At 35.0% G+C, this 57,671-nt stretch carries 47 protein-coding genes and 1 tRNA gene (1 of these 48 cut by a window edge); 22 read left to right on the forward strand and 26 right to left on the reverse strand.

Annotated features, from left to right (window positions below):
- Positions 1–44 precede the first annotated feature (44 nt).
- Entirely contained in the window at positions 45–1,064 is a 1,020-nt protein-coding gene (locus FEZ18_RS10745; RefSeq protein WP_153268317.1) for an SRPBCC family protein, read from the forward strand.
- Positions 1,065–1,078: 14 nt separating this feature from the next.
- Positions 1,079–1,444 (forward strand): fluoride efflux transporter CrcB, encoded by a 366-nt coding sequence (gene crcB, locus FEZ18_RS10750; RefSeq protein ID WP_153268318.1) that lies wholly within the window; start codon positions 1,079–1,081, stop codon positions 1,442–1,444.
- Positions 1,445–1,652: 208 nt separating this feature from the next.
- On the opposite strand, the gene FEZ18_RS10755 is transcribed toward crcB, so the two are convergent.
- The 4 genes from FEZ18_RS10755 to recF form a co-directional block, all read right to left on the reverse strand.
- The gene (locus FEZ18_RS10755; RefSeq protein ID WP_153268319.1) at positions 1,653–2,255 is read right to left on the reverse strand and encodes a DUF1684 domain-containing protein; all 603 of its coding nucleotides are present in this window, start codon (positions 2,253–2,255) and stop codon (positions 1,653–1,655) included.
- A 751-nt stretch (positions 2,256–3,006) separates the two neighbouring features.
- Positions 3,007–3,198, reverse strand: a complete 192-nt coding sequence (locus tag FEZ18_RS10760) for a cold-shock protein (RefSeq protein WP_153268320.1) — start codon at positions 3,196–3,198, stop codon at positions 3,007–3,009.
- A 98-nt stretch (positions 3,199–3,296) separates the two neighbouring features.
- Positions 3,297–3,590, reverse strand: a complete 294-nt coding sequence (locus FEZ18_RS10765) for a DUF721 domain-containing protein (RefSeq protein WP_153268321.1) — start codon at positions 3,588–3,590, stop codon at positions 3,297–3,299.
- A 60-nt stretch (positions 3,591–3,650) separates the two neighbouring features.
- Positions 3,651–4,730, reverse strand: a complete 1,080-nt coding sequence (gene recF / locus FEZ18_RS10770; protein WP_153268322.1) for a DNA replication/repair protein RecF — start codon at positions 4,728–4,730, stop codon at positions 3,651–3,653.
- A 139-nt stretch (positions 4,731–4,869) separates the two neighbouring features.
- Between recF and FEZ18_RS10775 the strand changes: the two genes are divergently transcribed.
- The 7 genes from FEZ18_RS10775 to FEZ18_RS10805 all read left to right on the forward strand — a co-directional run bounded on the left by FEZ18_RS10775 (position 4,870) and on the right by FEZ18_RS10805 (position 11,511).
- Complete coding sequence (locus FEZ18_RS10775) at positions 4,870–5,637, forward strand: tetratricopeptide repeat protein (RefSeq protein WP_153268323.1); 768 nt, start codon at positions 4,870–4,872, stop codon at positions 5,635–5,637.
- Between the two features lies 1 nt (position 5,638).
- Positions 5,639–6,124, forward strand: a complete 486-nt coding sequence (gene ribH, locus FEZ18_RS10780) for a 6,7-dimethyl-8-ribityllumazine synthase (protein ID WP_153268324.1) — start codon at positions 5,639–5,641, stop codon at positions 6,122–6,124.
- A 386-nt stretch (positions 6,125–6,510) separates the two neighbouring features.
- Positions 6,511–6,795 carry a riboflavin synthase subunit beta gene (locus FEZ18_RS10785; RefSeq protein WP_153268325.1) on the forward strand — a complete coding sequence of 95 codons (285 nt, stop codon included), beginning with the start codon at positions 6,511–6,513 and terminating at the stop codon, positions 6,793–6,795.
- A gap of 6 nt (positions 6,796–6,801) precedes the next feature.
- A complete protein-coding gene (mutL, locus tag FEZ18_RS10790; protein WP_153268326.1) occupies positions 6,802–8,649 on the forward strand; it encodes a DNA mismatch repair endonuclease MutL in 1,848 nt (615 codons plus the stop codon).
- Between the two features lie 107 nt (positions 8,650–8,756).
- Positions 8,757–9,599 carry a rhomboid family intramembrane serine protease gene (locus tag FEZ18_RS10795; RefSeq protein WP_153268327.1) on the forward strand — a complete coding sequence of 281 codons (843 nt, stop codon included), beginning with the start codon at positions 8,757–8,759 and terminating at the stop codon, positions 9,597–9,599.
- Between the two features lies 1 nt (position 9,600).
- Entirely contained in the window at positions 9,601–10,449 is an 849-nt protein-coding gene (locus FEZ18_RS10800; RefSeq protein WP_153268328.1) for a rhomboid family protein, read from the forward strand.
- 27 nt (positions 10,450–10,476) lie between these two features.
- Positions 10,477–11,511, forward strand: coding sequence for an endonuclease/exonuclease/phosphatase family protein (locus FEZ18_RS10805; protein WP_153268329.1), 1,035 nt, complete (start codon positions 10,477–10,479; stop codon positions 11,509–11,511).
- Positions 11,512–11,593: 82 nt separating this feature from the next.
- On the opposite strand, the gene FEZ18_RS10810 is transcribed toward FEZ18_RS10805, so the two are convergent.
- The 12 genes from FEZ18_RS10810 to FEZ18_RS10865 form a co-directional block, all read right to left on the reverse strand.
- Positions 11,594–11,902, reverse strand: a complete 309-nt coding sequence (locus tag FEZ18_RS10810) for a DUF6122 family protein (protein WP_153268330.1) — start codon at positions 11,900–11,902, stop codon at positions 11,594–11,596.
- On the reverse strand, positions 11,902–12,525 hold the full coding sequence (locus tag FEZ18_RS10815; protein WP_153268331.1) for a WbqC family protein: 624 nt from the start codon (positions 12,523–12,525) through the stop codon (positions 11,902–11,904). Before FEZ18_RS10815 ends, FEZ18_RS10810 begins: the two co-directional genes overlap by 1 nt.
- Before the next feature lie 363 nt (positions 12,526–12,888).
- Positions 12,889–14,466, reverse strand: a complete 1,578-nt coding sequence (gene lepB, locus FEZ18_RS10820; RefSeq protein ID WP_153268332.1) for a signal peptidase I — start codon at positions 14,464–14,466, stop codon at positions 12,889–12,891.
- A 64-nt stretch (positions 14,467–14,530) separates the two neighbouring features.
- Positions 14,531–15,235 carry a 4-hydroxy-tetrahydrodipicolinate reductase gene (gene dapB, locus FEZ18_RS10825; protein ID WP_153268333.1) on the reverse strand — a complete coding sequence of 235 codons (705 nt, stop codon included), beginning with the start codon at positions 15,233–15,235 and terminating at the stop codon, positions 14,531–14,533.
- 41 nt (positions 15,236–15,276) lie between these two features.
- On the reverse strand, positions 15,277–15,885 hold the full coding sequence (locus FEZ18_RS10830) for a DUF5683 domain-containing protein (RefSeq protein ID WP_153268334.1): 609 nt from the start codon (positions 15,883–15,885) through the stop codon (positions 15,277–15,279).
- Positions 15,875–16,780, reverse strand: coding sequence for a ParB/RepB/Spo0J family partition protein (locus tag FEZ18_RS10835; protein WP_153268335.1), 906 nt, complete (start codon positions 16,778–16,780; stop codon positions 15,875–15,877). Before FEZ18_RS10835 ends, FEZ18_RS10830 begins: the two co-directional genes overlap by 11 nt.
- Positions 16,781–16,783: 3 nt before the next feature.
- Positions 16,784–17,548, reverse strand: a complete 765-nt coding sequence (locus FEZ18_RS10840; RefSeq protein ID WP_153268336.1) for a ParA family protein — start codon at positions 17,546–17,548, stop codon at positions 16,784–16,786.
- Positions 17,549–17,747: 199 nt separating this feature from the next.
- Positions 17,748–19,961 carry a methylmalonyl-CoA mutase gene (gene scpA / locus FEZ18_RS10845; RefSeq protein WP_153268337.1) on the reverse strand — a complete coding sequence of 738 codons (2,214 nt, stop codon included), beginning with the start codon at positions 19,959–19,961 and terminating at the stop codon, positions 17,748–17,750.
- 69 nt (positions 19,962–20,030) lie between these two features.
- Positions 20,031–21,425, reverse strand: coding sequence for a methylmalonyl-CoA mutase subunit beta (locus FEZ18_RS10850; protein WP_153268338.1), 1,395 nt, complete (start codon positions 21,423–21,425; stop codon positions 20,031–20,033).
- Positions 21,418–21,744 (reverse strand): FtsB family cell division protein, encoded by a 327-nt coding sequence (locus tag FEZ18_RS10855; RefSeq protein ID WP_153268339.1) that lies wholly within the window; start codon positions 21,742–21,744, stop codon positions 21,418–21,420. The genes FEZ18_RS10850 and FEZ18_RS10855 overlap by 8 nt, the downstream gene beginning before the upstream one ends.
- Positions 21,745–22,350, reverse strand: a complete 606-nt coding sequence (gene udk, locus FEZ18_RS10860) for a uridine kinase (RefSeq protein ID WP_153268340.1) — start codon at positions 22,348–22,350, stop codon at positions 21,745–21,747.
- 57 nt (positions 22,351–22,407) lie between these two features.
- On the reverse strand, positions 22,408–23,514 hold the full coding sequence (locus FEZ18_RS10865; protein WP_153268341.1) for a PQQ-dependent sugar dehydrogenase: 1,107 nt from the start codon (positions 23,512–23,514) through the stop codon (positions 22,408–22,410).
- Positions 23,515–23,614: 100 nt separating this feature from the next.
- Between FEZ18_RS10865 and FEZ18_RS10870 the strand changes: the two genes are divergently transcribed.
- Together FEZ18_RS10870 and FEZ18_RS14870 are read left to right on the forward strand one after the other, a co-directional pair.
- Positions 23,615–23,689: transfer RNA gene (locus FEZ18_RS10870), tRNA-Pro, on the forward strand.
- 513 nt (positions 23,690–24,202) lie between these two features.
- Positions 24,203–25,198, forward strand: a complete 996-nt coding sequence (locus tag FEZ18_RS14870; RefSeq protein ID WP_317164438.1) for a site-specific integrase — start codon at positions 24,203–24,205, stop codon at positions 25,196–25,198.
- 310 nt (positions 25,199–25,508) lie between these two features.
- Here the strand turns inward: FEZ18_RS14870 and FEZ18_RS14725 are convergent, their stop codons facing one another.
- On the reverse strand, positions 25,509–25,754 hold the full coding sequence (locus FEZ18_RS14725) for a hypothetical protein (protein WP_228122717.1): 246 nt from the start codon (positions 25,752–25,754) through the stop codon (positions 25,509–25,511).
- Positions 25,755–26,084: 330 nt separating this feature from the next.
- Here FEZ18_RS14725 and FEZ18_RS10885 point away from each other — a divergent pair, with 330 nt between their 5' ends.
- From FEZ18_RS10885 to FEZ18_RS10895, 4 genes are read left to right on the forward strand one after another with little or no spacing between them, the layout of a single operon-like run.
- Entirely contained in the window at positions 26,085–26,849 is a 765-nt protein-coding gene (locus tag FEZ18_RS10885) for a type IV toxin-antitoxin system AbiEi family antitoxin (protein ID WP_228122719.1), read from the forward strand.
- A complete protein-coding gene (locus FEZ18_RS10890; RefSeq protein ID WP_153268343.1) occupies positions 26,842–27,735 on the forward strand; it encodes a nucleotidyl transferase AbiEii/AbiGii toxin family protein in 894 nt (297 codons plus the stop codon). The genes FEZ18_RS10885 and FEZ18_RS10890 overlap by 8 nt, the downstream gene beginning before the upstream one ends.
- Positions 27,736–27,765: 30 nt before the next feature.
- On the forward strand, positions 27,766–28,431 hold the full coding sequence (locus tag FEZ18_RS14730) for a TOTE conflict system archaeo-eukaryotic primase domain-containing protein (RefSeq protein ID WP_228122721.1): 666 nt from the start codon (positions 27,766–27,768) through the stop codon (positions 28,429–28,431).
- The gene (locus tag FEZ18_RS10895) at positions 28,416–30,755 is read left to right on the forward strand and encodes a DEAD/DEAH box helicase (protein ID WP_228122723.1); all 2,340 of its coding nucleotides are present in this window, start codon (positions 28,416–28,418) and stop codon (positions 30,753–30,755) included. Before FEZ18_RS14730 ends, FEZ18_RS10895 begins: the two co-directional genes overlap by 16 nt.
- A gap of 348 nt (positions 30,756–31,103) precedes the next feature.
- Here FEZ18_RS10895 and FEZ18_RS10900 read toward each other — a convergent pair whose 3' ends face one another.
- The 8 genes from FEZ18_RS10900 to FEZ18_RS10935 all read right to left on the reverse strand — a co-directional run bounded on the left by FEZ18_RS10900 (position 31,104) and on the right by FEZ18_RS10935 (position 44,035).
- Entirely contained in the window at positions 31,104–31,439 is a 336-nt protein-coding gene (locus FEZ18_RS10900; protein ID WP_153268344.1) for a transposase, read from the reverse strand.
- A 204-nt stretch (positions 31,440–31,643) separates the two neighbouring features.
- Positions 31,644–32,459 (reverse strand): ABC transporter ATP-binding protein, encoded by an 816-nt coding sequence (locus FEZ18_RS10905; RefSeq protein WP_194269472.1) that lies wholly within the window; start codon positions 32,457–32,459, stop codon positions 31,644–31,646.
- A gap of 7 nt (positions 32,460–32,466) precedes the next feature.
- The gene (locus tag FEZ18_RS10910; protein ID WP_153268346.1) at positions 32,467–33,525 is read right to left on the reverse strand and encodes a FecCD family ABC transporter permease; all 1,059 of its coding nucleotides are present in this window, start codon (positions 33,523–33,525) and stop codon (positions 32,467–32,469) included.
- Between the two features lie 200 nt (positions 33,526–33,725).
- Positions 33,726–34,817, reverse strand: a complete 1,092-nt coding sequence (locus FEZ18_RS10915; protein ID WP_153268347.1) for an iron ABC transporter substrate-binding protein — start codon at positions 34,815–34,817, stop codon at positions 33,726–33,728.
- 893 nt (positions 34,818–35,710) lie between these two features.
- The gene (locus FEZ18_RS10920; RefSeq protein ID WP_153268348.1) at positions 35,711–37,459 is read right to left on the reverse strand and encodes a gamma-glutamyltransferase family protein; all 1,749 of its coding nucleotides are present in this window, start codon (positions 37,457–37,459) and stop codon (positions 35,711–35,713) included.
- Positions 37,460–37,754: 295 nt separating this feature from the next.
- Positions 37,755–39,173 carry a SusD/RagB family nutrient-binding outer membrane lipoprotein gene (locus FEZ18_RS10925; protein WP_153268349.1) on the reverse strand — a complete coding sequence of 473 codons (1,419 nt, stop codon included), beginning with the start codon at positions 39,171–39,173 and terminating at the stop codon, positions 37,755–37,757.
- A 12-nt stretch (positions 39,174–39,185) separates the two neighbouring features.
- Positions 39,186–42,425, reverse strand: coding sequence for a SusC/RagA family TonB-linked outer membrane protein (locus tag FEZ18_RS10930; RefSeq protein ID WP_153268350.1), 3,240 nt, complete (start codon positions 42,423–42,425; stop codon positions 39,186–39,188).
- A gap of 86 nt (positions 42,426–42,511) precedes the next feature.
- Positions 42,512–44,035: a M20/M25/M40 family metallo-hydrolase gene (locus FEZ18_RS10935; RefSeq protein ID WP_153268351.1), complete on the reverse strand. Its 1,524-nt coding sequence runs from the start codon at positions 44,033–44,035 to the stop codon at positions 42,512–42,514.
- 536 nt (positions 44,036–44,571) lie between these two features.
- On the opposite strand from FEZ18_RS10935, the gene FEZ18_RS10940 reads away from it, so the two are divergent.
- From FEZ18_RS10940 to yidC, 5 genes are all read left to right on the forward strand, one after another.
- A complete protein-coding gene (locus FEZ18_RS10940; RefSeq protein WP_153268352.1) occupies positions 44,572–47,574 on the forward strand; it encodes a SusC/RagA family TonB-linked outer membrane protein in 3,003 nt (1,000 codons plus the stop codon).
- A 27-nt stretch (positions 47,575–47,601) separates the two neighbouring features.
- A complete protein-coding gene (locus FEZ18_RS10945; protein WP_153268353.1) occupies positions 47,602–48,945 on the forward strand; it encodes a RagB/SusD family nutrient uptake outer membrane protein in 1,344 nt (447 codons plus the stop codon).
- 127 nt (positions 48,946–49,072) lie between these two features.
- Positions 49,073–50,257, forward strand: a complete 1,185-nt coding sequence (locus FEZ18_RS10950) for an exo-beta-N-acetylmuramidase NamZ domain-containing protein (RefSeq protein WP_153268354.1) — start codon at positions 49,073–49,075, stop codon at positions 50,255–50,257.
- Between the two features lie 228 nt (positions 50,258–50,485).
- The gene (locus FEZ18_RS10955; RefSeq protein WP_153268355.1) at positions 50,486–52,126 is read left to right on the forward strand and encodes a CTP synthase; all 1,641 of its coding nucleotides are present in this window, start codon (positions 50,486–50,488) and stop codon (positions 52,124–52,126) included.
- Between the two features lie 66 nt (positions 52,127–52,192).
- On the forward strand, positions 52,193–54,088 hold the full coding sequence (gene yidC, locus FEZ18_RS10960) for a membrane protein insertase YidC (protein WP_153268356.1): 1,896 nt from the start codon (positions 52,193–52,195) through the stop codon (positions 54,086–54,088).
- 617 nt (positions 54,089–54,705) lie between these two features.
- Here yidC and FEZ18_RS10965 read toward each other — a convergent pair.
- A complete protein-coding gene (locus tag FEZ18_RS10965) occupies positions 54,706–55,695 on the reverse strand; it encodes a fasciclin domain-containing protein (protein ID WP_153268357.1) in 990 nt (329 codons plus the stop codon).
- Positions 55,696–55,875: 180 nt separating this feature from the next.
- Between FEZ18_RS10965 and mnmA the strand changes: the two genes are divergently transcribed.
- Positions 55,876–57,063 (forward strand): tRNA 2-thiouridine(34) synthase MnmA, encoded by a 1,188-nt coding sequence (gene mnmA / locus FEZ18_RS10970; RefSeq protein ID WP_153268358.1) that lies wholly within the window; start codon positions 55,876–55,878, stop codon positions 57,061–57,063.
- Positions 57,064–57,207: 144 nt separating this feature from the next.
- Positions 57,208–57,671, forward strand: partial view of an NAD(P)H-dependent flavin oxidoreductase gene (locus FEZ18_RS10975; protein ID WP_153268359.1) — the 5' end (the start) only. It continues 493 nt past the right edge of the window; only the first 464 of its 957 coding nucleotides appear in the window; its start codon is at positions 57,208–57,210; the stop codon falls past the right edge of the window.

Genomic DNA, 57,671 nt, shown 5'->3' on the forward strand with positions numbered 1-57,671 from the left:
TTAAATGAGTATATTTGAGTGTAATTAATAATTTTACCCTTTTGATGAAAAAATTAAAATACCTACTGTTTTTACTACTTATTGGCATTATTGGTACTGCCATTTATGTTGCCGTGCAACCTAATGATTTTAAGGTGACTAGATCACATACCATACCGGCACCTACTGCAGTGGTTTTTAATAATGTGGTCGACTTTAAAAACTGGGAGTTTTGGTCGTCTTGGGTAGAAACAAATCCCGAATTACAAATTACATTATCAGAAGAAACCGAAGGTCTCAATGCACTATTGTCTTGGCAGGTTAAGGATGATAAAGGCTCGATAAAAACTACCGAAATCACCAAAAATACCCTTGTAAAACAGCAGCTTCAATTTGGCGATTATCCGCCGTCTGAAGTACTTTGGGAATTTGATTCTAGTGCCGATGGTTCTACTCAGGTTAGCTGGACGGTTTCTGCTAAAGATTTACCATTCGATTATAAATTTTACACGGTGTTTTCTGGAGATTTGGAAGAAGAAATTGGGGGGCATCTAGAACGCAGTTTAAAGAATCTGGATAGTGTTGTTGTTCATAGTATGAAGGTTTATAGTGTTAAAATTGATGGTGTTACAGAGTATGGTGGCGGATTTTATATGTATAAAACAACCTCGGCGACCGGTGTAAATATGAGTGATATAATGGATGAGCAATATCATGCGGTTTTGAGTTATATGACAAACCAGTCTATTGCGCAAACGGGTAAGCCGTTTACTATTTATCACAGTAGAGATAGCAGTCGCAATGAATTTATTATGAGTCAAGCTATTCCTGTACAAAATAAAGTTGTTGTTACTGGTAATAGTGCGGTGCTTTGTGGTTATATGCCCAAAATTCGAGTTTTAAAGGCTACTTTAAAAGGGGATTACAGATATTTACCTGAAGCTTGGGAAACTGTTCAGAATTATTTAAACGAAAATTATATGGAACGATCTGATGTTTTACCTTTTGAAATATATCAAAACGATCCTAAAAATGTTCCAAATCCAGCAGATTGGATTACCGAAATTTATTTTCCTATTAAGTAAAAATATTATAGTATATGAAGCAACTTCTTTTGGTTTTTGTTGGAGGTGGTTTTGGTAGCGTGTTACGCTTTTTAATCTCGAAACATTTAACTACCAGTGAAACTGCTCTACCTTACGGTACTTTTGCTGTAAATATTATAGGCAGTTTAGTAATTGGTATCATTTTAGGACTGGCTGCGAAAAACAATACACTCACCGAAAACCAAACATTGTTATTGGCCACTGGTTTTTGTGGCGGTTTTACAACGTTCTCCACTTTTGCTTATGAAAATCACTTATTTTTAAAAACAGGTGATTTTATAAGTTTCGCCACCTATACCATTCTGAGTTTGGTGGTTGGTTTTTTAGCTGTTTTTTTTGGCTTATTTTTGGTAAAGTGAACGGTTTACGTCGCAGGTTTTTGTAACTGTTTTGGTTTAAAAGTACAGTAAAAACAACACATAACTGCATGTTCTAAGCACTTGAGATAAATGGATTTTAATAATGACTTCTCTTTAGGTTAGTAATCTCGTATGATAGATGTTAAGGCAATTATTTATATTCAAAACTCGCGTTTTTATAAATCTAAATTCGAAATACAACAGAAGCCTACTCCTTTTTAAACATCTTAACGCCAGCCTCAATTCTAGTATTTAAATAGTTTTGTCGTGGCACAATAGGGCAAGAGTATTTCTCGTTATACGCGCAGTACGGATTGTAGGCTTTATTAAAATCTATTGTTAAACTGTCTCCTTCTGGTATCGCAGCATCAATATAGCGCCCACCGCCGTAGGTCTCTACACCGTTGGTCTCATCGGAAAACGGCAGAAATAAATAATCTTCGTAGCCCTCGGTTTTTATTAATTCTATGTTTTGATAAATATTTAATAAAAAGCGCCTTCCCTGTAAATCGAAATGCAATTCCCCGTATTTAACGTATTCAGGAGTTCTAGTCGTGTTTGTTTTCATTTCGAAAACAGACTCCTTTTCTGTTCTTTTAAAAGCTGCTTTAACGATATAAGCAGAATCGAATTTAAAAAAATCTAAGCCTTTAAAAGCTTTCCTATCTTTTTTATGTAGCGGCGATGTCGTGGCATCTTTAAACTCTGCATTTAACTTTTTTTGAAATGGTGTTTCACCTAAAATAGGTGTTTTGTCTTGCGCACAACTCGCTATAAGCAAAAGTGTACAGACTAAAACGATGTTTTTCATACTCGTAATTTTAATTAAAATAATTTAAAAGTATTCTATACTTTTAGGAGCCTACCTGTGCCGAAATTTAGTGATTTATTAATTCAATTTAATACATTTTATGCCATTTTAATAAAATAATAGACTATTACATATCGATTCACACAATAAAGCTGGAGAAAAAGCGTTATGAAATCATAATTGTACAAAAATTGTTGTTAAGAATTGGTCATCTTTAATATTAAATTTCATTTTTGTACACTTACACACTAAAAGGTCGCCAAAATTTTTTTAGACGACCTTTTTAATTATCTAGTGTGTTTTGTTTTTTTTACAAAATAAGCTCTAGGGTCTTTTTTAGTGTCTTGGTCTTTTTTTTTAGTGTCCATAACTGTTTACTTAAGTAAAGTTCAGCAAAATAATCTTAAAGCCAGAAATAGTTTAAGGTATTCGTTTACTCACATTTTTCTATTTTATAAAATAGGTGTTCGTGATGTGCTTCGCAGTTCTTTTTCGCTCATATTTCGTTGTAGCATAAAACCATAACTTTGGCGATGCTTTGATTTTAGCTCACGCCCATATTATAATAAAATAACGAATTCGTGAATCTGCGATTTCTAACTCATCTGAGTAAAAAATAATTCAAATTTACAATACGACATTTCAAAATTAATGTGGCATAAGTTTGTTACCTGTATTAAATTTTAGAAACAAAAAAAGCCTATCATTAAAAATGATAGGCTTTAAGTTGTAATTGTTAAAAGTATATGTATTAGATTACTTTTACGTTTACGGCGTTTAATCCTTTTCTACCTTCTTGTAGATCGAATTCTACTGCGTCACCTTCACGAATTTCATCGATAAGTCCTGAAATGTGTACAAAATGCTCTTTGTTGTTGTCATCTTCAGTGATGAATCCAAATCCTTTTGAATCGTTGAAGAATTTTACGGTACCTCTACTCATTGTAATATGTATTAATATAATTAAACAACAAATATAATGTAAAATATAATATGTCGCTTAATAAACTCAAAAATTTTTAATTTAAATTAAAAATTTAATCACCTTAAAATCAATTTCTTAACAATATCCTTGCCTAAGGCTTCATTAATCATATCTATTATTTTTTGTTTTCCGTAGCTAAGTTCTTCTCTTAAAACGCTAGAACTTAATTGCACATAGAGTGTTTCCCGCTCTAAATTCACACTTATGGTGTATTTGTTAACGCCATTACCTAAAAGTTTCCAAGCCTCTACAACATTAACTTTATCTAGCCCTTTTTCTAGTTTGTTAGTTTCTACAAATTCTTGGAGTGCTTCGCTAATACTTATATGTTCATTGTTTCGTTTTGCCATAATTATAAATTAAAAGAAGGTTGTAAGCTGTAAAGTTAAATTTGTTTCGTAATATGATGTCTATAATTTAAAAATCTCGTAAGATTGATGCACTTGTTTTACAGCGGCCTCGGTTCGTTCTGCGTGCGTATCGCTAATAAATAGTTGTCCGAAGTTTTCATCATTAACCAGTTTAATGATTTGAGACACGCGCTGTTCGTCCAGTTTGTCAAAAATATCATCTAATAAGAGAATAGGGTTTACTTTACTGCGTGCTTTTATAAAATCGAATTGCGCTAATTTTAAAGCAATTAGAAAAGATTTTTGCTGTCCTTGGCTTCCAAATTTCTTAATGGGATGATTTTCAATATTAAAAATTAAATCATCTTTATGTATTCCAACGCTTGTGTATTGCAAGGCTTTATCTTTGTTAATGGCATTTTTTAAAAGTGTATTCAAATCGTTTTCAAATAAATCGCTGTCGTACACTAAATCTACAGTTTCATTACCACTGCTAATTACCTCATAACGGGCTTTAAAAATTGGAATGAATGCTTTTAAAAAAGTATGACGTGTTTCGAAAATTTTTGTGCCATATTCTGTTAACTGACTGTTGTAAACCTCTAAAGTATCGGCATTAAAAGTATGGTTTAGTGCAAAATATTTTAATAGTGCATTGCGTTGTTCTAGGGTTTTATTATATTTTATTAAATACGATAAATACGCTTTATCACTTTGCGAAATAACGTTGTCTATAAATTTTCTACGGGTCGTACTGCCTTCGGTTATTAAGTCTCTATCGGCTGGCGATATTATAACCAAAGGTAAAAAACCAATATGATCGCTAAATTTTTCATATGCTTTACCGTTGCGTTTTATAATTTTTTTCTGACCTTTTTTTAGGCTAATAATAACTTTTTCTGTTTTTCCTCCCTTTTCATAATCTCCATTAATTACAAAAAAGGCCTCATCGTGTTTAATATTTTGAGAAGCTACGGGATTAAAATAACTTTTACCGAATGAGAGGTGGTAAATGGCATCTAAAATATTGGTCTTCCCCATACCGTTATTACCAACGATGCAATTTATTTTAGCATTGAAAACAAACGATTTACTGTCGAAGTTTTTGTAATTAAGTAATGAAAGTGATTTTAAAATCATACAGAAAGTAAACTATAAAATGTTAATAAACCGATTGGCTTTTAAAGGAAGTGCAAATTATCGAAAAATATCAAATAAATAAGCTTTTAAATATGAAGAATTATTATATTTTTGCGACGCATTAATATAGAATGAAGAAATGGCGACTTACAAGAAAAAATATAAAGCAAAGAACAAGGCAGAAAAAGAGCAAAACATAGAAAATGGCTCAACAACAGCAGAAGTTTTTAATACTCTGGATGAAACAGCATCTAAAACAGAAGCTTTCGTTGGTAAAAATCAGAAGTATATTTTTATTATTATTGGCGCAGTAGCCTTGGTGGTTTTGGGTTCTTTAGGATATAAGGAATATGTTACAAAACCAAAACAAGAAAATGCGATGAACGATATGTTTCAGGCTCAAAAATATTTTGAACAGGCTGTAAATGGCGTGGAAAAAGATTCGTTATTTAATTTGGCTTTAAACGGTGGTGAAGGTAAATTTGGAATGTTAGATATTATATCTGAATACGGCGGAACACCAGCAGCAAACTTGGCCAGTTACTACGCTGGGACAGCTTATTTGAAGTTGAAAGATTACAAAAACGCAGTAGAGCATTTAAGTAATTTTAAAAGTGATGATGAAATTTTAGCCGCTTTGGCAAAAGGAAATATTGGTGATGCCTTTGTGCAATTAAACCAAAAAGACGATGCCTTGAGTTATTATGAGCAAGCTGCAAGCTTACGTGATAACGAGTACACAACCCCAATGTATTTATACAAGGCGGGCATTATAGCTTTAGAAATTGATAAGGCAGACAGAGCTTTAAAACATTTTAAAAATATTAAAGAGAATTATCCTAATTCAACAGAGGCTTCTAATGTAGATGTCTTTATTGGGAAAGCCCAAATGTTGGCAAGTAAATAATATGGCAACGGTAAATAAAAATCTATCTGTTTATGATAAGTCGGCTATGCCAGACGCGAGTAAATTTCGGTTTGGCATTGTTGTTTCCGAATGGAACGACACCATAACAGAGGGGTTGTATAAAGGTGCTTACAATACACTTATTGAAAATGGGGTCTTACCAAGCAATATTGTGCGTTGGGATGTGCCTGGTAGTTTCGAATTAATTTACGCTTCAAAAAAAATGCAAGAACAAATGGTAAATGGGGTTATTGCCATTGGTAGTGTAATACAAGGCGAGACCAAGCATTTCGATTTTGTATGCGAAGCCGTTTCTCAAGGGATTAAAGATTTAAACGTTATGCGCGACGTACCTGTTATTTTTTGTGTACTTACCGACAATACCATGCAACAAGCTATAGAGCGTTCTGGTGGAAAACACGGCAACAAAGGAACAGAAGCTGCAGTAGCGGCTATCAAAATGGCTGAATTACGAAAAAAAGCTTAGTTTAAAACCTCTAAGCCATTTAAGGGTGTTTTTTATTGGTTATTGTTTTTTAGTGTAAATGTTAACAATTTTTGGCATTTCACCCGCTCTTATCTCCATATTTTTAAGTATTTTTGAAAGAAAGCATAAATTATTTTGTTTAAACAGCGAAAACATAAAACCTTTAATTATAAACCGCGGCTTTCTCAAGAAAACACAACCGATTCTAATCAAGAGGACAACTCTAAAACCAAAGATTTTGTCTCTAAATGGAGGCGTCAAAATCCGAATAAGGTTAAAATGGCTAGTGTTATGCCTGTGCGCACTTTAATTTTGGTTCTAATATTGCTGTTACTTTGCATGTATTTGCTAGAGAAGAATTATTTATAATCTAAAATGAATTAACTATGGGACGTGCAAAATTGCCTAAAAATAAAAAATTTAGCTATACGCCACGTTATTATGATGATAAGGGGCAGGGAAACCCCTTTGAAATTAAACATAAATTCGATGCGTATAGAACCACTGTTGGCAGTAATTTAAGTTTAAAAAGCAAATTTACCAACGCTTTAAACGACTTAAAAAACAACCCCGACAGCGCGGCTAACAAGCGTATTCTTATTATTGTTAGCATACTTGTTTTGATATTTCTTTTTATTATCGATTTTGATTTATCTATTTTCTTTTCTTAATTATTCATGACAGATATTATTCAGCTTTTGCCAGACCATGTTGCAAACCAAATAGCTGCTGGTGAAGTTGTACAACGCCCAGCTTCGGTGGTTAAAGAACTTTTAGAAAACGCTATAGACGCTGGAGCAACAAGCATAAAACTTATTGTAAAAGACGCTGGAAAAACCCTTGTTCAAGTGGTTGATAACGGCAAAGGGATGAGCGCTACAGATGCCCGATTAAGTTTCGAGCGCCATGCTACCTCCAAAATTAGAACAGCAAACGATTTATTTCAGTTAAATACTAAAGGATTTCGAGGTGAGGCGCTTGCAAGTATTGCTGCCATTGCACACGTTGAGTTGAAAACAAAACAAGAATCAGATGATGTTGGAAGTGCGATAGTTATTGAAGGTAGCACTATAGTATCTCAAGATGTTGTGGTGACACCAAAAGGAACTTCGGTTGCGGTTAAAAATTTGTTTTTTAATATTCCGGCACGTCGTAATTTTTTAAAATCTAATACCGTAGAATTGCGTCATGTTATAGACGAGTTACATCGTGTGGCCTTAGCACACCCTAATATTGGTTTTGTAATGTATAATAACGGTAGCGAATCGTTTAATCTACCCGTTAGTAATTACAGACAACGCATTGTAAATATTTTTGGCAATAAAACGAACGAAAAATTAGTTCCTGTTGAAGAAGATACCGAAATTTTAAAAATTTCTGGGTTTGTAGTAAAACCTGAATACGCCCGAAAAACTCGAGGAGAACAGTTCTTTTTTGTAAACGATAGGTTTGTTAAAAGTGCGTATTTAAACCACGCCATAGTTTCTGCGTTCGACGGTTTATTAAAAAGTGGTACACATCCTAGCTATTTTTTAAACTTAACCGTAGATCCGCAGTCCATAGACATTAATATTCATCCTACAAAAACAGAAATTAAATTTGATGATGAACACACGCTATACGCCTTGTTACGCTCTGCTGTAAAACATAGTTTAGGGCAGTTTAACATTGCTCCAATTTTAGATTTCGAACGGGATTCCAGTTTGGACACACCTTATAATTATGGTAAAAATGCTAAGGTTCCAACTATAGAGGTCGATAGAAGTTTTAACCCTTTTAAAGAAGAAGCCCAATCTCAAGCCAGAGCGGCGGCCTTTAAAAGAGAATCTACCGCAGGTTGGGAGAATTTATATGTAGGTTTAGAATCTAAAGGCACAAAAACACACCAAAATCTTAGTCAGGTAGAGTTTGAAAGCGAAGAATCTACCGGAACTTTGTTTGGCGATAATAAGACCGTAGATAAAATTAATACCACTTACCAACTGCATAATAAATACATTGTTAGTGCTATAAAATCGGGTATGCTGGTAATCGATCAATATCGAGCTCATCAGCGTATTTTGTATGAGGATTTTCTAAAAAACATGACCTTAAAAGAAGCCGCAAGTCAACATTTATTATTTCCGCTTCAACTTCATTTTTCTACACAAGATGTCGACATCATAAAACAATTAAAAACAGACTTAGAACATACTGGATTTATATTTTCTAACGTTAGTGAAGAGTTAGTTGAGATTATAGGTGTTCCGGTGAGTGTTCCAGAAAGCGAAGTATCTATCATTTTAGAACAGCTTGTTTGCGATGTGGAAAATCAAATACCCGAAGCCCACTTTAGTGCTACCGATTTATTGGCAAAATCCATGGCCAAAAGTTTAGCCATTAAAACTGGCCAGTCTTTGCAAAAAGACGAACAAGAACACCTCTTAAATCGCTTATTTGCGTGTAAGGAGCCTAATGTGTCACCCTCTAATCGAAAAACATTTATAACCATGAGTGTCGACGAATTGGATAAAAAGTTTTTTTAGGCTAAAGTTGAATTTCAAAATAGGGTGAACGAATAAAAAAACTTGAATACAAAAGATCTAAACCTTAGTGTCTAAGTTTTTGTGAATTGTTAATAGAAAACAGAAATATGATTAGAATTTCAGATACCGTTAAGCATTTATTAATCATTAATGTATTAATGTTTATAGGGACTTTATTTGTGGGAAAAGGCATTTTGTTTTACGATTTATTTGCCATGCATTTTCCTGCGAATGAAGCTTTTAAGCCTTGGCAAATTATAACCCATATGTTTATGCACGGTGGTGCCGATTTAAATAATTTTAGTATCATGCACCTTTTGTTTAACATGTTTGCCCTATGGATGTTTGGTACACCCGTTGAGCAAGTTTTAGGAAAAAAGAAGTTTTTATTTATTTATTTTTCTGCGGGACTGGGTGCTTTGGCCTTGCAATTAGGCTCATATTATTTTGATTATTATGCGGCATTAAGTGGTATTGCTGATTTAAATATGAGCAGCGAAATGCTAACTGAAATTGTATCGATAGATGCCAGTGATGGTCAATATATTAAAGGTGAAATATTAAGCAGAGAAATGATGCCTATTTTAGCCGAATACAATTTTAATCCCAATCTAATTAACAACGAAGCATTCAAATCCTTATTCGAAATGAATGTTATCTCAAGAAACACCATGGTAGGGGCTTCTGGTTGTATTATGGGGGTGCTTGCCGCTTTTGGCATGATGAACCCTAATGCCGAACTCATGCTCATATTTTTACCAATCCCTATAAAAGCCAAATATTTTATTCCTGGCATTATTTTGTTAGATTTAATATCTGGAATTACAGGACAGTCCTTTTTTAGCCCAAGTAATACAGCTTATTTCGCTCACGTTGGTGGTGCTTTGGTAGGCTTTTTAATTATGTGGTATTGGAAAAAAACACAGTTTAACAAAAACCGTTGGTATTAAAATGACATCGCTCTCACAAGACATAAAAAATAAATTATCTAATCTTAATGTATTAGAAAAAATTATAGTCCTAAACCTCGTAACCTTTGTTTTGGGTTTACTATTATCCACTGGGTTTTCATGGTTTACCTTACCAGCTAGTTTTTCCGACTTTATGGTTAAACCTTGGACTATAATTACCTATGCTTTCTTGCATGACGATTTTTTTCATATTCTCTTTAACATGCTTTGGTTGTATGTTATTGGTCGCATGTTCCTTAATTTATTTAGTGCGAAAATGGCGCTAAATATTTATTTCTTAGGAGCTATTTCTGGTGGGATTTTATTTATGCTTGGATATACCTTATTTCCTGAATTTTTTGGAAATACCTTAGGTTTAGTTGGTGCATCTGCGGCTGTAAGGGCACTATTAATATTCGTTTGTGCGTATATGCCAAATCAAGATATTCGCTTTTTTACCTTTAATTTAAAACTTTGGTACATTGGTGCTGCTATAGTGGCTTTAGATGTTTTGGGTCTATTTGGTGTTAATGCAGGAGGTAATTTAGCGCATTTAGGGGGCGCTTTTTTAGGGTATTACTATGCAAAACAATTGCTGAAAGGGAAAGATATTGGTCGTGGTTTCGAGAAAATTATGGATGCCTTTATCAACCTGTTTAAATCTTCGAAGAAAACCCCTTTAAAAACGGTTCATAAAAACAAATCTAAGGTTGGTGGCTATACTAAAGGCGAGTTTGATGAATTTAACAATCAAAAGAAAATTGATGTTATATTGGATAAAATTAGTAAAAGTGGTTATGATAGTTTAACAGCCGAAGAAAAGGAATTTCTCTTTAAGGCTGGAAAATAGCACGCGATACTTTTTAACTGATTTTTTATGAAGACACTAAGTTTTATAAATAAAATTATTTACTTGATAAATGCAGTTTTCGCAATTCTTTTGTTGTTATCGTATATCTTACCATTAACACCTCCTAAAAGCTTTTCTGTATTGTCGGTTCTCAGTCTTGGCGTGGCGTTTTTAGTTTGTTGTAACGCCTTATTTTGTTTATACTGGTTAGTGAAACTTAAAAAACAATTTCTACTCTCTTTTGTGGTGTTGTTAGTGGGGTATTTTTCTTTTGGCTCCATCTATCAGTTTTCTGGCTCAAAAAATGAGGAAGCGCTTAACCATTTTAAGGTTATGAATTATAATGTTAGATTGTTTAACCTTTATAATTGGATTCCTGAGCCTAATATAGAAACAAAAATGGCTGATTTTATTAAAACCGAATCACCAGAAATTTTGAGTATTCAAGAATATCATCCACACGAAAATATAGATTTATCTTTTTTTAAATATAAATACGAAAAACTCTCTGGCAAGAAAAATAAATACGGTCAAGCTATTTTTTCACAATATCCTATTGTAAATTCGGGTTCTATCGAGTTTCCCAATACGGGCAATAATGCCATATTTGTAGATGTTGTAAGACAAAGAGATACCATTAGAGTGTATAATATTCATTTAGAATCTTTGCGCATAAACACCGATGCTGCAAGCCTTAAAAACGAAGACTCCGAACGTCTCTTTAAGAGAGTAGGCACCACCTTTAAGATGCAACAAGCACAAGCCGAACTGTTTTTAGAGCACAAAAATAAATGTCCGTATAAAATGATTATTTGTGGTGATTTTAACAACACGGTGTTTTCTTATGTGTATAGAGCAATTAAAGAGGATTTGAATGACGCTTTTATTGAATCGGGTAATGGTTTTGGGCGTACTTACGACTTTAAATTCTTTCCTATTAGAATAGACTTTATTTTAACCGATCCTGTATTTTCAGTAAATAATTTTAAGACTTATAATGCCCTATATTCCGATCATTATCCCATTATGGCAACCCTAAGCTTCGAACAGACCAAAGAATAAAAACGATATATAATACCAAATTAGCTATTACGACATTTCAAAATTAAATTGGTATCATTAGGCTTTAATAGTGTTAAGGGTATCACATAAAACTACAGTCGACCACATCTGAAAAAATATGAATGACTAAACCCAAACCAATTAAACGGGTTTTTTTCGGAATTAAAAGTAAAACATAAACTATCATAGCATAATAGGAGTGAAGCAGATGAAAGTTTATACTACATCTATTAGGGTCGAAAATGGGTGTGGCTAGCAAATGATCTAAGTCAATAAGCATGCCAGAAATCATGATTAAAAAGGCAATCTTCCACTGGCTTTTGTACCAAATTAACGCTACAAAAAGAGGAATTAAAAAATGGCATCCGTAGTGTACTGCAGTTTGTAACATTATAGCGGTTTTAAAGTTTGAGATTCTAGATAATTTAAGGCATTTGGACCCTCATTAAATAGTAAATCTAACACGCTTAAATTGGGTATAAAATTATGTTTACTGGAGAAAACCTGTGTGTAAGTTTCAAAAGGTTGTTGCTGTTCTTTTTTGGAATTTACTAAATATCTAAAATCCAATTTATCTTGAGGTTGTTTTTCAAAATCCTCGTTTTTAGAAGTGTTTACTTGTAGTTGTAAACAGTTGCAAATCGTCTCAAAACAGTGTAGATTAAAATCCAGAATGTATTCTGCTTGTTGTTTAAATAGTGGCTGAAGCTCATCTTCATAGTATTCAAAAAAGGGAGAAGTTCTGTATGCCGAAAGTATGGATTTCCAATGGTGACTTTGCCAGTTTTCAGCATTAAAAATTTTTACATCTCTATATTTTTGACGGTTTTTTTGCGAGTGCACTACAGGAACATTTAATAGTAATTTTCCGTTAGCGCCATAAATGTAGGTGCGATTTCTATAGGTTTGTTTTACAAAATTATCATCAACTTCAAATGCAACGTGTTGCGCCCTTACTATGGCGACAAAATGAGCAATATTTGGGAAATATGTTGGGTGAATTAAAATGTTCATTTGTTGATGCGTGTTATTTGATGGTTTCTTAACGCCTTTATTTTACGAGTTGTATTTTTCAATGTACAAACTTACATTTTTATGGCCTTATACCAAATTAACCATACATTGTCGCCTATAAGTCGTTTACTCACATCTTTCTATTTTATAAATAGGGGTTCATAATGTGCTTCGCAGTTCTATTTCGCGCATCGTTCGGTATTACATAATTTTTCATATGTTAACACATCAAAATATTAGGTGCGAAACACACTTTTTTCACAAAGAAGGTTTATTTTATTGAAGCCATACTTAGCTCTAGATTTTTCAAAGCTATTTGCGACCATTTTCGTATCTATCAGCTAAACAAATCAACAAAAGGAATTAATTCTTTTTCTTGCGTTTTCTCCATGAACTGAAGCCAAAATACCCTAAAACCAAAATTACAAATGGAATAAGGTAAGACGTTGCTTTTCCTGATCCGCCAACGGTTGTGAAAAAACGGTCCCAACGTGGGCTAGAACCATCCCAACTCATCCAAACAAGAACGGGTTTTCCTAAAACATGATCGAAAGGCACAAAACCCCAATTTCTGGCATCGATAGAATTGTGACGGTTATCTCCCATCATCCAATAGTAATTTTGTTTGAAGGTGTAGGTGTCTGCAAGCTCTCCATTTATAAAAATTTGATTGCCTTTTACCTGTAATGTATTGCCTTCGTACTCTGAAATAACGCGCTTGTAAAGTGGCAAAACTTCTAAATTAATAGGTATGGTTTTGCCTGCTTCTGGAATATATAGCGGCCCAAAAAAATCGACATTCCAGTTGTAATCGGGATGGTGTGGGAAGACATTAGAATCTCTCTCTCCTTTTACTTTTTTGTTTGGTGTAATGCTCGCGACATTAGGATGATTTTTAAATTTGGACAAAGCCTCATCGCTAATGGCAGGAAAGTAGTAAGTGTTCTCTCTGTTTATAATACCGAAGCGATCCGTGATATCATAACGTTCCTTAATAAATTTAGGATTAAATTGATTTGTTTTTGGCTGCACAAAATAACTGAATTGCAATTTTGCTCGATCTGGAAGTACATTTTTTTCTCCATTTATGTAAATATAGCCATTGCGAATTTCTAGAGTATCACCAGGAATGCCAACACAGCGTTTTACCAAGTTTGTTTTTTTGTCGATGGGCTTGTAGTAGTTGCGGTCTGGATTAAAATTATTCATGTCCAACAGAGTGTCTGCTGGTTGATTAAAAACAACAATATCGTTTCTATCAATGTTCTCAAATCCAGGTAAGCGCAGGTATGGTAGTTGTAACTTGTTTATCCAAGAGGTTTTTCGTTCTTCAAAATTATCATTAAATAAATAAGATTTTTTGTTTAATACAGGAATGGTGTCGTGAACCATAGGCGCAGCAACAGTGGTCATAGGTATTCTGGCACCATAGTGAAACTTACTAACAAACAAGAAATCGCCAACTAATAAAGATTTTTCGAGAGACGACGATGGTATAGTAAACGGTTGAATAACGTAGGTGTGTACAATAGTAGCAGCAACAATGGCAAATAAAATAGAACTTGTCCATTCTCCCGAACTGGACTTAGGTTGTAAATTTCTATCTTTTATATACTCGACATCTGCAATATAGTTTAAATAAAAGTTATAAAAACCGAGTGTGATGATGGCTAAAAAGGTATCTAAATAGGTGTTTTTACCAAAACTTCTTGCGGTTTCTACCCAAACAACCATTAACATAATTAGGTTTACTATGGGTAAAAACAACAATATAATCCACCACCACGGTCTATTTATTATTTTCATTAAAACAACACCGTTATATACTGGAATAAAGGCTTGCCAGGCCTGTTTTCCTGCTTTAAGGTATAATTTCCAAGTGCCTAAACCGTGAATTACTTGAATAATTAAGATGAATATAAACCATTGTATTAGTGTCATAATCGCAAATTTTATTGTTTTATTAGTAGTTAAGCATTATATCTTGTTACGTGTGTATAATAAATTAACTAATATTTAAGACATCGTTCATAGTGAAAACGCCTGTTTTACCAACAATCCATTCGGCCGCAACAACGGCTCCTAGAGCAAATCCTTGGCGATTGTTAGCTATATGTTCTATAGCAATAGAGTCTACCTCACTTTTATAATTTACGGTATGTGTCCCAGGAATATTTTCAATGCGTTTTGCCGTAATAGGAATGGTGTTTTTTTCACCATGGTCTAATTCCCAATTTTGAAAACCTTCGTGTTGGGAAATAATGCCTTCAGCTAAAGAAATTGCTGTACCGCTTGGTGCGTCTAATTTTTGAGTATGATGAATTTCTTCTATAGACACATTATACTGTTTTAGGCGACTCATCATTTTAGCGAGATTCTTATTGAGTTCGAAAAATATATTAACCCCTAAACTAAAATTAGAAGCATAGATAAAAGCACCTTGTTTTTCTTGACAAAGATTAACGGCATCCTCGTATTTTTCTAGCCAGCCTGTGGTACCAGAAATTACGGGTATCTTGTTATTCAAACAATGCGATATATTATTGTAGGCAACGTCGGGAATACTAAAATCTATAGCAACATCGGCTTGTGTGATATCGTAGTCTGTATCTTCTCGATCAATTTTTAATACCACTTGGTGCCCTCTACTAACTGCAATTTTTTCAATGGTTTTTCCCATTCTCCCATAACCTAACAATGCTATTTTCATGTAATAATATTTTTATAAAAGTGTTAATGGCCTCTTATCGGTTAAAATTTAAAATTGAGGCTTAATCCAACATTGCTCTGTGCATCTAATTGATGTATGTTGTAGTGTGGTGCTAATGTTAAATTTTCGTCTATGTTATATTGTAGTAAATGTGCATCTACGTTGGCATCAATAATATTTAAAGCGTATAAACCTACCGTAATTAAAAGTGAAAGGTCTTTATTGCGTCTAAATTGTTTTTGGGCTCGTCTAAGACCATCATCAGTAATTCTGGGCGTATCTAATTGATTGCCTTGGGCGTCTAAATAAAATTCATCGTTTTTAAAACCGGCTAATCGACTTTTGTAAGCATCGCGGTATCGGTTGTATTCATTATTATTGTCTATATAAAAGTATATACCGGTGCCTAAGGCAGCGTAAACGATAGGGATTTTCCAATATTTTTTGTTGTAAGCTTGTCCCAACCCGGGTAAAATAGCAGAATAAAACGCTGCTTTTGCAGGAGATAATGGATTAATGGGGTCTTTAATTTTAATAATGGAATCTACAACAACTTCATTTGGAAATGGGACTTCGTTTTCGTTTTGTGCTGCTAATGAAAGACAACACATTAGCGTGAATACAACAGATATTATGAGCTTATTTAGCACCTTCAATTAGTTTTTTAATACGATTAAAGTCTTCTTCCGAATGAAAAGGGATTGTTATTTTTCCTTTACCGTTTTTAGAAACTTTAACGTCAATTTTATGCCCAAAGTATTCAGAGAAAACGTTTACTCCTTTTTTTATGAATTTAGGAAGGTCTTCAGACGCTTCTTTTTTTGAAGGCGCTTCTGTTTTATTATTGAAATGACGCACCAAGGTTTCGGTTTCTCGAACAGATAATTTGTTCGACAGCACTTTTTCGTAGATATCAAGTTGAACAGTTTGATCCTCAATGGCAATAAGTGCGCGGCCATGTCCCATAGATATAAAACCATCTCTCATACCTGTTTGAATGATGGGGTCTAGCTTTAATAAACGTAAATAATTAGTAATCGTGGAACGTTTTTTACCAACGCGCTCACTCATTTGTTCTTGTGTTAATTTAATTTCGTCTATTAAGCGTTGGTACGATAGTGCGATTTCAATGGGATCTAAATCTTGACGTTGAATATTTTCAACCAAGGCCATTTCTAGCGATTCTTGGTCGTTTGCTATTCTAACATAAGCAGGAATAGATTCTAATCCGATTAATTTTGAGGCTCTAAAACGTCGTTCACCAGAAACTAATTGATATTCGTTTAAGCCAATTTTTCTTACCGTTATGGGTTGAATAATACCCAATTCTTTTATTGAAGACGCTAGCTCTAGCAATGATTCTTCACTAAAATTTGTTCGGGGCTGAAACGGATTGACTTCAATAAAATCTAAATCTAGCTCCACGATATTACCAATTACTTGATCGGCATTTTTATCGTTGGCAGATTGTATATTGTTACTCGGGTCGTTCAAGAGTGCCGATAACCCTCTACCTAAAGCTTGTTTTTTAGTTGCCTTAGCCATAATTTAGGAGTTTTTGTTGATAATTTCTTTTGCTAAACTTAAGTAATTCGTAGCACCCTTGCTACTGGCATCGTAGTTAATGATGCTTTCGCCGTAGCTTGGGGCTTCACTTAAACGTACGTTGCGCTGTATAATGGTTTTAAATACCATATCGTTAAAATGTTTTTGTACCTCTTCTACCACTTGGTTGGATAGGCGTAATCTGGCATCGTACATTGTTAGCAATAAGCCTTCAATATCTAATTCTGGATTGTGAATTTTTTGAACACTTTTAATCGTGTTTAATAGCTTTCCTAAACCTTCTAGAGCAAAATACTCACACTGAATAGGAATGATTACACTATCTGCCGCAGTTAGGGCATTTAGCGTTAATAGCCCTAAAGATGGCGCACAATCTATAAGAATATAATCGTAATCGTTTTTAATTTCTTGTAATGCCTTTTTTAGCATATACTCACGCGCTTCTTTATCAACAAGTTCTATTTCGATAGCAACTAAGTCAATATGCGCTGGGATAATATCTAGGTTTGGTGTTTCTGTACTTACTATAGCCTCTTTGGCCGAAGCAGAATGTTCTAAAAGTTGGTAGGTTCCTTTTTCTACAGTCTCGACATCAATACCAATTCCAGAAGTTGCATTTGCCTGAGGGTCAGCATCTATAAGTAACACTTTTTTTTCTAGAACGCCTAATGAAGCCGCTAGGTTTATTGAGGTTGTTGTTTTACCAACACCTCCTTTTTGGTTAGCAATTGCAATGATTTTACCCATTTAATGATTTGGTTTTATGAGCTGTAAAAATACAATTATTTATGAGTATAGGAAATTGAAGTTGTTAACATTCTATTTCTTTCAAGCAGCTCCAGTAATAATTTTTTTTAGATGAGGTTCAAAATTTGTTTGTAATTAAAAATGAAATTTAAAGTGTATGCTCATTTGATTTTATGTTATGCGCTTTTTTAATACGAAACTAATCGATTAAAATCTCTAAAATTTTAATGGCAGAGTCGCTAATTTTTGTGCCTGGACCAAAAACAGCTATAGCACCCGCATCAAACAAATATTGGTAGTCTTGTTTGGGTATAACACCACCAACAATAACCATAATATCGTCACGCCCATAATGTTTTAAGGCTTCGATAACTTGCGGAACAAGGGTTTTATGTCCTGCAGCTAGGGAGGAAACACCTAAAACGTGTACATCATTTTCTACTGCTTGTTTCGCGACTTCTTGAGGCGTTTGAAACAGTGGTGCAATATCGACATCAAAACCTACATCGGCATAACCCGTGGCAACGACTTTGGCACCGCGGTCGTGCCCATCTTGCCCCATTTTAACAATCATGATTCGCGGTCTTCTGCCATCTTGTTTGGCAAATACATCTGCCAATTCTTGTGCTTTTTTGAAGCTCTTGTCGTCTTTTATCTCTTTACTATACACGCCTGAAAATGATTTAATTTGTGCTTTGTAGCGCCCAAAAACAACTTCTAAAGCCTCGCTAATTTCGCCTAAAGTAGCACGTTCGCGAGCCGCTTTTACCGCTAAAGCTAGTAAGTTATTATCCTCACGGAAGTGGGAATCATTAGAAGTTGTGCTTCGGTTTTTTTGTTTATCTGTATTATCCGAATTTAAGGAAAGTTTAGCGGCTTCCGTTAAGTCTAACAAGGTCTTTTTTACCTTATCGTTGTTTCTTTTAGCTTTTATTTGGTTTAAACCTTCGATTTGTTGATGGCGAACGGTTTGATTATCAACCTCTAGAGTTTGTATTGGAGCCTCCTCTTCCAGTTGAAACTTATTAACCCCAACAATAATATCTTGATTAGAATCGATACGGGCTTGTTTACGTGCTGCAGCTTCTTCGATTCTAATTTTTGGTATTCCTGCTTCAATAGCTTTGGTCATACCTCCCAGTGCTTCAATTTCTTCAATTAAAGACCAGGCTTTTTGAGTTATATCGTGGGTTAATTTTTCAACGTAGTAACTTCCTGCCCAAGGATCAACGGTTTTGGTGATTTTTGTTTCCTCTTGTAAATATATTTGAGTATTTCTTGCAATACGTGCCGAAAAATCGGTTGGTAACGCAATGGCTTCATCTAAGGCATTGGTGTGTAAACTTTGTGTGCCACCAAAGGCTGCAGCGGCCGCTTCGATAGTGGTTCTTGCTACGTTATTAAAAGGGTCTTGCTCGGTTAAACTCCAGCCACTGGTTTGGCAATGTGTGCGCAAGGCGAGCGATTTTTCGTTTTTCGGATTAAATTGTTTTACCAATTTAGCCCATAGCATGCGGGCTGCTCTCATCTTTGCGATCTCCATAAAATGATTCATACCAATGGCCCAGAAAAACGATAGTCGTGGCGCAAAAGTATCAATATCCATACCAGTTTCTAATCCTTTTCTAATGTATTCTAATCCGTTTGCTAAGGTATAAGCGAGTTCGATATCGCAGGTTGCACCGGCTTCTTGCATGTGATACCCAGAAATACTAATGCTGTTAAATTTGGGCATGGTTTTGCTGGTGTATTCAAAAATATCTGAAATAATTTTCATTGAAGGTGTTGGCGGGTAAATATAGGTGTTACGCACCATGAACTCCTTTAAAATATCATTTTGTATGGTACCTGTTAATTGTTCTGGTTTTACACCTTGTTCTTCTGCGGCAACAATATAAAATGCCATAATAGGTAAAACCGCGCCATTCATGGTCATGGAAACCGACATTTTATCTAAAGGTATTTGATCGAAAAGCATTTTCATATCTTCAACCGAATCTATAGCGACTCCTGCTTTTCCTACATCGCCAACCACGCGTTCATGATCTGAGTCGTAACCGCGATGTGTCGCTAAATCGAAAGCAACCGATAGCCCTTTTTGTCCAGCAGCGAGATTGCGTTTATAAAAGGCATTACTTTCTTCGGCTGTACTAAAACCCGCGTATTGCCTTATGGTCCAAGGTCTACGAACATACATAGTGCTGTATGGACCACGGAGATTTGGCGCAATACCAGCCACAAAATTTAAATGTTCTACATCTTGCAAATCGGCTTTGGTATACAGTGATTTAACAGGAATATCTTCGGCAGTAAGAAAGGTTTTATGAGATAGAGACTGCCGATTTTTGGGAGTTGGTTTTTTGTTTTTGGCAGGTGATTTGATTGTGATATGTTCGAGTTTTTTTCTAGACATTTTATGTTTCCTCGTTGTTTTTTGTGAGGGATTTAAAATTAGTATTTCAAATTGGTCTATAATTTTAGATTATTCTGTTTTTAAGCGTTTTTTTTCTAGTTGTTCGGCGAGGCGTTTCTCGATAATGGGGGCGATTAAGGTTTTTCTAGAATTGGTTTTAAGAAACGGATATAATTCCAGCTCGTCTTTTATCTTGTCGTTTAGGTTGGGGTGCAGATTGCTTCCTAATAAGACTTCCTCATTATTATCAAATTGCTGCTGTTCTTGGCTTGCACTTTCTTTTATTTTACGTTGGATAGTTCCTTTTTTTAACTGTTCTAAAAAACCGCCCTGTGATTCAATGGCTTTAAATAGTTCTAAAGATTTTTCGGCGAGCTGTTGTGTTAAGCTTTCAATATAATAAGCGCCGTCGGCTGGATTATGCACTTTGTTAAAATAGCTTTCATGCTTTAAAATAAGCAATTGATTTCTGGCTATACGTTCACTAAATTCATTGTTTTTATGATAAATACTGTCGTACGGTAAATTGCAAATCGTATTTGCACCTCCTAGAATCGCGCTCATACACTCGGTTGTGCTGCGCAGCATATTAGTATTATAATCGTAAATGGTTTTGTTGCGTTTGCTAGGCAATGCAATAATATGGCAATCGGGATTAACTTGATATTCCTGGGCTAAAGTGTGCCACAACATTCGCAATGCTCTAATTTTTGCGATTTCGAAAAAATAATTTGTTCCTACCGAGATTTCAAAAACAACTTTTAGTGTCGATTTGTTTTCTTCTGTTATATGTTTTTCAATAGTATTTAAATACTCATTTGCATGCGCCAAACTATAAGCTAATTGTTGAACTATATTGGCGCCAGCATTTTGGTATAGGGCTCCATTAATGCCAAAGGTGTTGGTGTTTTTAACAATGCTTTTAAAGGCTTCGTGGTCGCTTTTTAAATTGTTAAACCAATTACCAGTTTTAGCTAAATGTCCTATAATATCTGTTTGTACATATAGTTTTACTGTTTTACCAGATGTTGAGGCAGGTTTGGTGTAATCTATAATACGATTAACGTAATCGTTGTTTAAGAACTGTAAATCAAAATATAAAAGGGTAGAGGTTGGCGTTATGTTTTTTAATAATTCTTCAATCGAAGTGTGCTCATTTGGAATGGTGAATTTAATACTTTCTGCACCTCTCTTAATCGCATCGAGAGCCTTTAAATTGGAATTCTTGACATTGGCAACAAATATAGATTGACAAACGTTCCACGAGGCTTCTTTTGTGTTTAAAAAAGATTCTGAACCTTCATTAAAATCGTCGGCATGATAAAAGGGTTTTACTGAGATCCCCTCGTTTGATGTCCAAATAAGGCTTTCGTTATAATCGGCTCCTTTTAGATCGAAATGAATTTTTTGTTTCCATTGTTTTGCAGAAACAGGATCGAAATCTTTAAACAAATGCTTAGTCATTGTCCTTGGTTTTTAAACTGTCTTCATATTCGATAATAAAAATTACTTCATTTTCTTTTTTCATATAATAGACTTCTCGGGCAAATCGCTCTAAACCTTCTTCGGTACTTAATTCTTTTATGGCTTTATTGTCTTTTTTTATTTCGCGGTTATAATAGTCTTTCTCGTTTTCTAAAGCATCGATTTCAGAATTTAATTCATGATGGATTAGCCATGAGTTGGCATCAAAGAAAAGCATCCATACGGCAAAACACACCAAAATAAGGACAAACCAATTTTTAAATGGTTTTAAATATCGATTGTTTTTAAACTTTAGCATTTACAATTTTTCGTTTATTATGGTTTTAACAATATTTACGGCAACGGTGTTGTATTTGTTGTTGGGTATTATAATATCGGCATATTCTTTCATGGGTTCAATAAATTGATCGTGCATGGGCTTTAAGGTGTTGAGGTAGCGCGAAAGCACTTCGTCGAGGTCTCTACCGCGTTCTTGAATATCGCGTTTTAGTCTGCGTATTAAACGCTCATCGGTATCGGTGTGTACAAATATTTTAATGTCGAATAGTTTTCTAAGCTCCGGATTTGTAAGTATTAAAATGCCTTCAACAATCATGACTTTTCTGGGGTGCGTTAAAATCGTGTCGCCTGTTCTGTTGTGTTTTACAAACGAATAGATTGGCTGATGAATGGGTACACCGGTTTTTAGTTGCTGTAAGTGATCAATTAATAAATCAAAATCTATAGAACGCGGATGATCAAAATTTATTTTAATACGTTCTTCGTAGGTTAAATGTGTGGTATCGCTGTAATAAGAGTCTTGCGATATAACACCCACCTCTCCTTCGGGAAGTTCGTTTAAAATTTGATTTACAACTGTTGTTTTTCCGCAGCCAGTACCGCCAGCAATTCCTATAATTAGCATTTATAAGGTGTTAATTTGATTTCAAAAAATAAACTCAAGTGCATCACAAATTTAAGATTATTTATTCGGAATTATTTTAACAATACCAACATTTTCTACACCAACATAAATATAACCATCTGGGCCTTGGCGCACACTGCGAACACGGCCAATACCATCAAGTAATCGTTCTTCTTCAATAACTTTATTATTTTTAATTACACATTTGTTAAGATATTGAAATTTTAAGGAGCCTACTAAAAGATGGCCTTTCCAATTGGGATATTTATTGCTCGTTATAAATGCCATACCACTTGGTGCGATAGACGGTGTCCAATGGTGAAGCGGTTGTTCCATCCCAGGCGCTTCGGTTAAATCGGTAAATGTTGTGCCACTATAATTGATGCCGTAGCTAATTACGGGCCAACCATAGTTTTTACCCGCTGCTATGATATTTATCTCGTCGCCACCTTTTGGACCATGTTCGTGTGTCCAAAGTTTACCAGTTTCGGGATGCTTTGTCATGCCTTGGATGTTGCGATGCCCGTATGAGTAAATGGCTTTTTTTGCATTTGGTCTATTTATAAACGGATTGTTGTTTGGTATGCTACCGTCATCATTTAATCGGTATACTTTTCCACCATCTCGTGTTATGTCTTGAGGGTTTAAATCTCGTTCTCCTCGGTCTCCAATGGTGAAGTATAAAAAACCGTCATTATCAAATGTTATTCGAGACCCAAAATGTTGCCCGCGTTCACTATTTGGTATAGCCTTGTATAGTATTTGAACATTGGATAGGGCATGGTCTTTAAGTTTGGCACGCGCAATGCTTGTATTTGCACCAGCGTTATTATCGTTTGATGAGGCGTAAGAGAAATACAGCCAGCCATTGTTTTTGTAGTCGGGATGTAATGTAATATCCATTAATCCGCCTTGACCAAGTACTTTTATTTTAGGCAAGCCAGAGATTTTCGTTTTTTTTCCATCTTTAAAATGGATGAGCTCTCCTAATTTTTCGGTAATGAGCATTGACCCATCGGGCAGAAAAACAAAGCCCCAAGGGATATTTAATTTAGGAACCACAGTTTCGTGGGTGTACTGGGTAACGACAGGGTTTTTGTCTTGTGCACATGCTGTTAAACTAACAGCAATTACAACGGAGATGAGAAATGATTTAATAGCCATGAGTATATCGATAAAAATATATTTACAATTTAGTCATAATAATTGTTTCTTTAAAAAGAAAAAGTATATATTTGCACTCGTTAAAAATAGATAACCTATTCGGGGTGTAGCGTAGCCCGGTTATCGCGCCGCGTTTGGGACGCGGAGGTCGCAGGTTCGAATCCTGCCACCCCGACAAATTATAGTATCAATCTATAACAAAAACCTGTTAATCGTATGATTATCAGGTTTTTTTTGGTTTTTAAGGAAATCAATTGAATTGATTTAATCCGTCAACAAAAGTCAACAAATCGGATAACAAAACCATTTTAACGTTTGTGTTGACCTAATTGTTAAAATCGCCTTTTTGGTTCGGTAATAAAATGTGTCTTTATAAGTGATTTGGCTTTCGTCTGACAACAATCTGATGTTAACTAAAAGACGAAACAAATGAAAACATCTAAAACCTTCAGTATTTTGTTCTGGGCGGATTTCGCTAGGGCAAAAGACAATCAAGCATCACTCTATGCCAGAATTACCGTAAACGGGCTACCATCAGCCTAAAGCGAAAGGTTTTTATTTCGGATTGGGATGCCCACCGAAATAGAGCTCGTGGAAACAGTCAAAAATCTAGGGTGCTCAACAGCTATTTGGATGAAACCTATACTTTTTTTTTGAGTGTTATCGGGAATTAAAAGCGGAACGTAAATTGATTACGGCACAAGCCGTTAAAGCAAGGAACCTTGGTGAAGATGATGATAACCGTTCCATTATGAATATCATCAACTACCACAATGAGGATATGGAGGGTAAGCTGAAATGGGGTGCTCAAAAGAATTACTTTACCACACAGCGTTATATTTCCAAATTCCTTCAAAAATCATATAGGACTACCGATAAGTACTTACAGGAACTCGATTATGATTTCATTATAAAGTTCGAGAAGTATTTACGCAACTATATTCCGGAGGACCATCAAAAACCGATGGGCAACAATACCGTGATGAAGCATATTGAACGTTTTAGGAAACTGATAAACTTATCCCATAAGTTGGGATGGATAGAGCGTGACTCATTTATCAATTTCAAATCAAATTTCATTAAAAAGGAACGTGGCTTTTTAAGTTTGGAAGAACTTCAAGCAATAGAAAACAAAGAATTTGGCATTCCAAGATTGGAATTGGTTAAGGATTTGTTCGTTTTCAGTTGCTATACGAGTTTAAGTTATATCGATGTTATCCATTTGACTGCGGATAATATATGTGTTGGAATCGATGGCGAACTTTGGAATTATTACAAACGGGAAAAAACGACAAAGCCCATAAGAATACCTTTGTTGCCAAAAGCACTACAAATTATTGAGAAATATAAGAGCAATCGCAAATCTATATCCCAAGGAAGTATATTTCCTAAAATATCCAATCAAAAACTAAATTCTTATTTAAAGGAAATTGCCGATGTCTGCGGTAATAAAAAAAATATCACATTTCACATCGCCAGGCATACGTTTGCAACAACAATTACCTTAAGTAATGGGATGCCAATTGAGACAGTTTCAAAACTGTTGGGCCACTCCCGAATATCTACCACTCAAATTTATGCCAAGGTCATTGAACGCAAAGTAAGTGATGATATGCAAAAGTTAAGAGCTCAATTCAACGAAATGGAAAACGAACCTGTCTCAAAAGCAGCCTTTAAAAAATAGTAACTATCTTAAAAGTAATAGAGAATGTTAGTTATAAATTTAAACAAGCGTGGGAGTTTGAATAATTTCGGGTATCACAAATAATTATTTAAAAAAACGTGCGTTTACTCTTGCGAGCAGGCTTTTACATTTGAAGACATTTGCTTCATTAAAGTTCAAATTTTACAATCTGTTCTTCGATTTCTGATTTACGTTGTTCCAATGTGGACTGTAAATGCGTAGTTACCAACTTGATTAAATTCGTGTTGGTCGTCTTGAATTCCAGATTACGTGAGTCCCTAATATGGAAGGAACTTGAACCGTCCTGATTTTAATTGAACTTTGTAAGCTCGTTCAATGTTTCCGTCAGCCGTTCACGTTGATTGGCCAAACCTCTCAATTTCTCAAACTTTTGAATTCTGTCATCCAAATTGATTACAGTTTTTTCAACTATTACTTTCTTTTCAGGAACAACGGTTTTACCAATTGCTTGTTCAGTTAACTTTCTTTGAACTTCCTTTTTGACGGTTGCAGTTTGTTTTTTTGCAGTTCCGTTTGACTTTGTTTTTGTTTCCATAATTAAATGATTTTAGATTAAACAATATTTGAGCATCACGCAAACGGAAAACAAAATTTTAGAGCGGGAAGGAAACGGAATAAATAAGCGATGGAAGAAGCGATGGCTTTATGCCGTCCCTTTTCCGAAAAATATTTTGTGACGTTTATATTTCGGAAATATTGTATGAATACTATTTATTACTATACTTTGTATAAAATGGTTTCCTTTTTAATAAAATTTGTTTAAAAATATCACAATACACAAACTATTAGTTTGTATATTTGAAGTAAAATAAACCCAATTGGTTTTTTTAAAGTTTAAAAAAAGTTTAAAACAAAAACTATTAGTTTGGAAAAAGAGCAAAAAATAAACTACCTTCTAAATTCCCAGCCTTCGGGAGCTGTGTATTTGAGTTCTTGGTTAATGGAAAACGGATTTTCCACACAATTGCTAAATCGCTATAAGAAGAGCAATTGGATATATTCCATAGGAACGGGTGCCTGGATGCGTATGGGCGATACACCTACTTATCAAGGAGCATTGTTTGCATTGCAGCAACAAGCTAACTTGAATATCCATCCTGGAGGAAAAACTGCTTTATCTTTATTGGGGAAAGCCCATTACCTGGAGCTATCCACAAAACAAATAACATTATTTGGCAGTAGTAAAGAAAAACTACCTGCTTGGTTCTCCAAATACGACTGGGGCTTAAAAATCAAATACTTTGGTTCTTCGTTTCTTCCGCCCAAAATAGGATTGCAAACCTTGGAACAGGGAGCTTTTAGCTTGTTGGTGTCCAACCCGGCAAGAGCCTTAATGGAATGCCTTTACCTAACGCCACAAAAACAAGAACTGGTCGAGTGCTACGAAATAATGGAAGGATTAAATAACCTCCGTCCAAAGCAGGTTCAGGAACTTCTGGAAAAATGCACTTCAATAAAAGTAAAACGTCTTTTTTTATATATGGCGGAAAAAGCGAAACACGATTGGTTTAAGTACATAGAATTGGAAAAAATAGACCTTGGAAAAGGGAAACGCTCCTTGCTGAAAGATGGTGTTTATATATCCAAATACCGTATCACTGTCCCTAAAATACTGGAAAATTATGAGTAATTATAAACATCAGGTTTCCTTATTGTTACAAGTATTGCCCGAAGTGGCGAAAGAACCTGTTTTTGCATTGCACGGAGGTACGGCCATCAATCTATTTGTAAGGGATATGCCCAGATTGTCCGTAGATATTGATTTGACCTACATCCCCATAGAAGATAGAAAAATGTCCTTTAAGAATATTATTGATGCCCTCGGCAGTATAAAAATAAAACTTGAAAAAATCCTGCCAAGAGCTGTAGTCTCATTGAAAAAGGAAACATTAAAACTTCAGATTTCTACTGTAAAAGCACAGATAAAAATAGAAGTGAATCAAATCAATAGAGGAATTATGGATGAAAAGGTAACGTTGATCTTATGCAAAAAAGCCCAAGAAGAATTTGATGTTTTCTGTACTGTTCCAGTAGTTTCCATAGGGCAATTGTACGGCGGAAAAATCTGTGCCGCTTTGGACCGCCAACACCCCAGAGATTTATTTGATGTCAAACATCTTTTGCAAAATGAAGGATTTACCAACGAAATTAAAAGGGGTTTTATGTTGTGCCTATTAAGTAGCAACCGTCCTTTAAACGAAATGTTACATCCCAATTTCATTGACCAAAGGGCAACTTTGCTAAACCAATTTGAAGGGATGAGTGCAGAGCCTTTTACTTATGAAGATTTTGAAAAGACTCGGAAGGAATTGGTACGTGTAATCCATCAAAACTTAACAGATAAGGACAAAGAGTTTATACTGGGTTTTAGCAAAGGAATACCCGATTGGAGCATATATGATTTTGAAAGATTCCCTTCTGTACAATGGAAGTTTCAGAACCTTATCAAACTTAAAAACGGTAATCCTTCAAAATATGAAGATATGCTTGCTTCATTGGAGAACGTATTGTTTTGATTAAATTATTTTACCATCGCAAATAAAAAAATGAAACTCGAAGAACAAATACAACTTATAAAATCCTTATTCAAAGGGCGTGACGATGTATTTGCATTGCGGTGGGAAAAGGGCAATAAAAACGGATATATGCCTGCCTATCATTACGACCCCTATATGTATCGCCTACACAAACAAAAAGGAGGGGCATTCAAAGATTATAAAGACAAAACCTATTTAAAACTAGACGGTCATCAATTATCAAAACATATTAAAGGCGAACAATTTATTGGGGTTTATCCGCTTTTAAAAGATAATACTTCTTGGTTTATTGTTGCCGATTTTGATAAAAAGGACTGGCAAAAACAATCAAAAAAAGCTGTTCAAATTTGTATAGGGAATAAGATTCCAGCTTATTTAGAACGTTCCCGTTCTGGAAACGGTGGACACGTATGGATATTTTTTGAACAGGCATACCCAGCTACAAAAAGTAGAAAAATTGTATTGAAGCTATTTGAGCAAGCAGGTATTTTTTCCGTATTTGACAAAAACACAAGTTTTGACAGATTGTTCCCAAATCAAGATTATTTATCAGGAAAAGGTTTTGGAAATCTGATAGCTCTTCCACTTCAAGGAGTAACCGTAAGAAATGGTAATTCTTGCTTTATCGACCCTGAAACATTTACTCATTATCAAAATCAATGGCAATTTTTTTAAAGACCATCAAAAAAGTTTCTACTGTTCATTTAGATAAAATTTTTGAAGAATTATCAGAACAAAAAAGCAACAGCAAAAACGTCTTAAAAAATAACGTTTCCTCTTCTGGGAAACTACATATTGTCTTAAAGAACAGTATAGTAATCCATCGAAATGGTTTAACTCAGCCAATAGTTAATTTCTTTAAAGAGCACTTAAATTTTTTCAATGCTGATTATGCGATTAAAAAGAAAACAGGAAGAAGTACTTGGAAAACAGAGCGTTATTTTAAACTTATTAATGAAACCGAAAATACTATTGAAATCCCAAAAGGGTTTATCGGGAAACTGATTCGGTACTGTAACCAGCAACATATTGATTATGAGTTCTTAGACCAAAGAAAACGGTTGAACAATGTGGAGTTTTTATCTTCAATTCAATTATTAAAACACCAATTTCATCCTGTGGAGATAGCATCAAAAAAAGATTTCGGGATTATTGTCGCTCCGCCAGGTTCGGGAAAAACTATCGTTGGACTAAAAATTATTGAACAAAAGCAACAGCCTGCATTAATCATTACCCATCGAAAGCAGATTGCGGAGCAATGGATAAGCAGGATTGAAGCCTTTTTTGGTATTCCAAAAAGGGAAATTGGCAAAATTGGTCAGGGAAAAATGAAAATTGGCAAGCACATAACGGTGGCATTAATCCAAACATTGGCAAAGAAATTGGCCGACGAGAACGATGCTGAAAAACTGGCATTTTCCTTTGGTACCGTTATTATCGATGAATGCCACCATATTCCGGCTAAATCTTTTCGGGAAATCATACATCAACTCGCTCCCTATTATCAATATGGGCTAACAGCAACAGCTTTTCGGAAAAACAATGATGAAAAACTATTGTTCGTTTATTTGGGAAATATCATTTCTGAAATCAGACCCCAAGAAATAGAACATTTCAAAAAAGCAAGAGTTGTAATTAGAGAAACCAATCTCAACGTTCCCTTTAACTCAATAACTGACCATTTTGAAACACTTTCAAAAATATTGATCCACGATTCTGAAAGGAATAAACTGATTTTAAACGATATTGAAAATGAAATAAATAATGGTAGAAAAGCAGTAATCATCACGGAGCGAAAGGAACATGTTCAAACACTGTATCAATATCTTAAAAACCGTTTTGAAATTATTCCAATTTCAGGTGAAGATAACAACGTTTCCCGAAAGGAAAAGTGGAAAAGTATTGAGCAAGAAAATTACCAAGCCATTATAACTACTGGGCAATTCTTTGGAGAAGGTGTGGATATTAAAAGTGCCTCTTGTTTGTTTTTGGTCTATCCTTTTTCGTTTAAGGGAAAACTGATTCAATATATTGGAAGAGTTCAACGCTCTGAATTGACTCCTATTATTTATGATTATCGAGACAAACAAATTCCGCACTTAAATAAACTCTTTTTAAAGCGGAATACATACTATCGGAATCTGGACCGTCAAGCGACATTATTTGATGATTTAAAAGAAACTATTGAAGACAAGCCAAGGCAAAGTGATATTGATAAAGTCGTAAAAATTCCAATTAATGATTTAGATTTTCACTACGGAATGGTCTGTTTTTCATATAAAGTGTCAAACCAGACCTCGCTCGAATTTGAAATCGAGAATGAAGAAATGCTACCTGAATTTGAAGTGTTGAAACCCTATTTCTCAAAAATTTTAAATTCTAAATCGATTAGCGTTCACGTTCAGGTAGGATATGAAAACGGTGTCATTGTTTCACAGATTGCTACTTCAGAAGCCATTGACCGTATTAATAAAGAAATAGTGGATAGTGTAAAATTTCAATTTATTGAACAACGTTTTATCAAAAATCAAAAACCTAGAAATGAAGAGAATCCAGAAGAAGTTTCCAAAACGATTGGAACTTTCTTTGGTTCGGATGACAATCTTTTGAAAACGCTTTTGAAAAATAACAGTTATATCCACCAAAAACAGCTTTTGTTCTTAGCAAAGCACCATCAATATAAAAAGCTGAAAATCAGATTTGTTTTGTACCCGTTTTCGTTTGTATTCTTATTGGAAGGCATACAAAAATATCATATCGTTTTAGAAACTTTAGATACTAAGGAAGCTACCTATGTTTGGCACCTTTCCAAAGGATCCACTAAATTCAAAAAAGAATTAGAATCAATAAATCAGAAATTGAATTGGATTCGCAACAATGGACGTCAATCGTTTTTGGAAACCAAAAGTGAAAATTTCAGTAAAATCATTCACTACTATAATGAAGATACAAAAGGATTCTATAAATGGAAGAATGCTTTGGAGGAGCGGTTGGCGTAACAGTGATGCTTCTATGGCATGATATAACCGATAGGTGTTCGTATAGTATATTGAGAAGGAAGGGTTGTCTTTCAGGAATATTGTATAGAAGCTCCTAATTTATAATCTAGTTTAGGATATGAAATATTATAAAATTTGCTACTAAATAGATTGTTTTAATAGTTAACAAATTATATATTTGCACCGTCAGAAAGTAAAGCATTTTACTTTAGGTCATTTATAGTATCGTCAACAAATCGGCTAACAGTTAAGTTTCGAAAACTGTAACTGATCGATATATAAAGCATTGCGGGGTAGGGTTCAAACTCTGCCACCCCGACAAAAAGGGTCAGGTTAATTTCTTGGGGATTAAGCAAATAATTTGTGCAATCTAAAGAGGAAAAAAGTGGTATCTGTTACGCCTCTTAAGTTAGCTCTAAATAATTTGATCTTTGCATTAAAAGACTCTGCATTAGCATTTGTACTTCTGTTATTAAAGAAGTTTAGTATGTTATCAAAATTTGCCCTTACCGTATTAGCTGTGGTATAAAATGTTTCTAACTTCTGTTCAAATGTATCTTCAATCCATTTGTCAAAACGTTCTTTAGCCATTAACTTATCTGTACATTCATAAACACTTCTATAGAGGTCAGTATTTAAATACGTATCTTTAAGTCTATTAAATATATCAAAATATGGACATATTCAAAGGTCAAAATCTTCTAGGATCAAGTCCAAAAGTTGTGTTTAAGCAAATATTGTTATTAATCTATAGAGGAAGAATTCTACGTTTTTCACACCTCTAAACGGATCAAGTCCAAAAGTTGTGTTTAAGCAAAAATTCGCGCCTATCGATAAAGGAAAATCCTATATTTATACACCTCTACACCATGTTCTAAAAGCTTTTATTTATGTGTTTGTTAAAGCGGTTTCTTTACGACGGGTCTCAATAGTGTTATAGTTATCGCTTGAATAATAGGGCACAATAAAAAAGTCGTCTTTATCATTTAAAATTCTAACTTTTACACCATAAAGCTGTTCTAAATGACGTTCAGTTAAAATTTTCTTACAGCCTTCAGCATATAATTTACCGTTTTGAAGCATTAAATATTTATCGGCATACTTTGTTGCCAAATTAATGTCATGAAGGGTCACAATAATGGTAATACCTTTATTGGACAATGATTTTAACAACTCCATAATTTCTAATTGATGCTTTACGTCTAAAGCAGAAGTGGGCTCATCTAGCAGTAAAATTTTAGGTTCTTGAGCAATAGCTCTTGCAATATAAACCATTTGTTGTTGGCCACCACTTAATGCGCTAATATCTTTCATCGCTATTTTTTCTAACTTTAAAGACTTTATAACATCTGAGACAATGGCGTAGTCTCTATCTGATGGTTTCCACGAAATATATGGTTTTCTCCCTGAAAGTATCATATCAAAAACCTTTATTCCTGTAACCTTAACCTCATTTTGTGGGACATAGGCAATCTTTTTGGCAAGGTCTAAATGCGAATATTGCGCTACTGGTTTTCCTTCAACTTCTACATAACCCGATTGGGGGTTTAGTATTTTGTTCATACATTTCATCAAAGTACTTTTGCCAGATCCATTTGGTCCAAATAGCACTACGAATTCTCCTTGATTAATTTCGGTAGTGATACCTTTTAAAATTTGAGCACTCGGATAAGAAAACTCTAAATCGTTTATTAAAACTTTCATATTCTGTTTATTTTCCATAGCCTCTAATTAATAAAAAGATGAATAATGGGGCCCCTATGAAGGACGTGATAATACCAACGGGTAAAATTACAGGTGAAATAATTGTTCTTGCAAAGGTGTCTGCCAAAAGTAATAACAGACTTCCAAATATTGCCGATGCTGGAATTAAATAGGCCTCGTGATTGCCAATAATGCGTCTCATAATGTGTGGTACAACTAATCCAATAAAACCTATTATTCCGTAAAAAGCAACGGTAAAAGCTGTAATTAAAGAGGCAATTACCATACCAGTTAGTCGTATTCTTTCTGGATTTACACCCAAGCTTTTGGCATAATCGTCTCCTGTTTTTAAGGAATTATAGCTCCAACTATTTTTTAAGAAATACAATAAGGCAGGAATCAAAAATACTAAAATTAATGTAATATCATCCCAAGAGGCGCGACCTAAGTCTCCAAAACTCCAAAACATAATGGATGCCAATTGGACATCGTTTGCAAAAAATTGTAAGGCCGATATACCAGCACTAAAAAGTGAGCTTAAAATCACCCCTGAAAGAATAATGACCTCCGGATTTGCTTGTCGGATTCTCGATAATAAAACAATAACCGCGATACTTACCAAACTCCAAATAAAGGCTGAAGCTGCAACAATATATTGGTTGTCTATGATAACCGCATCAGCAGCACTGCTAAACGTACTTCCTGCACCTAAAAACATGATAGCAAAAGCCGCGCCAAAAGCAGCAGACGAAGAAATACCTAAGGTAAATGGCGATGCTAAAGGGTTTCTTAATAAACTTTGAGAAACTGCTCCAGAGACAGCTAGAGCCGTACCCGTTATAATAGCAGCAATAATTCGTGGTAAGCGTATTCTGGTAATGACTTGGCTGGTAACACTGTCTTCATCACTTGTCCAAAATTCTTTTAAATTCTCCCAAGTAATCTCAAAAGACCCCAATAACATGGCTATTTGAACTACAAGAAAAGTAATGACAACCAATCCTAAAATAATAAAAATTCTTTTTTTATTATATTTCTTATAGTCTTTTATAAATTGTTGCTCCATAATTATATTAACTACTTTCTATATGCTTATTTATTAGGCGGCGTAAAATACTCTTTAAATTGCTGGTTTGAAATTTTCTCACAAAAAATAATGTTGAAATGTATTGAGTTTTCTATCATAACCATTGGGTATATTCTTTGAGGTATTCGGTTTTATTTATAAGAGATTATTCATTTGAGGCGTTTTAAAACAATCTTTTACTAATCGTAAAGATTTTCGGTTAAAACCTGCTTATAAACAATATCAAATTCATTTAAATCTATGTCTTTTAAATAAAAGTTTCCTAAAATTTGTTTTACCTTTTTATCAATATCGATATCTTTAAATTTTTCTGGATACAAGGTTTTAGCAACATACCACGAATTTATTAATGCATAATCATAACTTACACTATTGTTAATGTATCTAGGTATTATATATACATTTCCATTTTTCACTGCTTTTAAGGTGTTGTGCAATAATGAATTAGGTTGCATTTCTTTTTCGGCCAAATTCCAGCCATCAGAATCTATAAAAATATAGTCGGGATTCCATTCTATTATTTTCTCAATATCTACCATTATTGGTCGGTTTTTTAATTGCCCATTTTCCAAGCCGGCAACCACATTCTTAGAATGGGTTAGAACAAACGGTGTAAAATCGGTTCTTGTAGATGTAATACCATGTGAGCCGTTATAAGAAAGCCCACCTGCATATACCGTTGGTTTATTTTCTTCGGCTACGGTGCTCGTTCTTTTTTCTATGTCGTCCATTTCATTTTGGATGAAATCAATAAGTTGCACAGCACGTTCATTTTTATCAAGCACTTTACCTACGATGGTGATGGTGTTGTAAATTTTATCGTTTTCTGAGCCTAATTCACCGTTTTCTATGGCCACTACAGGTATCCCTGTTTTTTGTTGTAAGTCGTCTACTTTTTGTTTGGCCGATGGTACCGTAATAAAAATGACATCTGGTTTTGCCTTCATAATTAATTCGGCATCGCCACCAGGTTGCGGACCAATTACAGGAATTTCTTTAATTTCTGGAAATGCCAAATTATAAGGTCTTGTGGTTCTTCGCTCCGTTTCTTCTATGCCTACCACATTGGGTATGGCATCGAAATAACTTAAAAAACGCATAGAACCCGCATTAACACCGATTAGTTTGGTGACCTTTTTGGGTATTTCTACCTTTCGGCCTAAAACATCTTCAATTATTATGGTTTCTTTTTGTGTAGATGTCGTGTTTTTTTTACATTGAAAAGAAACGAGAACGACTACTAGTAAAACGGTAATTTTAATAAATTTCATTTTTTAAAATTTTATTTTAACGATTCCAGAAAATGTTCTTGGAGCGCCATATAAATAAGCGGTACCTCCTTTTTTGGTTTCTCGTGGCTGGAGGTAATCACGTTTGCTATGATGCTTACCTGTCCATGTTAATAATTTAATTGATATTTAAAATATTGTTTTAGAAATCCCAGTTATAAAGCACGAGTTTCTATTGTGTACTATGACATCTTAAATTAAAACAGCAAGGCAAAAAAAAGTGTTTGTATAGATTTTGTTATTATTAATTTTCTGGTCTACACTCTTAGTTATATTTTTTTATTAATTCGTAATATTCAGCAAATATAGATGCTATTTTGATTTTAAAAAAATAACATCTTATTTATTCAACTTTTACATCAACATTTAAATCATTTCACTCCTACATTTTTTAATGTTTTACATTGAAAAGATTATCATGTCGATTAGCTTTATTTAGTTGTAAATCTGGCTTAAGACAAACAATAAAGCAACTAGTACACGAGGGTGTTCTGTTTTGAGGTTATTATTTGGAAGCTTGTAAGCTATTAGTGCTTATTCCTCTAGGTGGTTTTCTGCATTATGGACTCATAGGGTTGCGTCTAATCGTTAGAATTAGAAGCCTTAAAAATGTAGTGATGTTAATTTGGTATAACTAAATACATATCACCCAAGCCAAATTTATAGAAATAGAAATTTTGTTGTTATTATTGATGTTTTCGCGGCCCGTTTTGATGTTTGTTCTCTTATAGACATCATAAATTATATCAATAAAATTTGAACACCAAAACACCGCGGCATGAGTTATGTTATAAATTCTAATTTTCAGCTTATGTTTTTAGATCTGTATTTTTAATAGTTACAATATAATTTGCATTTAGTAATCTGTGTTGCTCTTAAAGCTCACAATCTGAGGTTTCTGGGCCTTCTGCAGTACCTTCCCAATCTGGATCTGCTACGCCAGTCCATAGGTTTGTTTTCGCATCAAAAGTCACGGCGTGTACTCTGGCAAAAGCACCATATCTTTTTATTGTTTTCACATCGAATCCTGCGTTTTTCCAAAGTATGGAGTCGGCGCCAGACCAGCCATTATTTGGAGTGAATTCTGCGCTAAACTTTGCGCCACTAAAACTTGATTTTTTTGTTAGCGAATCTGTAATTCTTACTGGATGAATTCGAGGTGCAGAAACAGCGTCTTTAATGGTTAAGCCCCTATCTATGTGTCTGGAAATGGTTTGTGCAATTCCGGATAGAATTCGCATTCCGCCAGCAGCTCCCAAAACCATAACGGTTTCGCCATTTTTAGTTACTATGGTTGGGGCAATGGTTGTTCTAGGTCTCGAGCCAGGTGCTTGATCGGAATCGGACAAATAAGTACCCATAGTAGACGCATAAACAAAACCTAAGCCTGGAGTTATTACTTTCGAGCCAAATAAAGGCCCTATGGTTTGGGTTATAGACACAACCATGCCTTTGCAATCGGCTGTGACAAAATGGGTAGTGTGGTGGCTGTTTTCTCCCCAAGTATTACCACTCCAATCCGTTTGGTTTGCTAATAGATTATGAGACGTTTTGCTAGAAGATTTGGTTTTAGCCGTTTCTATTGTGGGAATTGTTATCGTTGATGCTTGTTCTTTAGCCCAAGCTTTGCTTTGAACTAAATCTAAATCCGCTTCTTTATAATCGGTTGTCATGGTATTGATGGCAATGGCCAATGCTTGGTTCACAACAGTTGCCCATTGTGTATCGTTTATTTGAGTTAAATCGAAATTTTCGAGAATGTTTAAGGTTTTAATTAATAATCCACCTCCAGATGGTGCGGGCATGGTGTGAATTTGATAGCCTCTGTAATTCGTGGTTACATATCTCATATCGTGGGCTTTGTAATTTTTTAAATCGTTAAGACTTACATAGCCTCCGTTGGCTGCCATATCTGCTGCTATCATCTTAGCTGTTTGACCTTCATAAAAATCTGCTCCATTAGTTTCTGCAATACGCTGGAGTGTTGCTGCTAAATCGGGTTGTTTTAGTGTTTCGCCAGCTTGGTAGAGTATAGAATCGTTTTTAAACATTTGATTACGAAATCCAGGGTCGTTTATGATATCGTTATAAGCTAATTTATGTCTATTGGCCTCACCAGGTAGTAATTCAAATCCATTAGAAGCATAGTTAATTGCAGCCGCCATTAATTGATTTAACGGCAATGAGCCATGCTCTTTATGCAACCTCATTAAAGAGGCTACAACACCTGGAGTTGCAATGGTTTTATAACCAGATTTTGCCGGTGTTTCTGGAGTGGTGTAGTTTAAGGGAATTTCCGTCATGCCATTATAGCCTTGAAAAGTGCCATCTGTTTTTCTTACAAGCACCAAGTTTCGGCCACCAATACCATTCATGGTTGGTTCTACTACGGCTAAAACAAAAGCAGTTGCCAATGCCGCATCGGCAGCATTACCACCTTCTTCTAAGATGTGTAAACCCGCTTGAGTTGCTAGAGGTTGAGCTGTTGCGACCATTCCATTAGCCGAAATTGCAAACTGCGGATCCCCATCATCAGTTATTTGATCTTTAGATTTTTCATTTTTTTTACAGGAAAAAATTGTTGCGATTAAGAGAAAAAGTATTATTGGAAGTTGATTTTTCATTTTTTTTCATTTTTAAATGAGCTGTTATACCAGTTTAATTTTTAAATGTCGTTTTGTTAATTTGGTATTAGATTCTAATTGTTTACCATTCTTAAATGTACTAAAAAATAATGTTGGTATTTTAATACCATTTATCAGTTGGAATTTCGAGAACAAAACACTTTTTCTAATACGCTAATTAAAATCATTATTTTTTGCGGTAATTGATGATAAAAACTTCGGTAATTTTTGATTTAAATAATAAGAGGTTGCTAAAATAGTTTTTAGCAACCTCTATAAAAACCCAAATTATTAATTATTGATTTACAGGTGTTGGTGTAAATAAATCTGGTATTGTGCTAGGTATGTTACTATTGTTATTTATCTCATCTTGAGCATATAAAAATCGCTGTGGATTTATTGTTGTGGTGTTATTATTTAAAGGAAACGGTACCATAACATCACTGTCTGATGCTCTTAGTCTTCGTGCGTCATTAAATGGTATATAAGTGCTAAAGCCTGTCACGTATCGTTCTTCAATAATCTCTCTGAGTACAGCTCTATCAGTCGCAATACTATCGGTATTTTCTATGCCACCTGGTTCAAAGTCGGTCAATACATAGTCATCATATTGTAGTGGATCTCCATTAAGGACATTAAAGGCATCTCCAGATCTTAAATGGGCTCTTAACTCATTTAGTTTATCAATGGCTCCTTGAGTGTTACCGTCTCGTAACAAGCATTCGGCCCAAATTAATAGGTTCTCCTCAAAACTAACTAATTTCATAGGAGTAGTGGCATCATCAATTCCACCTACTTGTGCACCGTCGCCATCTATAAAGCTGTAGTTTCTTCTAGCAGTTTCATTTGTTTTGCTATTATTTCTACTATTAGTGTTACTTGGATCAATTAAATCTCTGTAAAATGTACCAGCACCGGTCATGTCACCAGCTCGACTACTATTTACAAAATTATTTAATATGTTACTGTTGCCAGGTACACTGCCAACGGGGTTGTAAGACATTGTTCCCGAATTGTTGCTAATTCCGTTTACTACATTCGCCAAAGCTAGCGGGTACTGTTTTGTTTGCAAATAATAGCGCGCTTTTAATGTATAAGCCGCAGCAATCCATTTGTTTTCATCACCTCCAAAATAGTTGTCTTGACTATTTGTGTTTGGAGTTGTGGAACTGTTTTGAAGTTTAACAATAGCATTGTCAAGTAGTGTTTGTAAAGCCTCGTACACATCTGCCTGAGCATCAAAATTTGGGTCTGGAGAATCTAAACCTGGGTTATCTGGTGTGGCTTCAGAATAAGGAATATCTCCAAACAATGATGCTGCTGTACCTACTGCTAGAGCTTCATTAACATCGATAATACCTTGTAATCGACTCACATTTGGTGAGATTTCTCTAATTTTTTTATTCTGAACTAGAATTCCATTATAAAGATGCCCCCAAATAGGGTCTGAATCACCAGGAGTATAAACGTAATTATACAGGGTTTCTTGAACCAGTTGTAGGCCTATTAAACCTCCCGTATAATACATGCTTGTTCTTGCTAATTGCCCTTGTTGTATTTGAGCATTTGCCAATAAGGTTCCTCGTAGTAGTAAGTCTCCCGAAGGTACTTCTACCAATTGATTTGGATTATCATTCACATCTAAATAGTCATCGCATGCCACCACAGATGTTAAAAAAATAAATGATAATATAATTCTATATGTATATTTCATAGTGTTTTCTTTTTAATAATTAAACTTGATTCCAAAAGCATAACTTCTCGATCCTGGGTTAGAGAAGTAATCTATGCCTCGAGCTCTACCAACGCCAAATTGATTAATATCTGGGTCAATACCAACAACATCGGTCCAAATCACTAAGTTACGTCCAGAGGCTGTAAACACAATAGAACTTAAACCAGTTGCCTTCTGAAATTTCTCTGAATTTAAAGTGTATGATAATGATAATTCTCTGAAGCGTGTCCAGCTACCATCTTCTACAGCAAATTCATTTAATTTACCATCACCAAAACCGTATAAAGAGGTGTAATAATCTTCATCTAGCAACACATTGCCGCCACCAAAATTTCCTACATTACCTCTAACTACCGATCCGGCAGGAAATACATTACCATCATAATTTACTAAATCTTCCGTTAAGGTGATGGTGTTACCAGTATCTGCATGTGTTCCAAAAAACGAGGTAATAAATCTAGTTCTTTGCGCTAAGTCATTGCCTTGGCTCGTGTCGAATAAAGCCGATAATGATAAGTTCTTGTAAGACAAATCAAGTTGTATACCGCCTCTCCAGTCTGGATTAGGATCTCCAACGATTAAGTTTCCTCCTGTGTCAACCATTGGAAACCCGTTTGGATCTAAAGTAAGGCTGCCATCTGCATTTCTAAGGGCGCCTTGAGTGTATAATACACCAAGTGGTTGACCATCTATGGCCACCGATTCTACCGAAGAACCTTCTGAAAATTCTTGAATAAACTCTCCTTCACGTTTTACACCGTAAACCATGTTGTCGTTTTTACTGTAGTTTATAGCAATCGATCCTCTCCAATCTTGGTTCCTTAAGAAATCGTATTTTAATTCAATTTCAAGGCCTTTATTTTCTATGGTAGCACCGTTGGCATAAATTTCGTCGAAACCTAATGATGGCACTAGAGACACATTTAATAAGACATCTTCAGTTTTATTGGTGTAGTATGTAGAAGACAAGCTTAATCTGTTTTTAAAGAATCTTAGATCTAGTCCGAACTCATATTCTGTTTTAATTTCAGGTTTAAGATTTGAATTTCCCAAACGTTCATCTAATTGAAAACCACCGCCAAAATCTTCTAAGGCAATATTGTCTGAAAAAGAGCTGTATTCACCCACTTCATATACTGTTTGTTCTCTATGAGCCAAAGGCACGTTAGCAACTTGTCCAAAAGCAAATCTTAATTTACTAAATGAAAGTGCGTTTGCTGTTTCGAATAACTCACTAAAAGTCCATCCTAATTCTAAGCTAGGGTAGAAGAAGCCATTAGCAGATTTCGGTAAAACCGAGTGTTTCTCGTAGGCACCACCTAATTGTAAAATTAGTTGATTGGCATATTCAAAATTAGCGGTACCATAAAAGCGAATATTTCTTCGGCTGTTTCTACTGGTTTCAGAAGCTATATTTTCTTTTGCCGAAAGTTCGGCCGCATCAAGAGGTTTTCTAAAGTTGGCTATAAAATTATTGGCTTCACTAAAAATACTCTTACGTCGTCTATCATTAAGACCAAAACCTAATACAAAATTTGAGTTTAGATTGTCGCTTAACTCATAATTGAAATTGGTTAAAAAATCACCGTTTAATTCTTGATTGGTGATTATTTCATCATTAAACAAGCCATATATTCTTTCTGCACCCCCTGTATAATATGGAAAAAAGTAAACTCTCGTATCATTGTAGAAATCTACGCCACCACGTAAAATAGAGCTAATATTATCATTCCATTGGTAGGTAACCTCTCCTGCACCTATTAATCTGTTTAACGACGCGGTACTTGATTGTTCGTTAATAGTCCATAGTGGGTTGTTGTATATTGGGTTGTCGCTATTTCCTAAATATCTTCTATAGGCACGATGTCTATTAGTTGTAATAGTTCCAGAACTGCTATGATGATTACCTATGTAATCTGATTGATCGAAATCTGCAGGGCTTCGCAACAAACCTAAATACAAACCAGCTGCATTAGATCCCTGCTGTGTTCTATTAGAACCTGTATGGATGTAATTGGCTTTAAATGATGTTTTTAGTTTATCAGATAAGTTTTGAGTGGCATTAATAGAAAAGTTTGTCTTTTTGTAATAGCTACTTTTAATAATACCATTTTGATTTACATGCCCCCCACTTAAATAGAAAGTACCTTTTTCGTTACCAGAGCTTATGGTAAATTTATTGTCATAGGTGATCCCTGTTCTAAACACTTGGTCGAAATTTCTATCGGTATAGATCTCTCTTGAGTTTTTTTGTGTTATCGGGTAGATGACATTATCTGAAACAAGCGATTCAAAAAACTCACCAGAGGTATCTACAGCATCTGCACCCCCGCTTCTGTCTGAAATTCTATCCCCCCAAGAGCGTTGAGCAGTAGGGTCGAATACGCCATTATTTCCTTGTCCAAAAGAAGTTTGAAGCGGGTGTTTATAAGAAATCTCATCTATAGAGATTCCTGAAGAGTAAGTGGCTGAAAACTTTCCCACCTTACCTTTTTTAGTTGTAATTACAATAACTCCATTTAAAGCTCTAGAGCCGTATAAAGCTCCTGCTGAAGCTCCTTTAAACACTTGAAAAGACTCAATGTCGTCTGGATTAATATCGTTTAGTCGTGATTGTTGAGAGACTCCTGCAGAAGCGTCTGTGTCACCAGATCCACTCAGGTTGTCGTTGTTTAAAGGAATACCATCGACTACAATTAAGGGTTGGCTAGAGCCACTTAATGAGCTTGCACCTCTAATTTGAATATTGGACCCAGCACCAGGATCGCCAGAAGTTCCGGTTATACTAACTCCTGCTGCTTTACCTGCAATACCATCAATAATTTTGTTTTCTGCGGCTTGCACCAGTTTGTCTGCATCAATTTTAGAGTACGTCGAGGCCATTTTATCCCGCTGTTCTTTGAAGCCAAGGGCATTAATAACTACCTCGTCTAAACTCTCTGAGTCTTCTTCTAAGGTAACCGTTAGTGTTGTTTGGTTTCCAACGGAAATTTCTTTAGTCTTAAAACCAATGTAGCTAAACTCTAAAATAGCGCCTGCTGCGACATCTATGCTAAAGTTTCCATCAAAATCTGTGGCTGTCCCGTTTGAGGTGTCTTTCTCAATAACCGAAGCTCCTGCTAAAGGAATGCCACCTTGATCGGTTACTGTACCTGTTACTGTGTTTTGTGCATAAATTAAGGCACATGAAAACAGTGAAACAAGTGTTGAAAAAAAACGTTTTTTGTTCATACTTTTTAGATTTAGTTAATAAATAGTTTAGTTAAAATTTTTAGTTGTTCTCGCAAGGTGATTTTTCTATTTTTGTCTCACATAATTTAATTTAAAGGTTCGTTTAAAATGGCTAAACAGGTTTCAATGCCCTGTAAAAAATTACCCAAGCGTAAATTTTCATTTGGACTATGAATATTATTGTCTGGGTTAGGGATTCGAACAGAAACAGCTGGAATTCCCATAGTTTTCACAAAAGGTGCCATAGGTTGAGAGCCGCCTGTTAACCTCATGTTAACAATGTTTTGTCCGTAAATTTTGTTTAAAGCTTTATTTAAAAATTTACCAGTAAATCCATTTAATTCTGTTCTAAAAGGATTAGAGCCTAAGCTGTATTTAAAACTGGCTAGTTTAGTGTGTTTTTCACGTTCTTTTTCGGTTGGAATGGAATCTACGAGATAGTAGCCTTCATTAATGATATGATTTTTTAATAATTCCATTAAACGTTTGCCATCAGATTCTGGTACCAATCGCATGTCAATTTCTGTAATAACTTCAGAAGGGATTATGGTACGCACTTTGCTGCCAACCCAGCCAGCTTGAATACCTCTAATATTTAATGAGGGGTACTGTAAAACTTCTTGATATGTGTGGCCAATAGCATCGTGTTTTGCTATTCCCAGACGCTTTTTAATGCTATCTAAATTTTCTGGAACGTTGTTTAACATTTCCTTTTCGCTCTCGTCCAGATAAATACCGTCATAAAAACCTGGAAGTGTCACTCTACCATTATCATCTTTTAAACTGCCTAATAATTTTGCTGTATGAAATACTGGATTTGGAGCAAAATTTCCGTATTGCCCACTATGCAAAGGGTAGCGCGGACCAAAAACTTTGAGAGTAGCTCTCGCTATACCTCGAGCACCATAGGTTAAGGTAGGTAAATTACTTAAATGGCGTGTACCATCCATAATTAATATCATATTCGCCTGTAGCAGTTCTTTATTGTTTAATACGGCATTGGCTAAGTGAGGAGATCCCAATTCCTCTTGAAAATCCATGATAACTTTAATATTATATTCAGGGTCTATTTTTTTATCTCTTAGTATTTCTAAAGCCGAAATAAATGCTACCGTTGGTCCTTTAGAGTCTGACGATGAGCGTGCAAACAGTCTCCAATCTGGATTAAATTCGTCTTTAAGCGGGTTAAAATTTATAATCTGCCATTTGTTTAATCCAGTCTTTTCCTTGTAAACGGGTTTAAAAGGGTCTTCTTGATCCCAAGCAGAAGCGTCGGCAGGGAGTCCGTCTATTTGTAAATAAAATAAAATAGTTTTAGCCTTTTTATTAATTATTTTTTCAGCAAATAATAATGGAGCTCCTGGTGTTGAAATTACTTTCACATCAAAATCTAAATTATTAAAAACCATTTCACACCATTTTAAATTATTTGCTATTTCCTCTGGGAAATGACCATCGTTAGGTATTTTTAAAAACGACTCTAGGTTAGATAAGGCTTCAGGAAATTTTTGTTGTGCATAATCCATGATTTTGGCTTTAGATAAGCTTTGTCCATACGATACCGTAACTAAAAAAAATAGTATTAATATGTTAAAATATTTACTTTTCATGGAATTGTTTAATGGATTTTAATCAGAATTTACACCTAAATAACAAAATACGGTTAACAGATTTTGTGTGATATTGATGGTATTCAGACAAAGTTATTCTCCTGATATTGTGAGGGTTTACAGTATTTTTTAAGGTTGTAGTTTTGTTTCGTTATTTGTTAAATTTTTCACAATTTAGCAATTTTTATTTAACAACCTATTTATATGATAGCATTTTTTTTAGAAATACTGTTAAAAATATTGTTCTTTAGATAGTTTTAATATTTCAAAAAAAGCTGGTTTGATTGTTAAAAAACAACTCTATTTAGAGATTTGTTTGCATGTCGGATTCTTAAGTTTCGCTGTTAAAATAAAATACGAGATGAAAATGAATGATTTTTGAATAAGGTAATACAAGGAGTGTTATGCATGCCCATTGTCCCGAATTAATCTATGCTAAGGTTTTAATTATGTTAGCTGGGTTATTTGCGTTCTCTAGTACACGAACAAGATTTTTTTTGTAAATTTAAACGGAAGCTAATCTTAAAAATATTTTTATGAAACAAATAACCAAAAAGCACCTTGGTGCTAAGTCGCTAAAACAGGTTTTTGTCCTGTTGGTAATCATTACTTTTGGGTTTAGTATGCATGGTCAAACAACTTATGCATTTAAAGGAAAAGTAACCGATAATAGTGGTGTTCCCGTCGCTGGTGCTACGGTTCAAATTAAAAACACAAATCAAGGTGTGGTCACGGACTTTGATGGCAACTATGATTTGAAAGCGAATATAGAATCAGGCAACTATACACTGGTTTTTAGATCTCTAGGTTTAACAACTCAAGAAGTTGAGGTTGCTTTGGGGGCAGAGAAAGAAGTAGTTAATAATGTTGTTATGACTACCGATATTTTAGGATTAGATCAAGTGGTTATCACCGGGGTTGGAGCATTAACACAAAAAAAACAACTAGGTAACACCATTTCAAGTGTAACGGGTTTGGAAATTGCCCAATCTGGATCAGTAGATATTACAGGAGGGCTTTCGGGAAAACTTGCAGGAATTCAAGTGACACAAAACTCTGGAGATCCGGCAGCAGGTATTAGTGTGCGATTAAGAAGTGCGAGTACGGTTAACGGAAGTTCCGATCCGCTTTATATTATCGATGGTGTTATTGTTAACAATAACTCGGTTGATGTTTTAGGTACAACAAGTGTGGTTCAAAATAGATTGTCTGATATTAGTCCTCAAGATATCGACAGAATTGAAGTTATAAAAGGCGCTGCAGCTGCAGCAATATATGGGTCGCGTGCCAGTAATGGTGTGGTTCAGATTTTTACAAAGAAAGGGAAATTGGGGAAGCCCGTCGTTACCATGTCCAGCAGTTTGAATTTTAATTTTTTACGGAAAAAACGCGCTTTTAATGAAGAGCCTTTTGATTGGGTTTCTACAGATATTGCCGTGCTCGATAAGGTGCCAGCCACAAGGTATGATTATCAGGATATGGTGTTCGAAAATTCATTAGGAACCGATAATTATGTTTCAGTATCTGGCGGAAAAGAGGATACTAACTATTTTGCTTCGTTTTCTTACCTGAAAAATAATGGCATTTTAAAAAGTACTAACTTTGAAAGACAAGGCGGAAGAGTTAGAATTAATCAAGAATTTAATGATTGGATATCGGCATCCTTAGGCACTTATTTTTCAACTAGTACAAGTCAAGATCAGCCAAATGGGGGTTATGTCGCTGGGGTATTACCAACGATTCTATTTACCAATAACACCATCGATCCTCGTCAAGATGCAGATGGAAATTATCCAACAATGACCTTTTATCCAAATATCTTAGAATACATTAATAACTTCGACTTTAATCAGAAAAATAATAGAACTATAAGTGATCTGCAAATTAATTTAAAACCTTTAGATGGACTTAAGGTTAATTATACACTAGGTTACGATAATTCTGAGTCTACTGGAAATACTTATGTTCCTATAGGTACCACTACTGTGGAGTTAGGTACAGCAAGTACCACAACCATAAGTACTAAACAGTTTAATAGTGATTTAAATGCCTCTTTTAATAAGGATATTAGTGATGCCGTAAAATCTACAACAACTGCAGGCTTTAGTTGGCAATCGGATAAATCGCAGTTTCGTTCAATTTCTGGAACAGGATTGGCACTAGGAGTAAAAACAACAAATGGAGCGGCTTCAATAGCGACAAACGAAGTTAGAAGCGAGCGCAGTTTCTGGGGAGGTTTTTTACAGCAAACTTTTGGTATTAGCGGTAAGCTTTTTCTTACTGGCGCTATTCGTTTAGATGGTTCTTCTGTATTTGGAGCAGACGAAAGAAATCAATTTTACCCAAAAGCAAGTATGTCTTATTTAATTTCAAACGAGAATTTTTGGGAAAACAGCTTAGGCAATGTGTTTAATAGCTTTAAGTTAAGAGGTGCTTGGGGTCAAGCAGGTAATTTAACTGCCATAGGACCTTTTGATCGATTATCGAATTACGCAGCTATAAGTATTGATGGGACCTCTGGATTAATTGCTCCAACACGATTAGGTAATGCCGATTTAAAACCCGAAAGACAGGCCGAATTAGAATTTGGTATTGATATGGGTTTATTTGATAACAGGATTGGAGTTGAACTTACCTATTATAAGCAAGACATAGAAGATCTTTTATTGGCCAGAACATTATCGCCATCAACAGGTTTTGGGTCGCGAGTAGAAAATATAGGAACGATGACTAATAAAGGTTTTGAGGCTTTAATTACCGCAACCCCAATTCAATCAAATAACTTTAGTTGGACCGTTACAGGAACGTATTCTTCCAATAAAAACGAGGTGAATAATATTGAGGGTGAGCAATTTGGTATTGGTAATTTCGGTTTTTCTGTTGCCAAAAACGGACAGCCTTTAGGGGTTTTCTACCAAGGTTTCTATGCCAGGAATCCCGACGGAAGTCTTTTGTTAACTCCCAACGGGCTACCTCAAAGGGAAAAAGGGTCGTTTGATGCCAATGGGAATGCCGTTCCAGAACGCGATGCTTCTGGGCAACCTAGTGGAGTTAATTTAAGTAAGGTTATAGGAGATCCAAATCCGGACTTTATCGCTTCATTAATTAATGAGCTTAAGTATAAGAATTTCTCTTTCAGAATGCAGCTTGATGCTGTGCAAGGTGTTGATATTTTAAGTTGGGATACTCGTATGTTCTATCGCTTTGGTGGAGGTCCCGCTACTGGTAGTGAATTAAGAGGAGAAAGCGTAAGAGGTACTGGTGCCGCCAAGTTTGGTATAGCAGAATCTTATATTGAAGATGGATCTTATGTTAAACTTCGTGAAGTATCAGCTTCATACATGTTAAAAAATCCTCTGGAAGGGGTGAGTAGTGTGAAGTTTACTTTAACAGGTCGGAATTTATTTTCAATTGATAATTTCTCGGGTTACGACCCAGAAGTAAATATGGATGGTCAAAGTAATGGTGCTAGAGGTGGTGTTATGGGCTTGGTGCCTATACCTCTTGTGGTGAAATTTGGTTTAGTAGCTGTTTTTTAAATATTAAATATTAAAACATAGTATAAAATGAAAAATATAAAAATATATACAATTATAGGTGTCTTTTTAATGAGTTGTACTTTGCTTACGGCTTGCGATACCGATTTTGAAAATCCAAATAACCCTACAGAAGATGTTGTTTTGGGTACTAAAGATGGGCTTTTTGCGCTGGCGACAGGAATTAGACAATATTATTCTGTGTTTGCCTTAAGACAAATAATAGAAGCACCTGGAATTACAACCAGAGAATTAGGGGTAACCAATACGTTTTTAAATATTAATGAATTAGCCAAAGGTGGTGCAGAACTACCTGCAGAAAGCGGCGGTATAACAAATCCTTGGGTAAATGTATTACGCGCTAAAGGTATGGCAGAATCGTTAATTGCGGGAGCTAATGCCGTAGAACTTACCGAAGGCACAAAAAGCGGACTTCTGGCTTATGGCAATCTGTTTAAAGCCATGTCGCTAGGGTATTTAATAGACATGTTTGAAGAAGTGCCCATAAATAATGCTCTAGATGGGGCTGCTCCTTTTAGTGATCGGGCTTCGGTTTTAGCGGAGTGTATTTCATTACTAACGAATGCTAGAGATGGTATGCTTGTTCCTATTTCAGACGAATTTCAATCTACAGTATTGTGGGCAGATTTTAGCTTAATGAAAACAGTAAATGCATTTCTTGCGCGTTATCATTTAATTGCGGGTAATTATAATGAAGCCATTGCCGCTGCAAATGCAGTCATAAATTCTAGCGATATCACGACCTCTATGTGGGTTTATGATGCTAATAACCAAAATCCTATTTGGAATCGCACAGTTAATTCGGCAGATTTAAATCCTCAAACCAATTTTGGTTTGCTAGGAAATTATATTCCAGAAGCTGGAGACGGTCGAATCGATTTTTATTTAGGCGCCGATGCAGGTTCGGCAAATGCAGATGCTGGAGGTCAGCCCCTAAGTGAGATGCTTGGCTTTTTCAGCACAAACACATCACCTATTCCTATTTATCTTCCAGGAGAAATGCTGTTGATTAAAGCAGAGGCCTATGCAAGACTAGATCAATTAAATGAAGCTGTAACAGCTTTGAATTTAGTAAGACAGAAAAATAATGATCCTCTGGGAGTTAACGCTAATCTTTTAGCTTGGGCTGGAGATGCCACTAATAAAAATGCTGTTTTAGAAGAGATATATAAAAACAGATGTATAGAGCTTTTTTTAACAGGATTAAGATTTGGCGACAGTAAAAGATTTCATCCAGACTTTGCAGTACCTTCTGCAGCTAATACTACAAACGAAAGGAATAGAAATTATTACCCTTATCCATCAATTGAGCGCGAAAACAACCCGAATACACCAGCAGATCCTTTAATTTAAAACGAGTGGCTTGATGCTGCTTTTTAAATTTAAGGTGGTGAAAAAATGTAATACCTATAGTAAGTTGTAATTTGCTTCTAATTGGCGAAAATTGATTTTTTTTAATTGAATATAATATCGTGAAGCTATGAAAGTGTTAACAGGTTTAGATGTTTTGATTAACGATAAGGAGCTTCAAAGTAAATTTAGCGGAAATGTCGCGTTGTTATGTCACAATGCGTCTATCGATGCTAATTTTACACAGGCAGCAGTAAAATTTAAAGAAATTTTTGGCTCCAGATTTATTAAAATGTTTGGGCCACAACATGGTTTTTCAACAGATGTTCAAGATAACATGGTGGAAACAGATCATTACGTGCATCCGTTTTTTAAAATACCTGTTTATTCTCTTTACTCAGAAACCCGCATTCCTACAGACGAGATGCTTGAAGGTATTGATCACTTCTTTGTAGACTTACAAGATGTGGGTTGTAGAGTATATACTTATATCTATACTCTTACTTTGTTGCTTGAAAAATGTGGAACAAAAGACATTCAAATTATTGTACTCGATCGTCCTAATCCAATTAATGGCATTGATGTTGAAGGTAATATTACAGAATCAAAATTTAAATCATTTGTGGGCAGACATCCCATTCCATTACGTCATGGCATGACTATCGGGGAAGTGGGACTAATGCACCAAAACTTGTGGGCTAAAACTAAAGTAAACTTCGAGGTTGTAAAAATGGAGAATTGGGAGAGAGCGATGTTTTTCGAAGATACTAAATTGCCTTGGATCTTGCCCTCTCCAAATCTTGCAAGAGCAGAAAGCACGATGACGTTTTCGGCTACGGTTTTTTTAGAAGGAACGCTTTTAAGTGAGGGCAGGGGAACCTCCCAGCCATTAGAAATCGTGGGGCATCCAAAAATAGAACCCTATTCATTATACGAAAATCATTTACTTGAGATTATAAAAAAATCGAAACTCGAGGGCTTTGTTTTAAGGCCAATAACATTTCTTCCAACCTTTCAAAAACATGCCAATATGGTTTGTGGTGGTTTTCAAATTCACGTAACAAATAAATCTAGATTTAAACCCTGGCGTACAGGTCAACTTATTTTGCGAGAATTATATCATGTTTTAGGAGAGGATTTTAAATGGAAGCAACCACCTTATGAGTATAACCATACACAAATGCCCATTGATATTATAAATGGTACAGATAAATTAAGGCATTGGATTGAAAATAATGAACCACTAGAAATACTTGAATCTTTTGAAAGTTTAGACGACTATAAAGAGCAATTGAATGCAATAAAGATTTATTAGGCGTGTTTTTTCGTAAATTATGCACGCTACACGTTTAAATTATAATTTGAAATCTTTTCTAAGCACAGGTCTATTAAATCGAACTGATAAGGATTATAATCAAGAAGTATTTGGCGTAGTATATCTTCGGCAAATCTTAGCTTAATTTTTTAAAACAATAAAAAGTAAAGAAGAGTTTATCAATAACTATTTAAATTTTGTAAATTTGCCTGCGTTTATAAACGCATCATGATAGATACAACAAAATACATATTCGTAACCGGTGGCGTTACATCTTCTCTTGGAAAAGGTATTATCGCCGCATCTTTAGCTAAATTATTACAAGCTCAGGGATACCGAGTAACCATTCAGAAATTAGACCCCTATATTAATATAGATCCGGGAACTTTAAATCCTTACGAACACGGCGAGTGTTATGTTACCGAAGATGGCGCAGAAACCGATTTAGACTTAGGTCATTACGAACGTTTTTTAAACGTACCAACTAGTCAGGCCAATAGTGTTACAACAGGAAGAATATACCAAAGCGTAATACAAAAAGAGCGCAGAGGTGAATTTTTAGGTAAAACCGTACAAGTAGTTCCTCATATTACAGACGAGATAAAACATCGTATACAACTTTTAGGGAATTCTGGAGATTACGATATTGTGATTACAGAAATTGGTGGAACCGTTGGAGATATTGAATCCTTGCCCTATATTGAAGCGGTGCGACAATTGCGTTGGGATTTAGGTGATAACAATGGTATAGTTATTCATTTAACACTTATACCATACCTTTCTGCAGCAGGCGAACTAAAAACTAAACCTACGCAGCACAGTGTAAAAACCTTAATGGAAAGCGGAATTCAAGCTGATATACTGGTGTGTCGAACCGAGCATAAATTACCTAAAGAATTAAGAAGTAAACTTGCTTTATTTTGTAACGTTCGCGAAGAAGCTGTTATTGAATCTTTAGATGCATCAACCATTTACGATGTTCCAAACCTTATGTTAGATGAAGGATTAGACAAGGTGGTTTTAAAAAAATTGGCATTAAAGAGCGCCACTCCAGATATTTCAAAGTGGAATGAATTTTTAAAACGACATAAAAATCCGAAGTCAGAAATAACCATTGGATTAATTGGTAAATATGTGGAGTTGCAAGATTGCTACAAATCAATTTTAGAAGCTTTTATCCATGCAGGAGCGGTTAAAGAAGTAAAAGTAAATGTAGAGTCTATACATTCCGAGTATATAAACCAGGATAACGTGAAACTAAAATTAGGACATTTAGATGGGGTTTTAGTTGCTCCCGGTTTTGGAGAACGCGGTATAGAAGGCAAAATTGAGGCCGTTAAATTTGTACGTGAAAATAAGGTACCATTTCTCGGTATTTGTTTAGGTATGCAAATGGCCGTTATAGAATTTGCTAGAAATGTTTTGAATCTGGAGAATGCCGATTCTACCGAAATGAACCCCGACACCGAACATCCGGTAGTGAACTTGATGGAAGAGCAAAAGATTGTTACCGATAAAGGAGGCACTATGCGACTCGGAGCGTGGGATTGTGAACTTGTAGCTGGTAGTAAAGTTAGAGATATTTATAACGCAGATACCATTAGTGAACGCCATAGGCACCGTTATGAATTTAATAATAGTTACAAAGACCAAATGGAAGCAGCTGGTATGAAAGCAACAGGGATTAATCCAGATACAGGCTTGGTAGAAATTATTGAGATTCAGGATCATCCTTGGTTTATAGGTGTGCAATATCATCCAGAGTACAAAAGTACGGTAGCTAACCCACACCCCTTATTTGTAGCTTTTGTAAAAGCAGCGTTAAATCATCATAAAACAAAAAAAGGTGTCAGAATGACACAAAATTAAAATTGGATAGCTTTTTGTAAAGTAAATGCAGTTCACTCTTTTTCTTAAAAGAGAAACTTTAAAAATATGGAAGAAAAAAAATTAGACAAGAATTCGATTATAGGTTTTATACTTATTTTCGGAATAATGATGTTTTGGCTTTGGCAGAACAGCCCAACCCCAGAAGAATTAGAGGCCCAAGAAAAAGCTAAGCAAGAACAAGTCGAAGCCCAAAAAAAGGCAGAAATACCACAGCAAACAAAAGTAATAACAGCACAAGAAACTAACGCTGTTACAATTTCAGATTCTTTAAAATTAATTAACCTACAAAACAAATTAGGGGCTTTTGCTTATTCTGGTGTAAATGCAACAGATGAAGAAACCCTGGTAGAAAGTGATTTATTAGCCATAAAATTTAATAATAAAGGCGGGTATGTTTCTGAAATTAAACTGAAGGAATTTGTTAATTACGACTCGATTCCTATCTTTTTAATAAAAGATAATAATGCAGTTTTTAATATAAATTTTGCTACTCAAGACAGTAGAATCCTTAATACAAAAGATTTGTATTTTGAACCTTCCGTTACTAAAAAAGGCGAGGTTACTTTAGTTTCAATGAAGCTTAAAGTTTCTGAAACCAAGTTTTTGGAATACCTCTACGAAATAAAAGAAGGGGATTATATGATGAGGTTTACAGTGCGCTCTCAGGGCTTAAGCAATGTTATAAACAGCGCTCAAGATGTGAACTTAAACTGGAATTTAAAAGCCTATCGCAATGCTAAAAGTGTAACTTACGAGAATAGATATACCGAGCTCGTTTTTGAGTATGAAGACGGTAAAGATGATTATTTAGGTCAGCAGGACAGCACCGAAGATACGGCTAACGATGTGACGTATGTTGCCTTTAAACAACATTTTTTCACCTCTATACTATTGGCAGATACCCCTTTTAAAACGGGGAAATTTAGAAGTGAAAATCTGGTTCAAGATGAGGAGATCGATACCGTTTATACCAAGGCGTTTTCTACGACATTACCTCTAGAACTTACTGCGGGCGAAATTAATAAATCGATGGATTGGTATTACGGCCCAAGCGATTATAAAATACTTAATGACTATGGTAGAAATTTAGACGAAATTATTCCATTAGGTTGGGGTATTTTTGGATGGATTAATCGTTACCTATTTATACCATTGTTTTCGATGTTGGGCGGTTACATGCCTTATGGAATTGCCATTATTGTTATGACGGTTTTAATCAAGCTATTAATGTCTTTTGTGCAATATAAGCAGTTTTTATCTCAAGCCAAACTTAAGATTTTAAAACCAGAATTGGATGCTATTCGAGAAAAACACAAAAACAATAAGGCTAAAGCTCAACAAGAAACTTTAGCATTGCAAACCAAAGCAGGGGCGAGTCCTATGGCAGGTTGTTTGCCGGCTTTAGTCCAGTTACCTGTATTTTATGCCTTATTCCAATTTTTTCCGTCGGCATTCGATTTGAGACAGAAATCGTTCCTTTGGGTAGAAGACTTATCATCTTACGATACGATCGCTGAGTTACCGTTTCATATTCCATTTTATGGAGATCACGTAAGTCTGTTTCCTATTTTGGCATCTATTGCTATTTTCTTTTATATGCGCTTAACTACGGGGCAGCAAATGGCATCGCAACCAACTCAAGAAGGTATGCCAGATATGGCTAAAATGATGAAGTATATGATGTACTTCTCTCCAATATTAATGTTGTTTTTCTTTAATAACTATGCCTCAGGTTTAAGTTTATACTATTTTATTTCTAATTTAATTAGTATTGGTATTATACTAGTCATTAAGAATTATATTCTTGATGAAGATAAAATACATGCACAGATTCAAGTGAATAAAAAGAAACCTAAAAAACAAGGTCGTTTTCAGAAAAAAATGGCCGAGATGATGGAGGAAGCCGAAAGGCAAAAGCAATTGCAACAAAAAAGAAAATAATGCACGACGCTTTGCATTGTTTCCTTAAAGTTTAGCGCCAAATTTCAAAAAGAAAAGCTGTCCAATATAGTGGGCAGCTTTTCTTTTTTAATTTAAATTGAATTTATGGAGGGAATTAAGAGGTAGTTATTCTTTAAGTTTTGAATGATAAATCTAATTTTTAGAATCTTATAATATGTAGTCTTACAAAATCTTAGCCAAATGTTTTAGATTTTCATGAAACGAATAGTAGAATTCGATTTTGCAATACAACATTTCAAAATTAAATTGGAAGAAGTGATTTTCTGAACTGTACTTATTGAATAGAATAATTTTCATTACCAAAGGCATCTTAACTTTGCTTAATGACTAACCAAAAAAGAAGGGGTCTAAAAATTACTTTTTAGACGACCTTCTTTCTTTCTCATAGACAATTTCTTTTCAAGTGTCTACAATCTAACAAACAAACTAAATCGTTTAATTTTGATTTTAAGTAGTGGTGTGCAACTTTAAAAGCGAATAATTGGTTATACAATTTTTAAATAAACATTAACAGCAAAATGTTTAAATTGTATGTTCCTTTTAAAGTTGCGTATTTTACCACTTTGTATTTGCTGTTTTTTTTTTGATATGACGTTTTATGGCTGAGTTGGCAATAAAACGGTATCAATCACGTGTATGACGCCATTGCTAGCTTGAACATCTACAGCTGTAATACCAATACCAGTATTTCCTGCGCCATCTGTCATATCTGCTATGTTCCCATTGGTTCCCGGAAGGGTTATGGTAACACTATCCCCTTGTAAGGTTGCTGCAGTGGTGTCTCCGTTTGGTGTTAAATCTGCCGATCTTACATTTGCTTCACCAATTACATGATGCAATAAAACTTGTGTTAAAACAGGCTCTGCAGGTACAGCGGCTAATTTTGCAAAGGCATCATTAGTTGGTGCAAATACGGTAAACGGAGCCGGAGCAGTATCAAACGGCGTTGACAGCGTAGCCACAAAATCTGTTGCAGGAGTTAAAGTTGTTAAGGCTGAAACTAAAGTCGAAAAATTAGGATCTGCCGTTGCAAAAGTTACCACCGTTGGTAGTCCAATTACTTTATCTACAATATGAATAACTCCATTTCTAGCTTCAATATCTGGTGTATCGACGGTTGAAATTCCATTAAATACAACCCCAGAACTTGTGTTAAAATACAAACTTAAATTGCTTTCTCCAGGACCTGCCGCGTTTGTACTAGTATAACCAGCACCAGCCGCTATTAAGTCTGAAGCCATTGTTTTACCAGTAATCACGTGATTTAATAGTATTTGAGTTAAAACGGCAGCAGGAACATCGGCTAAAGTTGCAAAGTTATTATCGTCTAAGAAAGCTGCAAAAGCTTCATCTGTTGGTGCTAAAACCGTAAAAGGTCCCGTTCCAGATAAAACGGACACTAAGTCCCCATCTGCAGCTTGCAGAGCGGCTACCAAATTACTTAAAGTGGGGGAGCCTTGAGCTAGTTCTACAATATTTTTCGTTTGAGGAACTTGGATTGGATTGTCATCATCATCACATGAGAATGCAAAGACTGTAATAACTGCGAGTAATACTACTTTTTTTAATGCTGTTAAAGTTTTCATTTTGAGTCTGTTTTAAATTATTAACGAAGTAAACACATAAAAAAAAATGTCAAAAACCTAATTTTTGTTTAATTTTAACATAAAAAAGTTAAACAAAATTGTTTTCACATTTCTTAAGTACGCTTTATAATAGAGTGATTATTTTTATTTATCGCTATCTTTGCACCCAATTTTAGATATATGAAACGAGTAATAATTGGACTTTCAGGAGGTGTAGATTCTAGTGTTGCTGCTTACTTATTAAAAGAGCAAGGTTATGAGGTAATTGGATTGTTTATGAAAAATTGGCATGACGACTCCGTTACCATATCAAATGAATGTCCGTGGTTAGACGATAGCAATGATGCGATGTTGGTTGCTGAAAAATTAGGGATTCCTTTTCAAACGGTCGATTTAAGTGAGCAGTATAAAACGCGTATTGTCGATTATATGTTTAACGAATATAAAAAAGGTCGAACCCCAAACCCTGACGTGCTATGTAATAGAGAGATTAAGTTTGATGTTTTTATGGACATTGCCTTAGAATTGGGAGCAGACTACGTGGCTACAGGTCACTATTGTAGGAGAGGCACTCTAGAGAAAGATGGAAAAGATATTTATCAACTGTTAGCTGGAGTAGATGAAAATAAAGATCAATCGTATTTTTTATGTCAATTATCACAACAGCAATTGGCAAAATCGTTATTTCCTATTGGTGAATTAACAAAACCTCAAGTTAGAGCCATTGCTACTACATTAGATTTAATTACTGCAGAGAAAAAAGATTCTCAAGGTTTATGTTTTATAGGAAAAGTAAAATTGCCAGATTTTTTACAGCAGCAATTAAAGCCAAAAGAAGGTGTTATAATTGAGATTTCAAAAGAGCATGAAATATATAACGAAACGCTTCCAAAATTTCTTAGTCAAGAAGATAAATTGGAACATTTATCTAGAAAAGTTACGTATGCCAAACACGACGGCAAAATAGTGGGTAAACACCAAGGAGCACATTATTTTACTAAAGGCCAGCGTAAAGGGCTTGGTGTTGGTGGCACAGTAGAGCCTTTATTTGTTATAGATACGGATGTGGAGCACAATATTATTTACACTGGACAAGGTAAAAATCATCCAGGTTTATATAAAAAAGCGTTGTTTGTTACTAACGAGGAATTGCATTGGGTTCGTGAAGATTTGGCTTTAGAGGTTGGTGAGTCTATGCCTGTCATGGCAAGAATTCGATATCGCCAAGCCTTGCAAAAAGCAACATTGCATAAAGTAGATCATGGGTTATATGTGGAATTCGATGACCTACAATCTGCCATTACCGAAGGTCAATTTGTGGCATGGTATATAAATGATGAGCTCATGGGTTCTGGTGTGATCTCATAATATTTTATTAAATTATTATGTTCGCAAAAAAGGCTTTTCTAAAAAAAGATAAAAAATTATTTTGAAGGCGTTTCAAATTTTTAACAATTAAGATAGTTGGCTAAATTAAACTATATTAGTGTGCTACAATTAACCTAGCTTTAAATGTCGAATCGAATTACGCAATTATTTAATATTAAGTATCCAATCATTCAGGCTGGAATGATTTGGAACAGTGGATGGCGACTTGCTTCGGCAGCGAGTAACGCTGGAATTTTGGGACTTATTGGGGCAGGGAGTATGTATCCAGAAGTTTTACGTGAGCATATTCAAAAATGTAAGCAGGCCACCAATAAACCTTTTGGTGTTAATGTGCCTATGCTGTATCCCAACATTCAAGAAATTATGGATATTATAGTCGAGGAGGGTGTCTCCATTGTGTTTACCTCTGCTGGAAATCCTAAAACATGGACGTCTTGGTTACAAAACAGTGGGGTTACAGTTGTACATGTGGTGAGCAGTGTAAAGTTCGCCTTAAAGGCCCAAGAAGCAGGTGTCGATGCGGTTGTAGCTGAGGGGTTTGAGGCTGGCGGACATAATGGTCGAGATGAAACTACCACGTTAACTCT

Origin of the sequence: Oceanihabitans sp. IOP_32, from assembly GCF_009498295.1 — a bacterium.
Taxonomy (GTDB): Bacteria; Bacteroidota; Bacteroidia; order Flavobacteriales; family Flavobacteriaceae; genus Wocania; species Wocania indica.

What these genes read in the sequence shown, in the direction of transcription:
- FEZ18_RS10800 (WP_153268328.1), top strand. Translation starts at nt 9,601, where the DNA reads ATGACATCGCTCTCACAAGACATAAAAAATAAATTATCTAATCTTAAT.
- FEZ18_RS10810 (WP_153268330.1), bottom strand. Translation starts at nt 11,902, where the DNA reads ATGTTACAAACTGCAGTACACTACGGATGCCATTTTTTAATTCCTCTT.
- FEZ18_RS10895 (WP_228122723.1), top strand. Translation starts at nt 28,416, where the DNA reads ATGGCAATTTTTTTAAAGACCATCAAAAAAGTTTCTACTGTTCATTTA.
- FEZ18_RS14730 (WP_228122721.1), top strand. Translation starts at nt 27,766, where the DNA reads ATGAAACTCGAAGAACAAATACAACTTATAAAATCCTTATTCAAAGGG.
- FEZ18_RS10760 (WP_153268320.1), bottom strand. Translation starts at nt 3,198, where the DNA reads ATGAGTAGAGGTACCGTAAAATTCTTCAACGATTCAAAAGGATTTGGA.
- FEZ18_RS10955 (WP_153268355.1), top strand. Translation starts at nt 50,486, where the DNA reads ATGATAGATACAACAAAATACATATTCGTAACCGGTGGCGTTACATCT.
- yidC (WP_153268356.1), top strand. Translation starts at nt 52,193, where the DNA reads ATGGAAGAAAAAAAATTAGACAAGAATTCGATTATAGGTTTTATACTT.
- FEZ18_RS10910 (WP_153268346.1), bottom strand. Translation starts at nt 33,525, where the DNA reads ATGGAGCAACAATTTATAAAAGACTATAAGAAATATAATAAAAAAAGA.
- FEZ18_RS10745 (WP_153268317.1), top strand. Translation starts at nt 45, where the DNA reads ATGAAAAAATTAAAATACCTACTGTTTTTACTACTTATTGGCATTATT.
- recF (WP_153268322.1), bottom strand. Translation starts at nt 4,730, where the DNA reads ATGATTTTAAAATCACTTTCATTACTTAATTACAAAAACTTCGACAGT.
- FEZ18_RS10805 (WP_153268329.1), top strand. Translation starts at nt 10,477, where the DNA reads ATGAAGACACTAAGTTTTATAAATAAAATTATTTACTTGATAAATGCA.
- dapB (WP_153268333.1), bottom strand. Translation starts at nt 15,235, where the DNA reads ATGAAAATAGCATTGTTAGGTTATGGGAGAATGGGAAAAACCATTGAA.
- FEZ18_RS10850 (WP_153268338.1), bottom strand. Translation starts at nt 21,425, where the DNA reads ATGACTAAGCATTTGTTTAAAGATTTCGATCCTGTTTCTGCAAAACAA.
- FEZ18_RS10785 (WP_153268325.1), top strand. Translation starts at nt 6,511, where the DNA reads ATGGGACGTGCAAAATTGCCTAAAAATAAAAAATTTAGCTATACGCCA.
- mnmA (WP_153268358.1), top strand. Translation starts at nt 55,876, where the DNA reads ATGAAACGAGTAATAATTGGACTTTCAGGAGGTGTAGATTCTAGTGTT.
- FEZ18_RS10950 (WP_153268354.1), top strand. Translation starts at nt 49,073, where the DNA reads ATGAAAGTGTTAACAGGTTTAGATGTTTTGATTAACGATAAGGAGCTT.
- FEZ18_RS10775 (WP_153268323.1), top strand. Translation starts at nt 4,870, where the DNA reads ATGGCGACTTACAAGAAAAAATATAAAGCAAAGAACAAGGCAGAAAAA.
- mutL (WP_153268326.1), top strand. Translation starts at nt 6,802, where the DNA reads ATGACAGATATTATTCAGCTTTTGCCAGACCATGTTGCAAACCAAATA.
- scpA (WP_153268337.1), bottom strand. Translation starts at nt 19,961, where the DNA reads ATGTCTAGAAAAAAACTCGAACATATCACAATCAAATCACCTGCCAAA.
- udk (WP_153268340.1), bottom strand. Translation starts at nt 22,350, where the DNA reads ATGCTAATTATAGGAATTGCTGGCGGTACTGGCTGCGGAAAAACAACA.
- FEZ18_RS10835 (WP_153268335.1), bottom strand. Translation starts at nt 16,780, where the DNA reads ATGGCTAAGGCAACTAAAAAACAAGCTTTAGGTAGAGGGTTATCGGCA.
- FEZ18_RS10890 (WP_153268343.1), top strand. Translation starts at nt 26,842, where the DNA reads ATGAGTAATTATAAACATCAGGTTTCCTTATTGTTACAAGTATTGCCC.
- FEZ18_RS10930 (WP_153268350.1), bottom strand. Translation starts at nt 42,425, where the DNA reads ATGAACAAAAAACGTTTTTTTTCAACACTTGTTTCACTGTTTTCATGT.
- FEZ18_RS10935 (WP_153268351.1), bottom strand. Translation starts at nt 44,035, where the DNA reads ATGAAAAGTAAATATTTTAACATATTAATACTATTTTTTTTAGTTACG.
- ribH (WP_153268324.1), top strand. Translation starts at nt 5,639, where the DNA reads ATGGCAACGGTAAATAAAAATCTATCTGTTTATGATAAGTCGGCTATG.
- crcB (WP_153268318.1), top strand. Translation starts at nt 1,079, where the DNA reads ATGAAGCAACTTCTTTTGGTTTTTGTTGGAGGTGGTTTTGGTAGCGTG.
- FEZ18_RS10925 (WP_153268349.1), bottom strand. Translation starts at nt 39,173, where the DNA reads ATGAAATATACATATAGAATTATATTATCATTTATTTTTTTAACATCT.
- FEZ18_RS10965 (WP_153268357.1), bottom strand. Translation starts at nt 55,695, where the DNA reads ATGAAAACTTTAACAGCATTAAAAAAAGTAGTATTACTCGCAGTTATT.
- FEZ18_RS10795 (WP_153268327.1), top strand. Translation starts at nt 8,757, where the DNA reads ATGATTAGAATTTCAGATACCGTTAAGCATTTATTAATCATTAATGTA.
- FEZ18_RS10940 (WP_153268352.1), top strand. Translation starts at nt 44,572, where the DNA reads ATGAAACAAATAACCAAAAAGCACCTTGGTGCTAAGTCGCTAAAACAG.
- FEZ18_RS10945 (WP_153268353.1), top strand. Translation starts at nt 47,602, where the DNA reads ATGAAAAATATAAAAATATATACAATTATAGGTGTCTTTTTAATGAGT.
- FEZ18_RS10815 (WP_153268331.1), bottom strand. Translation starts at nt 12,525, where the DNA reads ATGAACATTTTAATTCACCCAACATATTTCCCAAATATTGCTCATTTT.
- FEZ18_RS14725 (WP_228122717.1), bottom strand. Translation starts at nt 25,754, where the DNA reads ATGGAAACAAAAACAAAGTCAAACGGAACTGCAAAAAAACAAACTGCA.
- FEZ18_RS10920 (WP_153268348.1), bottom strand. Translation starts at nt 37,459, where the DNA reads ATGAAAAATCAACTTCCAATAATACTTTTTCTCTTAATCGCAACAATT.
- FEZ18_RS10765 (WP_153268321.1), bottom strand. Translation starts at nt 3,590, where the DNA reads ATGGCAAAACGAAACAATGAACATATAAGTATTAGCGAAGCACTCCAA.
- FEZ18_RS10855 (WP_153268339.1), bottom strand. Translation starts at nt 21,744, where the DNA reads ATGCTAAAGTTTAAAAACAATCGATATTTAAAACCATTTAAAAATTGG.
- FEZ18_RS10865 (WP_153268341.1), bottom strand. Translation starts at nt 23,514, where the DNA reads ATGGCTATTAAATCATTTCTCATCTCCGTTGTAATTGCTGTTAGTTTA.
- FEZ18_RS10915 (WP_153268347.1), bottom strand. Translation starts at nt 34,817, where the DNA reads ATGAAATTTATTAAAATTACCGTTTTACTAGTAGTCGTTCTCGTTTCT.
- FEZ18_RS10840 (WP_153268336.1), bottom strand. Translation starts at nt 17,548, where the DNA reads ATGGGTAAAATCATTGCAATTGCTAACCAAAAAGGAGGTGTTGGTAAA.
- lepB (WP_153268332.1), bottom strand. Translation starts at nt 14,466, where the DNA reads ATGACACTAATACAATGGTTTATATTCATCTTAATTATTCAAGTAATT.
- FEZ18_RS10755 (WP_153268319.1), bottom strand. Translation starts at nt 2,255, where the DNA reads ATGAAAAACATCGTTTTAGTCTGTACACTTTTGCTTATAGCGAGTTGT.
- FEZ18_RS10905 (WP_194269472.1), bottom strand. Translation starts at nt 32,459, where the DNA reads ATGAAAGTTTTAATAAACGATTTAGAGTTTTCTTATCCGAGTGCTCAA.